Below are 57,671 nucleotides of genomic sequence, written 5' to 3'. Positions count from 1 at the left end.
GCCGGTCGCCATGATCTCGACCAGCACTTCGCCCGCCTTGGGGCCTTCAAGGTCAAGCTCGACGATCTCGAGCGGCTTCTTGGCTTCGAAAGCAACGGCGGCGCGGGTTTTCATACTGCGATTCTCCTATTTGCCCATTCGGTAGGGATGGCGCGAGAGGGCCGCAAGCCAAGTTGCTTGCGGTTCATCAGCAAGCCCTTATGCGGAGACCATGCGTAAACTCATTCTTTTGGTCGCCGTCCTTGCTTCGCCTGTCCTCGCACAGGATGCTCCTGCGGTGCCGCAGCTTAATATGCAGCAGCAGGCATCGCTGAAATGCGGAACGGCGTTTGCCACCGTCGCCCGCGGCCAGACCGATGGCGATGCGGCGATGCTGGAATATCCGGACATGACGGTGAGAGGCCTCGAATTCTTCGTGCGCACCGCTGCCACCTTGATGGACGAAACGGGAGCCGACAGGGAGGCGATGCGCGCATTGGCCATGACCGAAGTAACGGCATTGGCGAGCGATCCTGCATCTCTGAGTGAGATCATGCCTGCCTGCCTGCTCATGCTGGACGCTTCGGGCCTCTGAACCTCGTTCAGACTCGTTTCAGCGGGTTTTTGCTAGCGATCCTGCATCACAGAAATCCGGAAGGACAATCCATGAGCCGTGCTTTGCTTGCCGCCGCTTCACTTGTTGCAATCGCCGCACCCATGCCCGCTTTCGCGCAGGAGACAGAGACCCCTCTCGAGGTCGAAGAACCAGTCGAGCTGGCAGATCTGACGGACAAACTCTCCGATCCGGAACGCCAGCGCGAAGTTGCGCTGATGGCGCGCGCCATAAGCGAAGTGCTGCTGGACTTGCCCGTTGCGCCCCTGATGGAAGCCATGGGACAGATCGCCGGTGAAGAGGCACCAATGGTCGAGCCCGGCACGACCCTGCGCTCGCTCGCCCCGCAAGCGGGCCGCGTGCCCGAAGAAATCGAACGCAACCTGCCGCGCGCGATGGACGCCGTGAGCGCGATGGCTGGCGCGGCGGAAATCATGCTTCCGCAATTGCGCGAACTGGCGCAGCGGCTTGAGGAAACAATTCCGCAAGACCGCTGATCGGACAGTAAATTTTCGCCATTATCGTTCGCACCAGTGGACGCGTGCGCGCTGCTGTCGCATAGGCAGGAGCCATGTGGCAGCTCCACCAATTTCCCCTGTGCCCCTTCAGCCGCAAGCTGCGTCTGTTGATGGGCGAAAAATCGGTCGCCTACGAGCTCGTCCGGGAAAACCCGTGGGAAGGGCGCGACAGCCTGTGGCAGCTCAATCCGGCAGGCAGGACGCCGGTGCTGCACGATCCGGGGCGCGGCGCCACACTGTGTGACAGCCAGGCGATCTGCGAGTTCTTCGAAGAAACGGTCGATCGCAATCCGATGATCTCGGGAAGCGCGATGCAACGCGCGGAAATCCGCCGTCTGACCCGGTTGTTCGACGAAAGTTTCTACGGCGATGTGACCGCGCCCGCCCTGCACGAAAAGATGAAGAAGCGCCTGATCCTGCGGCAGTCACCCGATGGACGGGTGCTGCGCGAGATGGGGCGCCTCTTGCATGGCCACCTCGACTACATCGACTGGCTGGTCGACACGCGCAGCTGGCTGGCAGGGCCGACGCTGAGCCTGGCCGACCTCGCCTGCGCGGCGCAGCTATCGGTGGTCGATTACCTTGGCGCGATCGAGTGGAAGGGCCACGATCAGGCGCGCGACTGGTACATGGTCATGAAAAGCCGCCCCAGCTTCCGCCCGCTGCTGAGCGAGAAGATGGACGGACTGCCCCCGCCTCGGGAATATGCCTCGCTGGATTTGTGAACTCTGATTGGCCGCGAATGGCGGTTTGTATTTATGACGGAAGATGAGTGGTATAGTTCCACCAATGCCAAGGAAATGCTCACGTATATGCGTGAAGAGCGGCCACGCTTTTTCAATTCTCAGGAGCGACAGCTTCAGCGGTTTCTCATCGGTTGCTGTTGGAAAAACGAGGACCTGCTCGCGACAAATGGCCTCAAGGAAGCTGTCAAAAACGCTGAGCGGTATCTTGAGGGGTCGGTCAAACGACAAGACCTCGACCGGCTGGACTATGATGCTGAGGCTGAGGTCTTCGGTATCGAGTATGCCGAAACGTTAGACAGAATTGCCGAGGTCCAAGCCCTGATAGATGGGATTGACCGTCTGGAGGGTGTGCCGTTCGAAGCTGCAAGGAAAGTTCTCGTTGAAGCTGCCTATTTTGCCGAACGGACGCTAATTTATCCTGACATCCACCGGCAGCGCTGGGTAATGAAGGTCTTCAACGATAAGTTCATTTGTGCCGACATTCTGCGAGAACATCTCCATCCGTTCTAAGCAGGATAAGGTGGCTCCACTCACCTCTGACAAACCGGACAGAACCATGTGCTGCGCCCGCCCTGCACGATGCGGCGGATCATGCCGCCGTCCTCGTGGTGGCAGGCCTCGCCCTCGCGGCCGTAGACGTGAAAGCGGGTGGCGAAATAGCCAAGGTTTCCGTCGGGCTGGGCGAAATCGCGCAAGGTGCTGCCGCCGTCGCGGATGGACTGTTCGAGCACTTCCTTTATGGCCGGAACGAGCCGCCGAAGCTGCGGCATCGTGACTTTGCCTCCGGCTTTCCCGGGATGGATGCCGGAGCGCCATAACGCCTCGCACACGTAGATATTGCCCAGACCGGCAACGATCCGCTGGTCGAGCAGCAGCAGCTTGATGGCCTGCTTGCGCCCGCGTGTCGCCTCGCGCAGGTGCTCGGCCGTCAGCAATTCGCCCAGCGGCTCTGGCCCCAGCGCCGCGAATGGCTTCCACGTGACCAGCTCGTCATTCGTCATCAGGTCCACAGAGCCGAACCTGCGCGGGTCGTTCAATGCGAAGCGGTGGCCCGCCGTGTCGATCACGAGATGGTCGTGCTTCTCATCCTCGGCCGGGTCGATCCGCCAGCGCCCGCTCATACCGAGATGGAAAATCATCGCATGGTCACGGCTGGTGTGAATGAGGCCGTATTTCGCGCGGCGCGTCAGATGCGTGACGCTCGCCCCGGTAAGAGCCTGCACCAGATCGGGCGGGAAGGGGCGCCGCATATCAGGCCGGTTCACCTGCACCAGCGTGATAGTTTCCCCTTCGAGGAACCGCGCTAGGCCGCGCACCGTTGTTTCGACTTCGGGAAGCTCTGGCATGGGTTACCCTCTAACACCCTTTGCGCTGGCTACAATTCCCCCTAAGGCACCCCGCCATGAACGACACAGTTTCCTTCGGCTATGAAGACATCGACGAAAGTGAGAAAACCGGCCGCGTAGGCGAGGTTTTTTCCAATGTTGCCGCCAAATACGACGTGATGAACGATGCCATGTCGGTCGGGATGCACCGCTTGTGGAAGAATCGCTTCGTGCGGCGGGTCAAACCGCAGCCGGGCGAACAGATCCTCGACATGGCGGGCGGCACCGGCGACATCGCTTTCCGCATGGCAGAGCATGGCGCCAGCGTGACCGTGTCCGACATCAACCAGGAAATGCTGGATGTCGGGATCGAACGCGCGATGGAGCGCGGGATCGACGGTCTCGTCTGGAGCCGACAGAACGCCGAAGAACTGTCATTCTCCAGCCGCACTTTCGATGCCTATACCATCGCGTTCGGTATCCGGAACGTGACCCACATCGACAAGGCACTTAAAGAAGCGCACCGCGTGCTAAAATATGGCGGCCGCTTCTATTGCCTGGAATTTTCGACGGTCGAATGGCCCGGCTTCAAGGAAGTATACGACCTCTATTCGCACAAGCTGGTGCCGCAGATCGGCAAGGCGATTGCGAACGACGAGGACAGCTACCGCTATCTCATCGAATCGATCCGCCGCTTCCCGGACATGCCCAAGTTTGAGCAAATGATCCGCGATGCAGGGTTCGAAAACACCCGGGTCGATCCGATCATGGGCGGACTTGTCGCCATCCATTCGGGATGGAAAGTCTAGGGTGGCCAAGCCTTCTACGCATATCTGGCGGCTGGGTCGTTGGGCGCGCATTCTCGCACGTCACGGTGCCCTGCGCGGGATTCAGAATGACCCGAATACGCCCGCCCCTGTGAAGCGCCTCATTGGCCTGTTCAGCGTCGGAACCCTTAAATCGAGCGAGCCCGATTATGCGGGTGCGTTTCGCGCCATCGGTCCTGCGGCGATCAAGCTGGGCCAGACGCTGGCGACGCGGCCCGACCTTGTTGGCGAGGAAGCTGCGCGCAACCTGCTGAAGCTGCAGGACGACCTGCCGCCGGTTGACTTCAAACTGATCCGGCAGAGCATCGAGAGCACTTTCGAACAGACGCTCGAAAGCCTCTATTCCGAATTCGATCCCGAACCGATCGGCGCGGCCTCTATCGCTCAGGTCCACCGTGCAGTGACCACCGAGGGCAGGCACGTCGCGGTCAAGGTCCTGCGCCCCGGCGTGCGCGAGCAATTCGCCCGCGACATCGACACCTATGAATGGGCTGCGGCGCATCTTGAGAGCTTTGGCGGGGAGGCTGCGCGCCTGCGCCCGCGGCTCATCATCGCCAATTTCAAGCGCTGGACCGCGCGCGAACTGGACCTTCGCCGTGAAGCTGCCTCTGCATCGGAACTGGCCGAGCACATGGTCGGTTCGCCCGGCTACGAAATTCCCGGCATCGACTGGGACCGCACGAACGGCCGAGTGATGACCATCGATTGGGTCGACGGCATCAAGATCAGCAATGTCGATGCGTTGGTGGCCGCAGGACACGACACTCCGGAAATCGCCAACCGCCTCGTTCTCGCATTTCTCAAGCAGGCGATTGCGGCCGGTTTCTTCCATGCCGACATGCATCAGGGCAATCTGTTCGTGAAAGCGGACGGTACCATCGCGGCCATCGATTTCGGCATCATGGGCCGGATCGACCGGCAAGCGCGGATGTGGCTCGCTGAAATTCTCTACGGCCTGACCACCGGCAATTACAAACGCGTCGCCGAAATCCATTTCGAGGCGCAATACGTCCCGAGCTATCACAATGTCGACGAATTCGCGACGGCACTGAGAGCCGTGGGCGAACCGATGCGCGGCAAGCCGGTCAGCGAATTGTCGGTCGGCCAGATGCTCGACGGGCTGTTCGCCATCACCCGCGATTTCGACATGCAGACCCAGCCGCACTTACTGCTGCTGCAGAAAACCATGGTGATGGTGGAAGGGATCGCGACACAGCTCAATCCCCAGATCAATATGTGGGACGTGTCCGCGCCTTACGTGCGCAGCTGGATCCGCGACGAGCTTGGCCCGGAAGCCGCGATTGCCGACCGCATCAAGACCGATACCGAAACCCTGCTGCGCATTCCCGATCTGGTCCGCCGGATCGAGGACCGCTTCCCGCCCAAGGGCGGCGCGCCTGAGCCGCCGCCGTTGCCCGACATCGAACTGATGTGGGAGCGGCGCACTCGCAAGGAAGGCCGCAGCGGCATTCTTGGCTACGCGCTGGCCGCGGCAGGCGGCGGCCTCGCCGCATGGCTGGCCGCAGCACAAGGCTGGATCGGTTAGGCTGCCTGGCTGCGCCAGCGAAGCATTGCGAAAGTCAGCACAAAAACGTGCGCGGCCTCGACCAGCATCGGTGTCCACCAGCCTTCATAGAATCCGACAGCGAACAGGTTCACCAACCTGCCGGTAAACGCGGTGGCGAATAGCAAAAGGGGAGCTAGCAGTACGTCGCTGCGCCGTTTCCATGCGCCCCAGCCCATGAAGACTGCTGCAACCAGAAAGAACGCAGTAAAATCTCCGCGCATGGCAGACAGACCCATTGGGCCGGTCGCAGTCATGCCGAAATCCATGCCTGCCAAGGCGGGATCGACAAAGAAGCTCACTCCCAGAACGAGATCGAGCATGGCACCCAGCGCAATAAGCGCGGCAAGAATGAAATTCATCGGCGAAACCCCTCCGTTTCCTTTTTTTAAACCATAGGCTGCCAAGGGTATGAGGGCAATCGCGCGCATTTTGCGTGCTGGCAATGACGGACAGGGGGCGCTAGCAAGCGCAACGATGACGCAATGGGAATGCACCAGCCGATCAGCGCGGACGACGCGCAGGACCAATTTGACGGAGCGCACAAAGTGAGCGGACCGAGAATCCTGCTTGTAATTGGCGGCGGTATCGCGGCCTACAAGTCGTGCGAACTCGTACGCCTGATCCGCAAGGCAGGCGGCGAGGTGACGTGCGTGCTGACCGAAGGCGGCCAGCAGTTCGTGACGCCGATGTCGCTTGCCGCGCTGTCGGGCAAGAAAGTCTACACCTCGCTCTTCGACCTCAAGGACGAAGTCGAGATGGGCCATATCCAGCTTTCGCGCGATGCCGACCTCGTGGTCGTGTGTCCGGCAACGGCGGACCTGCTGGCCAAGATGGCTGCCGGCATTGCCGATGATCTCGCCACCACCCTGATCCTTGCTACTGACAAGCCGGTGCTGACGGTTCCGGCGATGAACGTGAAAATGTGGGAGCATTCCGCCACGCAGCGCAATGCCGACTGGCTGCGCCAGGCAGGCGTGAAGGTCATGGACCCGGACGAAGGCCCGATGGCTTGCGGCGAATTCGGCCCCGGCCGCCTGCCCGATCCTGCCGCAATCGTTCAGGCCATTGCTGCCGAACTCGACATAGAAATCGACCTGCCTGAATTGGCCCCGCCAGCGCCGCAGCTCGCACCGCCAACTCCCGAGACCGCAGACGAAGAAACTGCGGACGAGGAAGCGGAAGACATCGCTCTCGAAGCGCTCGAACCGGAAGACGAAGAAGAGGTGGTGAAAAGTGGCGGAGGCCTCGGCGGCCTGCTGTCGATGATTATTCCGCGCTCCACTGCCAAGCGTTCGCACGAGGAAATCGAAGAGGAATTCGAAGATTTCGAAGACCTGCCCGAGCCCGAAATGCTCGACGCAGCGGCGCTTGTCGAAAACACCGAAATCAATCCCGATCTGGGAGGGCCGCTGCTGGCGAAAAAGGGCGGCGCGGCTTCCGCTCCGCCGATCGATCCCGAGGCGCTCAACCACACGGTCGCCCGCAAGGACAAGCGCGCCAAGCCTCAACCGGTCGAGGAAGACGTTCAAACGCAGGAAGTCGCATTCGAAGATTCCCCGCTTGCGGGTCAGGCCGAATTCGATCCCGATCCCGAACATCGCCCGCTCTATGGCAAGCACGTGCTGGTCACCGCAGGCCCGACGCGTGAACCGATCGACCCGGTCCGCTACATCGCTAACCGCTCCAGCGGAAAGCAGGGCTTCGCTATCGCCGCAATGGCCGCCGCTGCCGGTGCGCGCGTAACGCTCGTTTCCGGGCCGGTTCATTTGCCGACACCCCACGGTGTCGACCGCATCGATGTCGAAACCGCCGACGATATGGCCGAGGAAGTGCGCAACGCGCTGCCTGCTGACGCCGCCTTCATGGTCGCGGCTGTATCCGACTGGAAAAGCAAGCACGTGGCCGGCGAAAAGATGAAGAAACGCGGTTCAGCGCCGCCCGCGCTTATCCTCGCGGAAAATCCCGATATTCTGGCTGCCGTTGCAGCCGGACGCAAACGTCCGCACCTGCTTATCGGCTTTGCCGCCGAAACAGAGAACGTGGTCGAAAACGCCAAGACCAAGCGCAAGCGCAAGGGCGTCGACTGGATCATCGCCAACAATGTTGCCGGTGAAGTGGGCGCGAGTGTGATGGGCGGCGATCTGAACCAGGTTCATGTGGTCACCCAGAAGGGCGTCGAAAGCCTGCCTGAAATGGCCAAGGAAGACGTCGCCCGCGAACTGGTCCGCCGCGCCGCGGAAGCCCTGGCGGAGCCTGTAGAGGAAGACATGCATGATTGATCCGGTCGGCGTACAGGTAAAGCGGTTGCCCCACGGGCACGGCCTCGACCTTCCCAGATACGCCACCACCGGGTCTGCCGGAATGGATGTCCTTTCGGCGGAACAGCTTTCCCTGAAACCCGGACAGCGCCATGCTGTGGCTACCGGACTGGCGCTCGCCATACCTCCCGGCTTCGAGATCCAGGTCCGTCCGCGCTCGGGGCTTGCGCTCAAGCATGGCATTACCGTGCCTAACACGCCCGGCACGATCGACAGCGATTACCGCGGTGAACTCAAGATTATCCTGATCAATCACGGCGACGAGAGCTTTGCCATCGAACGCGGCGACCGGATTGCGCAATTGGTTCTGGCGCCCGTGGTTCAGGCCGCGTGGTCCGAAGTCGATGAGCTAGACGAAACCACTCGCGGCGACGGCGGCTTCGGCTCTACCGGCGGCCACGCGAAGCTGGTCTGAACGCACCCCTCAGTCCCTGCCTGCGCGATATAGCAGGAGCGCAGGAAGCACCCATAGGCCGGCGACGAACAATACTGGCCCCCAGTCGGACCGGGACGTAAACTCCGCCACCGTCCCGGCGACGAGAATTCCGCCGATCATGGCTGCGGCGATCACGCTCACGGCGCGTGCGCGCAGCCGAAACGCGAGACTGGCCAACAGCGCGGCGAAAACCATGATCGTGAAAACTGCATTGATCGGTCCATCGCCGATGATGCCGACGGCCGCGTTCACCCAGACAGTGGCGAAGCCAGCGAGAGCCGCGATGATCAGTCCGGCTTTATGAGCCGTACCGCGCCCCACGCGAACAGCCAGCTCGATGCCGCCGCCAAGCGCCGCCAGCATAATGGCCGCGAAGAGGAAATCGCCAATGGTCCAGGCGACATCCCCGCTAAACTGCATCGCGATTGCGGGCAGGGACAGCAATGCCGCGGCGGCACACCAACCGGCGAGGCGCCAACCGTTCAGCCACCTGCGATCACTATCGGTTGTTTCAGTCATGCAGTGATGCTCCTTGAATTGCGTTGGCGATCAGGTGCTTCATTGGCCGCATCAGGTCATGAGCAATTCGTGAGCAATTGCTGAAACCCTTCATCATGGGCGCATCATGCTCTAGCCGTTGGCGGATGGCAGACATTCATCGCTTTCTGAACTTTGGCGAGTTCACGATTGACCTTGCGAACCGCCGCCTCGACCGGTCGGGTGAGCCGATCGATCTGGGCAGCCGCTATTTCGATGCCTTGTGCCTGCTCGCCAGCCATCAGGGGGACCTGGTATCCAAGGACCGCTTCATGGCCGAAGTTTGGAAGGGCATCCCCGTCACCGACGAGGCGCTCACGCAGTGTATCAGAACATTGCGCCGCGCATTGGGTGACGAGGCAGCCGCGCCGCGCTATATCGAGACGGTGCCCAAGCACGGCTACCAGTTCGTAGCCCCCGTATCGCACGGCAATGAACCAAGCCCGCAGCGTGCTATACAGGCGCATGCCGGAAGGATTGTCGGAGCCACGACAATAGGCGGGCTCGGCGCGGGATTGATCGGCGGATCTTTCTACGGGCTATTGGGCACTGACGGTGGAGCGGCAGGGCTGGCTACGCTCGTGCTGCTCTGTGTGTCGCTGAGCGTGCTGGGTGCTTCAGGTATCGGGGCGGGAATGGGGCTGGCCTCTTTATGGAGAGGGGCAAAGTCCCCGGCGATCCTGGCTGGCGGCGCCCTTGGCGGATTGGTCGTCGGCGCTCTGGGCTCTGCGCTTGCCAGCTCAGGTCTGGAAGCGATCACCGGTACTTTTCCGGGACGGGTCACCGGCATGTTCGAAGGCATGGCGCTGGGGCTGTCGGCAGGCGCCGCCGTCCTCATGGCCGAGCGTTTCGCCCGGACACCGCGTATAGCGTTGAGCGGGGCGGCCGCGGCTGGGGGAACACTTGCCGGACTGACCACTCTTGGCGGCGGATGGTTCCTTGGCTCGACGCTGGCCGTGCTCGAAGCGCAATTTCCGCAGTCGCATCTCGAAATCGCAAATCTGGGCCGCGCTTTTGGCGAGAGCGGGTTCGGCGATACCGCGCGTTTCGCCACCGCGATGCTGGAGGGCAGCGTATTCGCCGCTTCGATAGGTCTCGCCTATCTGCGCTGGCGCAAAGCTTGAATACAAAAAGGGCGGCCCGATCCATGGCCGCCCTCAATGGTGATCCTCATTGCGAGGAAGTGTTCGTCCTGCCGGGTCAGTCTACGCGGCGGACAGTCTTTTCTTCCGGCTTGATCGAAATGCGCACCGTCTCGCCCGAATTGCCCGGGAAATCGGTGAACATGGCTTCGACCAGGTTCGGCACAAGATATTGCAGGCGGTCCGAAGTGGAAAGCGCCTGGGCCTTGCCTTCGAACAGACGTTCGCCGGTGGCCGCGCGGTCGATCTTCATATCGACGCCGCTGGTGTAGACTGTGTAGCTGCGCACTTCAGGGCCGCCGAACCACGGGTCGTAGAAACCGTAACCCCAACTGCTGCCGAACCGGGTGCGATAGCGCAGCGATGAACGGTAATACCGCGACCGGTGGAAGCCGCGATAACGATCCCACGGTGAATAGAACGGGTCATAGAAACCGGTTGAGCGCACCCGCTCACGGCCCTTGTCGACACCGTAGTCGAAACGGACCAGCAGCGTTGCATCATCGGGAGACGCAGCCTGGACATAACCAAGACGCTCCATCTGCGCTTCGACCTGATCGGCATAGAGTGAGAACTCGAGGCCGCCCGCAAGCGCCGGATCATCGGCCACTACCGCAAAGCTTTCGCCAGCAGGTGCGGGAAGCTGCGTTTCGAAACGCGTCACGTCGGCCTTGAAGCCGGGCGTCGCACAGGCAGCAAGGCCTGCGATAATCATGGGAACGGAGGCCAGCTTGAGTTTGCGCCCCAAACCCTTTTGAAGGGTAGTCATAGCATAGTCCTTTCGCGTCTTGGCGATGAGCGTACACCATTTGTGCATTGTGGTGCAGCCTGCCTTTCCCCAAGACAATCCGCCTCTAACTGTCATGACTTCTAAGCCATTGGCCCTGAACTGGCTTTGAATGGGCAGATTCACATTTGATGTATGAATTCCGAAGGGTTGTCTGCTCCGCCCTACAGGCGCTAAGGGACGCGGCGATAGCTAACATTTTCGAGTAAGGCAGACACCCGCCATGGCCGGCCATTCCAAATTCAAGAATATCATGCACCGCAAGGGCGCGCAGGACAAAAAGCGCTCGAACCTGTTCTCAAAGCTCAGCCGCGAAATCACCGTGGCGGCCAAGATGGGCATGCCCGATCCGGACATGAACCCGCGCCTGCGTCTGGCTGTCAACGCGGCCAAGGCCCAGTCCATGCCGAAGGACAATATCCAGCGTGCAATCGACAAGGCATCGGCCACCGATGGCGAGAATTACGAAGAAGTGCGCTACGAAGGCTATGGCCCCGGCGGCAGCGCGATCATCGTCGAGGCGCTCACAGACAATCGGAACCGCACCGCTACAGCCGTGCGCACCGCTTTTTCCAAGAACGGCGGCAATCTGGGTACGGAAGGTTCGGTCCAGCACGGATTCGAACGGCTTGGCCTGATCGAATATCCGGCCAGCGTGGGCGACGAGGAAAAGGTTCTGGAAGCCGCCATGGAAGCCGGTGCGGAAGATATCGAAAGCACTGATGATGGTCATACCATCTGGACCGCTGCTGATGACCTGCACCAGGTCGCAACCGATCTTGAAAAGTCCTTGGGCGAAGCTGAAAACGTCAAGCTCGCATGGAAGCCCAACCTTACGGTCGATATGGATGAGAAGGGTGCGTCCACCCTGCTCAAGCTGATCGATACGCTCGACGATGACGATGACGTACAGACCGTGTGGGGCAATTACGAGATTTCCGACGAAGTCATGGCCAAGCTTGATTGAAGCTGCGGGAATGGCTTCTTGCACTGATGCTGGGAGCCGCGTTCCTGCTTGCCATGGCATGGCGGCTGGGCTGGATGATCGGGCTGTAAGCTCGTGCTGATACTGGGGCTGGATCCCTCGCTATCGTGCACGGGATGGGGGATCGTGCGCACACAGGGCTCGCGCATCACCCACATTGCCAATGGACAGATCGCCACTTCGCCGCGCGCGGCCCACGCCGACCGGCTGGCGCAGCTCTACCAAGGGATCGTCGCTGTAATCGCCGAGCATCAGCCCGAACGGGCAGCGGCGGAAGAAGTCTTCGTTAACAAGAACCCGCAATCTACGCTGAAGCTGGCGCAGGCGCGCGGCGCAGTCCTCGCGGCATGCGGAACCGCCGGACTGCCGGTCAATGAACACTCGGCGCGGCTGGTGAAGAAAGCGGTGGTAGGAACCGGCGCGGCCGATAAAGCCCAGGTGCAGGCCATGCTGAAAGTGCTCTTGCCGGGTGTGAGCCTTGCCGGGGCCGACGCGGCAGATGCCCTGGCAGTGGCAATTGCCGACGCGCATATCTCCCCGAGAATCTAAGGAACTGACATGAGCTTGCAGATGTACGGCATTCCCAATTGCGACACCGTGAAGAAGGCGCGCAAGTGGCTGGATGCCAACGGCATTGAATACAGTTTCCATGATTACAAGAAGGTGGGTGCTGACCCGGCAAAGCTTGGCGCCTGGTCGGATGAGGCCGGGTGGGAAGCGCTGCTCAACAAGCGCGGAACCACGTTTCGCAAGCTGAGCGACGATCAGAAGTCAGACATTGACCGGGCAAAGGCCATCGCATTGATGGCCGAGCATCCCAGCATGATCAAACGGCCCGTGCTGGAGCATGCCAGCGGAATTCAAATCGGATTTTCGGAAAGCGATTGGGCAGCGGCGCTTCAATAGCCGCTTTTGTTGCCCCAGCCTTTGTCGTCACCCTGGGTGATCGACCGGGCATTATCGTTCGAGGCACTGGTGATTTGCCGCTTGATCGAACCAAGATCACTGCCGGATCCGTACAGCAGGCCGATCCCGATTGCGGCAAACAAGATGAGTTTTTTGATCATGATTACGCGATTCTACTGAGATAACCTCAAGATCGCGTTAAAAAATGTGGTTTCCGACCCGGGTCATGGCCCGCGTCCGGGCCGCAACGTGCACTCCGCCGCCGTTGGATCGCTGGCCGGATTGCTGGAACTCGGCGCGACGGCCTGGGTTTTGATCGAGAGTCCCGCGATTGTGCGGTCGGCATTGGAGTATGCGGATGAAGACCGACGACGATTGGATGCGGATCGCGCGCGATTATGCCGTTCAGGAAAAAGGCAGCGATCCTGCCAACACTCCGATAGCGGCCGTCCTGGTGCTTGATGGACGGGAAATCGCCCGCGGAGTGAACCATACGCAGGAATGCTGCGATGCTACTGCTCATGCTGAAATCGTCACCTTGCGAGCTGGCGGCAAGGCTTTCGGAGAGATGCGGATCGAGGGGGCGACGCTCTACTCAACGCTCCAGCCATGCGGGATGTGCACCTTCGCCAGCATTTGGGCAGGTGTCAGCCGGATCGTCTACGGTGCCGGGCGCAAGGACGTCCATGAAATGTATTTCGAGGACCGTCATCTCTCGACCCTCGATTTCGTGGCCGATGCCTACAAGGACGATCTGGAGCTGGTCGGCGGCGTTTTGGTCAACGAGTGTGCGCAGCTCTATTTCAGGCCGTGGGATGAAGTGCCGGAAGACGATCAGGCCAATGATTAGTCCGCGCGGCGCGCCGTCACGATGTAGTTGAGGGAAAGATCGCCCGAAAGGTGCAGGCCCTTCATCGGTGAAAACGCGATCCCGCTCGGCTCGCCCATTTCCAGACCGATGCTGCCCAGCAGTTCGCCCAGCTCTTCAGGCGTGATGAAGTCGTCCCAGTGATGCGTCCCCTTGGGGATCAGCCCCACGCCCTCGGCCGCGCCGATCATCAGCAAGCGCGATTGCGGTGTCCGGTTGGGCGTGGACAGCACCATCAACCCGTCATCGGCAAGCCGCACAGCAAGTTCGCTAAGGAAGCGCCGCTTATCCGCGACGTGCTCGATCACTTCCATTGAAGTGACGAGATCGAACTTGCCGAGGTCCTGCGCCCCGATTTCGCCGGCGATATAGCGGATATCGAGGCCTACGCCTTCTGCATGGACACTTGCCGCCGCCACGTTTTCGGGCGCAGCATCCACGCCGGTGACTTGCGCACCCATGCGGGCGAGCGGTTCGGCGAGAAGTCCGGCGCCGCAGCCGACATCGAGCGCGCTCTTTCCGGCAAGCGGGCGCGCATTGCGCACGTCGCCCGCCCAGTGGACGTCTATCGCATCGCGCAGGAAGGCGAGACGAACGGGGTTGAGCTTGTGCAACATGGCTGACGAACCCTTGGGATCCCACCACTCCTTGGCCAGCTTGCCGAAATGGGCGGCTTCTTCGGGCCGGATCGTTTGGCCGCCTGAAGTATTGCTTGGCTTGTCGGTTGTTGCATCGCTCATGCTGGGTGGCTAGCAGCCAAAGACCAAGCATTCCAGCACGGAGACCCTTTCGTTTGGCCCGTATCGTGATGAAATTCGGTGGCACCTCCATGGCGGGGACGGAGCGCATCCGGCGCGTGGCCAATCTCGTGCGCAAACAGGCGGCGGGCGGCAACCAGGTGGCTGTCGTCGTCAGCGCCATGGCGGGCGAGACCGACCGGCTGGTCAATTTCTGCCGCGAAGCAAACGCGCTCTACGATCCAGCAGAATACGATGTAGTCGTTGCCAGCGGCGAGCAGGTGACCAGCGGCTTGCTCGCGCTCACGCTGCAATCGCTGGGCGCGAAGGCGCGCAGCTGGCTCGGCTGGCAGCTTCCGCTCCGGACGGTGGAGAGCCATGCCAAGGCCCGCGTCGAGAGCATTGATGGCGAGGCCTTGATTGCTTCCATGGAAAGCGGCGAGATCGCCGTCATTCCCGGCTTTCAGGGCGTTTCCGACGAGGGCCGCATCACCACGATGGGCCGCGGGGGCTCCGATACGAGTGCCGTGGCGATTGCTGCAGCAATAGGCGCTGATCGCTGCGATATTTATACCGATGTGGACGGCGTCTACACGACCGACCCCCGCATCGTTGCCAAGGCGCGTAAGCTGAAGGCGGTGACATATGAAGAGATGCTGGAACTTGCCAGCGTCGGCGCCAAGGTACTTCAGACGAGATCCGTCGGACTGGCAATGAAGGAGGGCGTGCGTGTGCAGGTCCTCTCCAGCTTTGTCGGCGACGATGCAGTCCCTGCAGATGACCTTCCGGGTACGATGATCGTGTCGGAAGAAGAAATGAACGAACTGGTGGAGAATGGCGAAGTGGAACGTCAACACGTAACCGGAATCGCGCACGACAAGAACGAAGCCAAGGTGATCTTGACCCGCGTGCCCGACAAACCCGGCGCAGTCGCCCATATCTTCGAACCGCTGGCCAGGGCGAGCATCAACGTCGATATGATCATTCAGAACGTGGGCCGCGACAAGGGCGAGACCGACGTGACCTTTACGGTGCCGCAAGCCGATCTGGCGCGCGCGCAGGCGCTGCTGGAAGACAAGCGGGACGACATTGGATACAACCGCCTGATTACCGACAGCAAGATCGCCAAGATCAGCGTCGTCGGCGTGGGCATGAAAAGCCATGCCGGCGTTGCGGCAACCATGTTCCAATCGCTCGCCGATCGGGGGATCAACATCCAGGCCATCACGACTTCCGAAATCAAGGTCAGCGTGATGATCGACGAGGACGAGACTGAGCTTGCGGTGCGCGTGCTGCATACCGCTTACGGGCTCGATGCAGCGGATGAGGCTGCTTAGGTTCAAACTTGAACAGGCACTCGACGCATGGAGCGATTTCGCAATCGATTGCTGGCTCTACGCTTTTCGTTTTGCGCTTGGTCTGCTCACGGTCTTCTTTTTCTGGGGCCTGACCGGAAGATAGGTAATCATCGCGTGGGACAGGGTCGTCGAATATTTCTTTCCGACAGCGCTCGGGTTATTCGGGCTCGGTATCCTGTTTGCCGTGCTTGTCCGGGTGGAGAGGGCATTCGCAAAGGAAAAGAAGACAAGGGCGCCACGGTTGAGTGGTGGTAGGACAGCCACGACGCGCCGCACGATACGGCAGCAGTGGGGCAATCGAAAGCGCAAGAGGAAGTAATGAGTCACACCGCCAAAATCCTACTTCTCGGCTCGGGCGAACTGGGCCGCGAATTTGCCATCTCGGCGAAGCGTCTGGGGGCTTATGTCGTGGCCTGCGACGCTTATGACGGGGCACCTGCCATGCAGGTTGCGGATGCGCGCGAGGTGTTTTCCATGCTCGACGGCGCAAAGCTTCGCGGCGCGGTTGAGCGGCATCGGCCCGATTTCATCGTGCCGGAAATCGAGGCGATCCGAACATCTGTCCTCGCAGAACTGGAGGACGAAGGCTTTACGGTGGTGCCGTCTGCCCGCGCTGCGCAGCTGACGATGAACCGCGATGCGATCCGCGATCTGGCTGCGCATGACCTGGGTCTGGTGACGTCGAAATACCGTTATGCCAAAAACCTGGAAGAGGTCCGCGCGGCTGCCGCGCACACCGGTTTCCCCTGCGTGATCAAGCCGGTGATGTCCTCATCGGGCAAGGGGCAGAGCACGGTGCGCGAGGAAGCCAGGCTGGAAGAGGCATGGGATTATGCCTGCGCCAATATGCGCGGCGACCGTAGCCGGGTGATTGTCGAACAATTCGTCGATTTCGACTACGAGATCACCTTGCTCACCGTGCGCCACAAGGGCGGGGTCACCTTCTGCCCGCCGATCGGACACCGGCAGGAACGCGGCGACTATCAGGAAAGCTGGCAGCCCACGCCGATGACGGACGCGGCCATCGCCAAGGCGCAGGACATGGCGCGCAAGGTCGTGGATGATCTGGGCGGGTATGGGCTGTTCGGCGTGGAATTCTTCGTGAAGGGGGAAGAGGTTATCTTCTCGGAACTGTCACCGCGCCCGCACGATACCGGCATGGTTACGCTGGTCAGCCAGAACCTGACGGAATTCGACCTTCATGCGCGGGCCGTGATGGGCTTGCCGGTTCCCCCGCAAATGCGGGCCCGGCCTTCGGCGAGCGCGGTGATCCTGGCGGAACAGGACAGCGACGATCTTTCGTATGACGGTCTTGCCGACGCTCTCGCCGAAAGCGGCACGGACTTGCGTATTTTCGCCAAGCCGACCAGCCGCCCCTATCGGCGCATGGGTGTCGCGCTGGCGACCGCTGGCGACACCGACGAAGCCCGCCGCAAGGCGCGTGATGCAGCGGCCAAGGTGCGGATCAACTACGGCGATTAGCCGAAGAAACGGTCGATCGCTAAACACGAGGCGATGCCCACCACGATGTTCATGGGCAAGCCGATTTTCAGGAAGTCTGCAAAGCGGTAATTCGCCGCGCCGTATACAAGCGTGTTTGTCTGATAGCCTATCGGGGTGGCGAAGCTGGCGCTCGCGCCGAACATAACCGCCACTACCAGCTCGCGTGGGTCGGCGCCGGTTGCCTCTGCCAGGCCAATGGCGATGGGCGTGAGGATAACGGCAACCGCGTTGTTGGTGACACTTTCGGTCAGGAGGCTGGTGAGGCCGTAAACCGCGATCAGGACGACCAGCGGCGAGGCGGCGGCGAAAAAGGGCTCTGCCCAGCCGACGATAAGCTCAACTGTCCCGGCGTTCTCCAGCCCGATCCCGAAGGCCAGCATGCCGAAGATCAGTACCAGTGTGTTGCCGTCGATCGCGCTCCACGCCTCTTCCGGCTCGAGGCAGCGGGTGAGCAGCACGAAGCCCGCGCCCAGCAGGGCAAGCGCCTGAATCGGCAGGCTGAAGAGTGCGGCCAGCACCACCACACCCACAAGACTGCCGATGGCAAGCGGCGCGCGGTGGCGGCGAAAGGCGCGCGTGGGGGCGTGGCTCACGGTACCGAGCCCGGCATTGCTATTGAGCGCCTGTGCTGCGTCGTTCCCTGCTGCGATCAGCAGGCGGTCGCCCGCTCTCACGCGCACCTCGGCCAGCTCCGGTCCAGCGAGGTGGCGAGGGCGTGAGAGGCCCAAGACGCGCACCTTGAGCTTCGACAGCATCGGGATGTCGGCCAGCCGCCGCCCGATGATCGGGTGTGAGGAGGAGACCACCGCCTCGACCAGCGCAAGATCGCGTGGACGATCCGGTCCCGCAGTCGCGACGCCGCCGCCGACGCCGGTCAGCCCGGTGCGGAAGTCGAAGGCTTCGGCGAGCGAGGCAAGCTCGGCGGGGCTCGCCCCTACGACCAGCTGGTCTCCAGCTGCCAGGATGTGCTTTTCGACCTGGCCGCGAGCGATGGCCGCTCCGCGTTTGACGCCGATGATCCGCACGCCGGGCCGCCGCGATAGCGCTATCGTGCCAAGGCGCTGGCCGATCAGCGGGCTCTTCTGCATCACTGTAAGGTGCGACAGATAGGAATCGCTTTCGGTGTCTTCCTTGTCCAGCGCCCGGGGCGGCCGGTCGGGCAGCAGCTTCGGCCCGAACAAGGCGAGGAAGAGCATGCCCGCCCCGGCCGCCGCTAGGCCAACGCCCGTAATCTCGAACATACCAAAAGGAGCGAGACCCTTTTCTTGCGCGACACCATCGACCAGCAGGTTGGTCGAAGTCCCGATCAGCGTCAGTGTGCCGCCCAGGATCGTGAGATAGGAAAGCGGGATGAGCAGGCGCGTGGCTGCCACACCCAGCGCCTTGGCCAGCCGCTTCACAATCGGGATCATGACCAGCACGACCGGTGTGTTGTTCATGAAAGCGGAGGCGGCCATCGTGCCGAGTGCGATTTCGGCTACCGCGAGGCGGGGCTTGTGCCGGGTGCGGCGGATGATCCAGCCAGAGATTTCCTCCAGTGTACCGGTGCGCAGCAAGGCACCCGACAGCACGAACATCGCGGCGATGGTGATCGGGGCGGGATTGGAGAAAACGCCCAGCAGTTCGTCGGTCGACAGGAACCCGAGCAGATACATCCCAAGTCCGCCAAGCGTCGCCAGCACCACCGGGGCAATACGTTCCATCATGAAGCCGGCGAACAGGAAAAGGAGCAACGCCAACCCGATCTGCGGGTGATAGGCTACAAGCGATTCGGGTAGCAGCGCAGGCATTTGCCATCAGCTATCCGAAAACTCCGCCCTGCAAAGCAAATTCGCCTTTGGCTGATGGCAGTGCCGCTTGCCGTTGCGGCAGCCGCAGCCTAAGCGCCCTGCATATGACTACCTATCCAAAGACCGACCGCCTGATGCAGCGCGGCGCAGAATTCCTCGGATCACGTTACGCCATCATGTGCGGCGCCATGAGCTGGGTGTCGGAACGCAGCCTCGTGTCCGCTATCTCGAACGCGGGCGGGTTCGGCGTGATCGCCTGCGGCGCGATGACGCCCGAACTGCTCGAAACCGAGATTGCCGAAACGCAGAAGCTGACAGACAAGCCATTCGGCGTGAACCTGATCACCATGCACCCGCAGCTGTTCGATCTGATTGAGGTTTGCGACAAGGCCGGTGTGACGCATGTAGTCCTTGCTGGCGGCATCCCGCCGAAGGGCAGTGTCGAAGCTATCAAGGGCGGCGACAATCCCGCCAAGGTCATCTGCTTCGCGCCGACGCTGGCGCTGGCAAAGAAGCTCCTTCGCTCGGGCGCGGACGCGCTGGTCATCGAAGGCATGGAGGCGGGCGGTCATATCGGGCCTGTTTCCACCAGCGTATTGGCGCAGGAAATGCTGCCCGAACTGGCCGACGACCATATCATCTTCGTGGCCGGAGGCATCGGGCGCGGCCAGGCGATTGCCGGCTATCTGGAAATGGGTGCGGCAGGCGTCCAGCTTGGCACACGGTTCGCCTGCGCGCAGGAGAGCATCGCCCATGAAAACTTCAAGAAGGCCTTCTTCCGCGCCAATGCGCGCGATGCCGTGGCCAGCGTCCAGGTCGATGCCCGCCTTCCGGTCATTCCGGTCCGTGCGCTGAAAAACAAGGGCACCGAGGAATTCACCGCCAAGCAGCGCGAAGTCGCCGGCACCCTCGACCGCGAAGAAATCGAGATGAACGAAGCGCAGCTCCAGATCGAACATTACTGGGCAGGCGCCCTGCGCCGTGCGGTAATCGATGGCGACGTCGAAAACGGCAGCCTGATGGCAGGCCAGTCGGTCGGGATGCTCAAGGAAGAAGAGCCAGTCGCCGTTATCATCGAAAAGCTGATGACGCAGAGCGAGGAAGCACTTTCCCGGCGATAAGCGGCAGACTTAAAGCGCCGCTATAGGGGTCTCAATCGCATAATCCTTGCGCGCTGCCGGATGACCGGCGCATTACGGCGGCCATGTCCGAACCTCTCGTCCTGACCCTTTCCTGTGCCGATCGGCCGGGGATCACCGCACGCGTGTCGTCCTACCTGTTCGAGCGCGGCGGCAATATCCTCGAAGCGCAGCAGTTCAACGACCAGTCGTCGAACGCCTTCTTCATGCGCGTCGAGTTCGACCCCGGGGAAGCGGCACGCGAAACGATCCGTACCGAATTTGCGGAGATCGCACGCGAATATGCGATGGACTGGAAGCTCACGCTGCGGGACCGGCCGCGGCGGGCGCTGATCATGGTCAGCAAGTTCGACCATTGCCTGGCTGACCTGCTCTATCGCTGGCGCATTGGCGAACTTGCCATGGATCCGGTGGCGATCGTCTCGAACCACCCGCAGAGCGCGATCGAGCACACGGCGCTGGGCGAAATCCCGTTTCATCACCTGCCGATCACCCGTGACACCAAGGACGAACAGGAAGCGCAAGTCCGCCAGATCGCCGAGGATACCGGCGCCGAACTGGTCGTGCTGGCCCGCTATATGCAGATACTATCCGACCGGCAGGCAGCCCATTTTGCCGGGCGGTGCATCAATATCCACCACTCGTTCCTGCCCGGGTTCAAAGGGGCAAAACCGTATCATCAGGCCCATGCGAGGGGCGTCAAGATGATCGGGGCCAGCGCTCACTTTGTCACTGCCGACCTCGACGAAGGCCCGATCATCCACCAGGCTGCGGAACCGATCAGTCACGCGGACAATCCCGACGAGCTCGTTCGCAAGGGTCGCGAAATAGAAAGCCGCGTCCTGGCCGAAGCAGTGCGCCTGCACCTCGAAGAACGGGTTCTCCTCAACGGTATGCGCACGGTCGTATTCAGGAGCTGATCAGGGCGCTGCGATGCGCTTCTTGGCGCGTTCAACCTCCATGCCCTTATCCTCATTGGCCCGCTTGATGACGTATTGGCGGATTGCCTCGATTTCGTCCTTTGACAAAGACTTGGCAAAGCTGGCCATGCCGTTGTCCTTGAGAACCCCGCCGTGGACAATCTGAGACCATGCCTCGCCATTATCGAGCGCGCCGGAGCGTCGTAGGTCCGGCAATTCGGTCGATCCTACGGCCGCCGGGGCATGGCAGACCGCGCAATAACGCGCATACTTGGCACGGCCTTGCTCGATGGTGGCAGAACTGGCCCGCGAAGGCGGGGGATCAAGTGGAGCAAGCGCGAAGTCCGGTTCGGCGGGCAACTGCTCCTGCGCGCCCAACTTGAACACCAGCAATCGGCTGATGTTGCGGACAGGGCGCATATTGTCGATCAGCTCTCCATCGACGGACAAGGCGAAAGCACCGCCCCAGCCGGCCAGCACGGCCACATATTGTTCGCCATTTACCGTATAGGTCATCGGAGGTGCGACGACGCCGGTCTGTGCAGCAAAGCTCCATAGCTTATCACCGGTGGCCGCGTTGTAGGCTGCGAATTCGCTGCCCGAATTGCCTTGGAAAACCAGCCCTCCGCCGGTCGCCAGTACCCCGCCATTCCAGGGTCCGGGGTGCTCGACAGTCCAGCGCGGTTTTTGCGCAACCGGATCCCATGCAACCAGCCTCCCCTTGATCGTGCCTTGCACTTCGCGTCTGATGCCTTGGTCTGGGGGCAGATCGCCTGCGCCCAGGTCGAAGCCGACATTGAACCCGCGAGCCATGTCCGGCTTCCAGTTTTCCTCCGGCGCATAGAGCATGGCCGCCTCGAAGGCCGGGATGTAGACGAGGTTTTCGCCCGGATGATAGGCCATCGGATGCCAATTATGGCCGCCAAGAGGGCCAGGCATCACCAGGGCGGGTTTGCCAGTCCGGTCGATCCGCGTCTCGGGATTCTGAATGGGCCGACCGTTCTCGTCGATGCCCGTCGCCCAGTTCAACGGGATATACGGTTTGCCGCTGATGAACTCGCCGGTGGCACGGTCGAGGACATAGAAAAACCCGTTCTTGGGTGCCTGCATCAGGACCTGACGCTGGCGGCCATCGATTTCCATATCGGCCAGAATGATGTGCTGGGTCGCGGTATAGTCCCAGGTTTCGCCGGGCGTGGTCTGGTAATGCCAGACATATTCACCGGTATCGGGCCGGATCGCGACGATGCTTGAAAGGTAGAGGTTGTCGCCTTCACCTTTCCCGTCGGCCCCCGGGCTGCGATAGGCGCGGTTCCAGGGCGAACCGTTTCCGACGCCGAAATACAGCAGGTCGAGTTCCGGATCATAGGCCATGGAATCCCACACGGTGCCGCCGCCGCCGATCTCGCCGGTTCCCTGTGTCCAGGTCTCTGCCGCCTTCTGGAGGTATTCGGGCGCATCATCGCCTTCGTCGCCGGGGACGGTATAGAAGCGCCATACCTCGTCCCCGTCTTCTGCGTCGTAGGCAGCGATATATCCGCGCACGCCAAATTCGGCGCCGCCATTGCCGATCAGGACCTTGCCATTCACGACGCGCGGTGCGCCCGTGATGGAATAGCTCTTGGTCTGGTCGACTGTGACTTTCTCCCACACGACCGTGCCCGTATCACGGTCGAGCGCGACCAGCCGGCCATCCAGCGTGCCGAGGAACAGCTTGTCCCCCCAGGTGGCAAGGCCGCGGTTCACCACATCGCAGCAGACCTTTACGCCGGTCTCTCCAGGCACTTCGGGGTCATAGCTCCACAAAGGCTCGCCGGTGGCGGCATCGAAAGCGTAAACCTTGCTCCAGGCGGTCGTGACGTAAAGCTTGCCGTCCATGACCAGCGGCGTCGCTTCCTGTCCGCGCGCGGTATCCAGATCGGTGAACCAGGCGAGGCCGAGGTCCGAAACCGTGTCCCTGTTGACCTGATCTAGCGGCGAATAACGCTGTTCCGAATAGGTGCGGCCGTGGCTTATCCAGTTGGCGCTGTCCTGGTCTGCATTGACCAGGCGCATCGCATCGATACCGCCCTCGGGCTCGCCCGATCCACAACTCGCCAGTAACACGGCAGCGATCGCTGCCAGGCCTTGCTTCACCATCAGTCTCTCCCTCTCGGCGACTCTTGAGAGTCGCTCGACCCGGAATGACACTGCCGCCGAACCGGTCACTTGTCCATTGCGCTGGCATCGTTAGGGTGGGCATGGACGGGATTGAGGAGAAACGCAGATGTGTGATGAGCGCCAAGTGGCCCAGTGGGCACGCCGGACAATCAACCGCCGAACCTTTGGCGTCGGAGCCATGGCCGGTGCCGCAGCTGCCTGCACGTCGGTCGAAACCGGTGCGAGCGAGCAGGCGGCAGGCGGTGTTCAGCACCGTAATGTGACTTTCGCGACTTCGGACGGGACGATGGACGGCGAGTTTTTCCACCCGGCCAGCGGCAGTCATCCTGGCGTCATCCTGTGGCCCGATATCGCCGGAATTCGTCCTGCCAAGCGCCAGATGGCAGAGCGCCTTGCCATGGCAGGCTATGCCGTACTTCTCGCCAATCCCTATTACCGCGACGTAGCAGGCCAGCAGTTCGAGGATTTCGCCGATTTTGCCGGAAACGGAGGTTGGGGCAAAGTTACCCCGTGGCGTTCCAAATTCGATGCCAAGACCATTTCCACCGATGCGAGCGCGTGCGCTGGCTGGTTGATGAAGCAGGCGGAGGTCGATTCCGACAGGGGCATCGGCACGCAAGGCTATTGCATGACCGGCAGCTTCGCGGTGATCGCGCCCAGTGCCGACGAACATATTCACGCAGGCGCCAGCTTCCACGGCGGCGGATTGGTCCGTGACGGCGAGGGCAGCCCCCACCGGCTGCTACGCGAAGACGCCCATTACCTGATTGCGATCTCGCAGGACGACGACGCCAAGGCTCCCGAGGCGAAGACGGCTTTGCGCAGCGCGGCAGACACGTCTGGTACGACTGTTGAGATCGAGGTCTACCCAGCCGATCACGGCTGGTGTGTGCCGGATTCGCCAGCCTATGATGAACCACAGGCTGAACGCGCTTGGGCGCGTCTGCTGGCTCTTTACCGCGAGGCTCTCTAGCTCAGGCGCTAAGCCGTTCGGCGAACCGGCCATGCTTGCGGTAGCTGGTCATCCATTTGTCGAGAAACAGGCCGAGCGGCTTGGGGTCGATCCCGAGCTTCTCGAAGCCTGGCAAGTCGCCTGACACAACATTGCCCTGTGCCAGCAAGTCCCATTGGTCGCTGCTCATCGGCGTGCCAGGCATTGCGGCGAAAGTCGCTGAAATGGGATTCGGCACAGGCAGGAACGTGCGCTTACGGCGCTGAGCGTCCGCGATACGCTGGTTGATTTCCAGCATGGTCAGCTGCTCCGGTCCGCCCAGTTCGAACGTCTTGCCGCCGTATTTGTCCGGATCCTCGAGCGTGCGGGCCACTGCTTCGGCCACATCATCGACATATACGACCTGCAGTTTGGATTCCGGCCCGAATACGGGCAGCACCGGCAGTGCCGAAATCAGCTTGGCAAACATGTTGAGGAAATTGTCGTCCTTGCCGAACAGAATCGACGGACGCAGGATCGTGGCCTTGGGAAACGCCTTGAGCACCCGCTTCTCGCCCAGGCACTTCGCCGCAGCATAGTCGTTGGAGGTATCTTCGTCCGGCTCGGCTGCAATCGCGCTGACGTGAACGAACGACTTGGCGCCAGTTTTCTGCGCCGCCTCGGCCATCCAGCCGGGGGCCTCGCCCATCAGCGTTCGCAGATTTCCTTCAAACGAGCCGACGAGATTGACGACCGCATCCGCGCCTTCGATGCAGCGCTCCACACTGCGGCGATCGGTGGCATCGCAGCGCGCAAACTGCATCTGGCCAAGGTTGGCGAGCGGTTTGAGCTTGAACGCCTTTTCCGGGTTGCGGCTCGCAATGCGTAGCCGGGCACCGCGATCGAGCAGCGCCTGGGCAACATAATTCCCGATGAATCCACTGCCGCCCATGAGGACCACGAGCTTGCCGTTCAAACTGCTGTTCTTCGCCATCGAGATTGCCTGTCTTCCTAGGTCTTGGGATATGCCTGCGCCCCTAGCCATAACCAGCGCGCCCCTGCAAGCGTTCCGGCACGCCGATTGCAGTTGACAAGAATCGTCCCCCTTCGCTAGGGGCCCGCTCCTACCTGCAGAGCGGACCAAGATGACCGCAAAGCTGCAAAGTGTGCCCAGATGGCGGAATTGGTAGACGCGCATGCTTCAGGTGCATGTATCCGCGAGGGTGTGGAGGTTCGAGTCCTCTTCTGGGCACCAACACTTTGTCTCACGGCTTCCCGGGAGGTCCCAAGCGGACCTCCAGGCCCTTGGGAAACCAGCAAAAAACTGTCCCATACTGTGTCAGGCCGTCTCACGCCTGCTTGACATTATTGTTGGGTAATTGATGGGTTAGGGGGCAATTACCCAACAGGTGCCTCATGCCTCTCACAGAGCTCGCGATTGAATCGGCAAAACCGGGGCCTGCTCGTCGCAAGCTCACCGACGGCGGCGGGCTGCATCTCGAAGTTGGTACGGCTGGTACCAAGACCTTCAAGCTGTCCTACCGTTTTGCCGGCAAGCAGAAAACGATCACGGGTGGGCGCTATCCTGACATGAAGCTCGTCGAGGCCCGAGCCTGGCGGGAGGAAATGAAGCGCTTGATTAGGGAGGGCACCGACCCTGCGCTGTTGAAGCGTCGACTGCGCCAGCAGCGCCAGCAAGAGGCCGGGCAGACCTTCGAAGCCGTGGCAAGAGAGTGGCACGAAAAACAGAAAGCGCGTTGGGCGCCCAAGCACGCGGCGTGGATCCTCGCGCGATTCGAGAACGATCCTTTCCCCTTGTTCGGCCAGTTACCGATCAAGGAGGTTCGGCATGCAGACATTATGGACCTAATTGCTCGCTACGAAAAACGGGGCGCTCTCGAGATCGGTCGCAAGGCGCTGAGCCACGTCTCGGCTGTCATGCGTTATGCGATCGCGACGGGGCGGGCCGAACTCAATCCGGTCCCCGACACCCGCGGAGCAATGCGCGCTAAGCCTCCAGTCCAGCACCGGGCTCGCTTGCCAAAAGCAGAGCTCCCCGAGTTCTTCAGTAAGCTGGAGGACTCAGGTCACGACCGTGTGACGAAGCTTGCCTTACGCTGGACGATTCTCACCTTGGTTCGCACTGGGGAAACGCGTTTTTTCAGGCCGGAGGAAATTGAGCGGCGATCAGCAACCGAGATCCTCTGGCGTATCCCCGCGAGCCGTATGAAGATGGGCCGAGACCACGTTGTCCCCCTGCCCACTCAAGCCGTCGCTCTTCTCGACGAGATCGAGTTTTACGCCCGGAAAACGGGAAGCCCGTGGCAATTTCCTCAGAAGTACCGCTGGAGAAAGCCGATCAGCGAAAACTGCATGCTACTTTGCCTGTATGATCTTGGGTACAAGGGGCGCGCGACCGTTCATGGGTTTCGGGGTCTCGCGTCGACAATTCTGAACGAACAAGTTGACGCGAATGGAGCACGTAAGTTCGCTTCAGACTGGATCGAAATGCAACTTGCGCACGCTGAGACCAATGCAATTCGGGGCGCATACAATTCTGCCGAGTATCTGGCGCCGCGGCGTGAGATGATGCAGTGGTGGGCAGACTTCCTCGAGGATCAGGAAGAGTTTGGCAAACTCTTATAGAGAGTCTTGGTTTGAACTAGGTGAGAAGGAAGGTTCCTGAGATAGCGACCCCTTCGCGCTCCATTACTGACCTTCCGGTCTGCTTTCAGCGTCCCCAAAACCGGCCGTTCAAAAGCCCAACGCCGCTGGTTGCTCGTTACAAAAGTGGTGAAAGGTCATGACGACTTTGGGGCCGAAAGCGGATTGGCTGCTTTCGGGGAGCCGAAAATCAAATACTGCCATTCGCCTGTCGCGCATGCTTCTTCACATGATTGATACCGACTGTTTGGCGTCGAACTCGCGGTAACGCCGGTCACTAAGTCCGCAGCACTTTAATTTTCTCGAGATGCCTCAGTGCATCGGCATCCAAGCCATTCTTGAAGGCGAAACGCTTGCCTTTCACATCGCCAAAAAACTTCTTGTAGCGATCAATCGTGGCGTCGGCATCTTTCCCGCCAGTAATAACGGTGATGTCAGGTCGATCGCCTTCGGTCAGCTGCACCCGCTTCAGCAAATGCTTGAATTCAAAATCGGCGGCGGGCATCGAATAGCCGATAAAAACCCAGTCGGCGGTGCCCTTAAGGTACCGTTCGGCCGTCCGCCAGCTTGCCGAGTGCATCGGAAAATCCAGAGCTTTGCGATAGCTGAAGGTTGCAAAACGCGTGCCAAGGCTTTTTGTATCGCAATGAGGGCAAGCAGGTGTCCGAATTGCGGGCGGCTTTGACTTTGGCTTAGACAGTGTGGCCCAATCTTTGCGGCTAAACAAAGTTCGCGCGACTTGGTTAGTATCGTTTGGCGGCACCCAGAAGGTTTCGCGACAAGCGTCGCAGTAGAGCCAATTGACCGAGCCATGCGGCTTAAGAATGTGCAGCTCGTCGCCACCGAGCGGCCGTTCGACTAGGTGGTCTCCATCGAACATCATGGCTCGCGCATGACAACCATAATCCACGCGCCGAAGCGTTTGTGCTCGAGCCATGCCGCTTTCGAAGACCGTGTCCCAATTCATGCTGAGGACTGCACTGATGTCGGCTCTGAACCCTTCGAAGAATGTCTCAAGTGCTTGCCAATTGGCGTTCGGCGAACGCTGCCTACGCCTATAGGCTTGTGAGAGCATCCGAATCATTCGCACGATGATCGCTCGACGCACAATTCGAAGGTCTGCTGCCGAATAATGCGGACCGAGATGGTGGCCGGTATTGGCGGACAGATCGACGAGCGTGAAAAGGTCCTCAAGATCAGGCCACTCATCGGCGGTGCGGGATGCGCCTTCGCCAAAGACGCGATCTGCAAAGCTTCTGATGAAGGCTATCTGTCGCGCGCTGGGACCATCAGGTACCACGCGCCCTAGGCTCAAGAGTTCTTTGGTGAATCCGCCAGCCAGTGGAAGGCCGGCGTTGAAGGAAAAGCCAGCGCCGACAACTACAAGGTTCCCAGGATCAAACTCTTTCGCCACACAAGTCTCCACCCATCAGCTTATCATCAATCACGGAACAAAAAAGGATTTGTGTGAAGTGATGGCCTTGTTTCCGAGCGGGCGCGATCTTAAATGTTTGGCGAGTTTGGTTCGGCGTCAAAGTCGTTTTCCAAGTTCTTGGTAGCCGTCACGGTGTGGATCGCGTCGCTGCTGAGCATCACTCTGTTTCAGATTGACCTAGGTTTCGGCCTACAACTTGCGATGGAGATCAGCATGGACAACCTTTTCGACCTTACGGGCGTGGTGAAGCATACGATGTTGTGGTGCCTAGGTGGCGCGCTGATCCATGTAGTGACGGTCCAGGGATAGCGGGCTGCGATCAGCCGTTTTCATCGTAGGGGAGGTTCGAATCCTCCCCACCACACCTTATCCGTAACCAAGACAGATTATGGGCCGGAGGCGGACTGACAAGTTTTGCGTTTTGGCCTCAGAAGGCCGACGGCTAAAGAAGCTCACCGTGATCCTGTCCGAGCATTTTGTTGATGAACGGTCGCATATAAGCGTTGACCGTGTCGAACTCTTTCTTGCGCAGAAGAGACTCCTTCACCTGCGGATTGATCACGTGCCCCTCATATTCTGCACCGTGCAGCGAGACCGTGCCCAAGACCAGCTGCATGTCGCGCGGCCGGTTCTTGAGCGCAAAGGCAATGATGGCGGCCGCATTTTTCTCGTCCTGATCCTGTTGAAGCGGCGTATCTAGGATTATCGGACATAGACAAGAAGTGGTGAACTCGCGGATCGTGTGCAGCAGCGCGAAATGATAGGCGAGAATGGCCCTGGGGCCATAACTGCCCGTCTCGTTGATCTTCGGCGAGACGCTCTTCTTCGCCGCGACTCCGAACGTGACGCCGAGCTCTATCGCAAAGGCGCTGAGCTTCTTGGAGTAGAATGCCACGATTTCCGCCTTGCGCTTAGCACTGCTATGCGCCTTCATCAGCTTGGCAGCCTCTTCCTCCTTGATCTGCCATTCCACTATCCCCCCGTCGATCACGGCCCGTTCAGCTGCAATAGTGGCGTCGACGATGCGTTCGCTCTCGTCCTTGAGCATGTCGCGGAGCTTTACCTCTCCGCGCTTCTCCTGGAGCAGGGCGTCAATACGTCCGATACGGTCATCATACACCCGCAGCGATTGCATCTGGCGCGCCACATTGGCCTCGATTTCGACCAGCGAGTGCCGCGCACTTGCAAGGAAGCCCCTGCATGCGTCCGCGTCACTGATCAGGCTGAAGCGGTTCGCGAAGTCGTTTTCATGGACGGTATTGCAGGTGGGGCACATTACCTGGGCGTCCGCCAGATTCTGAGTGAACTTCACGTCCGCATCGAGTTCGGACAAGGCAGCACGCGCGATCTCGATCTCTTCAACGAGCACGGCCCGACGAGACTGGAGTTCAGAGATCCTGTGCTTTACCCCGTCATAGATCGCGCGAAGCTCATTCAGCTCCGCCAGCAATTGCTCTATCTGACTTCCGAACAGTTCCGGCGAGAAGGTCGTCGTTATCGGGGAGCGGCCGTTCCGCAGCCGCGCGGTCGCGCGATCCAGCGCGTGTCGCTCGGCCTTGAGTTCGTTCTGTTCGCGTTGCGCATCCGCGCGCTGGGCCTGCGCGCTGTAATATTCCCTCGGCCGGATGCCGGTATGATACTCCAGAATGCTCTTCTTGAAGTTGGGGAACATCGCGAGGCTCTTGAACGAACTCCAGCTGTCGTCCCAACCTCGATCCTGATCCTGATAGAACGGCAGGAAGCAGAATTGCGGCGGCGGCACCAAGAGATCGTTCGACCTGGTGGCCAGCTGAATTGTGAAGTCGAGCAGCTCGGCGACCTTGGGGCCGACCTCCTTGACGAGCGATGTCCCGGTCCAAAGGAGATTGTCCGTGGCATCGAACAAGGCGAACTGGTCGTCGAAACGGAGCATCGAGTGGACCTCGCCATCCACGGAAAATTCGAGCATCGTGGCAACCGATGCCTTGCTCCACTTCTCGTTCACGACCGAAGCGTCAGCACCGAACGCGCCGTAGATGGACTTGATGAGATGCGACTTCCCGGTGTCGTTGTCGCCAAAAACTACGGTCGTGCTGTCATCAAACTGCTCATCTCTCGCCTTCCCCTCGATTCGAGACAGAAGAAGAAGCCTTCGCAACTTCAAGTTTTTCATGAGACTTCTTTCTAAGGCTTCTGACAAGTCGCTTGTACTTTTCAGATTTGGCTATGCGAATATATTTCATAGATGATCATTGCCTTCAGTCTTGATGGACTAAATGGAGACAAATATTTTTTTCCAACTTCTTCGGCCTGCAGGTAAATTGCCTCGACCATATCAACGAGGCTCAAGGCTTCATCATCGATGACCGTCACAAGCGCTTCGGCGATTCTCATACGAATTCGTTGAACCGCACGATCAGCCGAGTTCAGAGCGGCAGCCCGATAGACTGAATATTCCTGACCGATGCGGAGCTGTTCCGCGAACGGGTAGCTCAAGCTTGGCGTTATCGCGCTCCAATCCGGAGACCGATTGTTGCTCTGAATAGCATCCAACCACTCCTGCACGTTGGCCTTGGTCAGCCCTTTCTCCTTGATTGCTTGCTGCAGAGAGCTGGTTTCACCGGAAAAATTGGCCTTTCTGCGACACTCGTCGGCGATCGCCTGATAGACGGCCTCCGGACTGAACCAAACCGTGCCAAGCTGCTCGGCAATGAAGGTCTGCAGCTTGCCCTTTGTATGGGAAGCTACGTCCCCTAGGCTGAGATCGGTGCGTTGGAACCCCAGTATCCCAACCTGGGCTTCGGTCGCGCTGGGATAGGCCTGCTGAACCGATGCCACGATCTTCTTGAAATCATCTGATGAGCATTCGTTCAAGCGGAAAGCGTTCTTGGCAGCGTTGAAACCGCAAAGCTGATTCGACACGAAATCGGCCGATAAGACCGCGCCCTGAAACTTGTCGACATTGTCGAACATCTTGTCGATGTAAGAGGGCTTCTCTTTCACACCATCTTCAGTTTTCACCTTTTGCCGCTTGAGCAAAGAGGTCAGCGTCCAACCACCGTTGGTTGCCTTTGACTTGACCTGATAGAAGCGAACCGAGCTGGGATTTGTGGCGCTATCGAGCAAAGCGACATCGTCGTGGAACTCGAAAACAATGGCGTAGTCATCATTGGTTCCGTGCTGCTGGAACAGCAGAGCCAACCCCCACATGGTCTGGAAATCATAGCGACCTCCGGTCGCTCCCTTCTCACGCACAGGCGTGCTGACCAAATCTGTTGCTAAGACCATATACGCCCCTTGGACGCGATTTAATGCCTGCAACTGGAAGATTATGCAATCTTCAAGAAATTATCGCCCAGCCAGATTCGTGGCGGTGCTCGGCGAGAACCCCCTGTAGTATCTGCGACCGCTGCTCCGGTCAGCATCTTGGCGGAACTCACGCCATCCGCAAAGACCGCTTTCAGGTTTGGCTTGCCTATTTACGAAGGGCCTAAATGGGGCGCTTTGCTGACCGACTGTTGTTGGGCCGACTGCCGTCAGGCAGCTTTCGGCGGGGGCCACGCAAAAAGCGGACCTTCGATTATCCCGTCATCCCCACTTGATGTAATCGGCCGACAGTTTCCTGAACTCCATCGAGTCTACACACGACGCGTCGGTCGCGATGCGAGCGATCAGGTAGTCTAGGCATTCGGCGATCCGCTGATTGATCACGATAGTACGGACGATCTGGAGCGCGTCGCGTGCATGGACACGGCATCGTTCGGTGCCAAGCTGCGCCTTAATCTCATAGTGCGCTAGCGACGCCATGGCATGTGGCGCGTATTTGTCCCCCGCGACGCCGAGAATCTTGTCGTAAAATTCTTTGGCACCAGGCGACACGCCGGAATTATAGGCCACGCCGTTCCCGATGCGGCAGATCATCACGACCTTGAACAGCCGATTGGCCTGATGTTCGATCACCGCTGTCTGGTCGGGCACATAGGAATGCAGTTCAGACGCAACAGGCGGCTCGTGATGGAAATTGTCCCAAGCGTTGTGAGTGTTGAGCAGGTTGGTGATTAAGCCATCTATGATGATGGCACGTTCGGACGGTGACCGGAACACTTGGCCGCCCACAACTTCGAAGAACTGTGCGCCAAGCGCATGCTTGTCCTTGTAGAGATTGACGTTGTAGCCCTCAAGCACGATGCCCAGTTTGAATTTGGTGTCGTCGTCGCACGCAGTCCAGAGCTTGGGCGCGAAGAGCGTGATGTTCTTGCGGACGGCCGGGTCGGTATCGGGTGCCACGTACAGACCGAACACCGTCCTGATCAAGTTGCCGCAAAGATGGGTCGGCAGTTCGGCAATTTTGGCCTCGATCGAGGCCTTAGCGGTCGGGTCGAGCGGGCCTGTCAGCGTTTTGAGATTGGCGACGAAGCTTTGCAATTGCAGGGCAGCGGCAGTCGGATTCTCGTTGAGGACGTCCTGAACGCAGTTCTGCAGGTAACCGAGCAGCTCGAACGCGTTGATAGAATAGGTCGTCGGGTGAGAAATGCCGTTGTCATTCCGCATGTCCAGAATGTGCTTGAGCTTCTTGTAAGTGGTGTCGGAAATCAGCTCGAGCTTCCGGCAGGTGTCAAGCAGCACCGAGTCCTTGAGCGATGAGAGATGCTCTTCGGTCGAGTAGAACTCGCGCGCCTTAGAGCCACCCACCGCAGCATCGTAAAAAATGTCGAGACCGTACATGACTGCTTTGTTGCGCAGCTTGAGCACGACCTCGTTCCAGACGGCGTTGAGAGAATAGTCAAACAGGCCGACCCCGGCGCCGATCACGAACTTCGATAGATATCGCGCGTCCTTGCGGTGTTCGGCAGGGATCGACGCGATCAGGTCACCAAGATTGTTGCCGATGATCGCGCGCTGCCCCTGATCGGCAATAATGTTCTCGGATGGCAGCCCCATCTGCTCGAGAAACGTCACCAGCATTTGCGCTTGCGGATCGATGATCTCGTTGGACTTGATGGTGATGAGGTCCGCCATATTACTCACTTTATCTTTCGTTGGCCTGCCGGAGCGTCAAATTGCGTTTACTATCGGTGCTAAAGCGCCGACCTTCAACGAAAATCCAGCGCAGCCTTGTCCTATCATCGCGACCTGGAGGGCACGGTTTGCCGACGTTCGCCGCTCAAGTGATAGAGTTACGGTACCGTATCCTTTCCTAATGATGGAGAATGGGGCGCGTCTGTCTAACCTGCGGCGGGGGCTTGACCGCGCCTGAGAGAAATCATGAATTTTTAGCGGCTCCGAAGCGTTTGCGAGCCTCGGTCGCTAGAACACTGAAGCTCGGCAGCGCCGTTATGGCATCGACATACTCGGGATCGTGCACGTATTGTGCTGGCATGGCCGCGAAGCGCTCACGCTCGGCGGCGTAGGCGCGGTGGAGCCAGAGATATTTCTCGATCACACGAACGTCTTTATGGTTGAGACCTGTCTCGATGAGCGTGGCGAGCTTCGCGAGATATTCGGGATAGGCATCGCTATCCAATCCCGCGACTTCGACAACACTCTTCCAAGTGACAAAATCCAGATAGAGCTGCCCGTCGAGATCCGTTTTGACGAAGTGCCGTACATAGGCTTCTTCCTCGTCCGGTGTGTGGCCGGGCTGAGGATGGCGCCGAGCGGCCTTAATGATTCTTGGGTCGAAAATGACGCGCGGGACGCACGCGACTCTCGACTCCATCTCGTGGGCGGTGACCATAGCGGGCCCGACGAGATGACGCTCGGTGTGATAGAGCTTCCCAATCGTCACCGCGCCGCGTAGCAGATAGCCTTGTCCGACGAGCTGGATTAGTGTCAACGCGATCGCATTTGCCATCCAGAACACGCCCGAGATTTCGCTAACCTTGTAGGAAATCACCAAGGAATCGGAAAACTGCGTTACTTGCTGGCTCGGATTGATCGTAAGCTCTCCGGCAACACCTATCGAGTCCAGCGCATCAATAAGCCTTGAGAATTCCTCGACATCCTTTTTGGTGCGTTCAACCACTTCCTTGAACCCAAGGAAATCAATGAAGAGGACTATGCGCTTCTCATATTTTGGAGCGCTAGGTTTCTTGGGCTTCGGCATGTCAGCGACGCATAGTGAAGTGAGATGCGTCATACTAGATCTAACGGCAGCTAACGGTAAACGGTCGGTACGCCGCGAACGGCGACTTTGTGGGCGCAAAGCTGAGGGTCAGTACAAAAGTGAAAAACGAACGTTGCGCTTACCCTGTTACCCTGATTGGAACCGCTGAGGTTGCGGTGCCGGCGGTCTGCACAACGCTTCCCGCGGTGTGACTCAAGAGATCTCGCACACGATCGCCGAAAGATTATCATTCGACCCCAATGCTTCCGCGACGTCAAAAATTCGTGGCAACTCGCCCTGAGGATCTCTTTCGGCCAATAGCGCTAGCGTTGAACTCGCAACAAAGTTGTAAAGCCCGTCCGAACAAATCAGCAACCTTCTGGCTTCGGTTGCGAGAGTGGTGATCCTCGGAACACCCTGAGCCGGACCCCCGCCCAAAAAACGAGTTATAGCAGATCTATTCATCGTTGACCGATGGTCCTCTGTCAGAAGGCGCTGTTCATGGGAAAGGTCGTAAACTCTGGTATCGCCCAGATTAAAGATATGCGTAAAATCCGCGTTCGTGCTGATTCCTGCAATTGTTGTCGATGGGCGTCCTCTCGATGACTTCAATCCCTGCACTGCTAAATCAGCGGTGCGGAGAAGCTTTTCCAATTGGAGTGGGTCATTCCGTTTCACAGAGTGTGCGGTTAAGGTTCGAAGTGCTGTAATCGCAGCTAAACGCCCATCGGGACCACCGCCTACTCCATCTGCGATTGCGACAACCTCCCCATCCCAAGAGAGTGTAATTGCACCGTGAACAACGGTGTTTTCTTCTACTAGGCCAAGGCCCGGTGCGACACAGGCATCTTGATTTTCGGCGCGCAGTCCACACCGGCTCAATGCCCAATAGCGCAAGGCCGTCACCCGCGTTCTCCGGATCTGGAGATGCGACGCACAAATTTATCTGCAGCAGCATTTACCTGATCGCGTATTGTAACTTTCATCCCCCATTCTTCCCTAAACGCTCGTCTCGGGTCGCCTCTGAATGAGAGCCAATTGAAGCTTGTTGTGACGAGATACTCGTCATCTTTGATCAGTATCTTCGCGTGGGTATCTCCAAGCCTCGCGAGTGTAAAATTCTTGTTGCTCTTGGCGAGCTCATCGAGCTGGTTTTCCAGCTTGGGGAAGTTGCGATCGTCGCCTAGCCCATAGCCTATGTAAACCTTGACCCCCGAAGAAATGAGGTTTTTCAACTTCTCCATGAAGGTTCGATCTACCACCGCGGGTGTGATCCATGGTGAAACTATGATTAGTCTTCGGCGGCTGGACTGAATAGCATCGCGCAATAACTCAGGGTGCTCATAAACTGATACCATATCCACTCCGGCGCTTGCAGCACCAGAAGACTTTTGGTCGCCATCAGCAAACTTCGATCTAAAACGCTCTGCGGCATCCTGCCTGCGCTGAATCGCACTGCCTTTTGGCCCCCGAAGTGGCCCAATGGGGAGATTCAAACCGCTCTGATCCTTTTCAGCAGTTGCCTTAAGGATGGCGGATTCCATTCCCGACTTTTGGGGACCGTCGGAATTGGCAAATGCAGCCTCATGTTCTTTCGAGAGCCTGCCGTCGATAGCGAAGCCCACCTGTATCTCTGATTTAGTATCCGATCTAAAAATAAGCGCCGTGGCCGGCACAAAGTGCATATAGGCCCTCTCAACAGACTGGACCTGAAGAATGTCTGGAGATTGGACCCGCTTTGATTTCCCGCCCGGCAGGACCTTCTGCAGCTGCTCTGCGTCAATCTCGTCGGCCTCTGGTCGGTTGGACGGATAAGGCCGAATTTCGCGCATTCCCCGTTCTTTGAGGTAGCGCGGCTCCAAAGCATGAGGTGGTTCTATTGGCTTCCTCGTCAATCCATCGAACCAGAAGATTAGCGCTTGCTCTCGAGGCGCTTTGAGTTTCTCCCCCTGCAAGATCGAACGGCTTTTCTCGGTTAGCGAGAGGGTGCCGTCTGAGTTTACTTTGACAGAGTCCTCGCGCAGGAGGGTTGAGGCTGTGGCCTCAACTAGGGTAGTCGCCAAACCGAGGAACGCGGCGATCTCCTGAGGATCGGTCAGGCCCGCTTCAATTGTTCGAAGCACGAATTCTTCGATCGCCGAAAACGCCTTAGGCTCTAGGGTCAGAACAATAGACCTAATCTTGTAAACCGGCAGGCCGACCTCTTCAAAGTCGACGACCCTATAACCAGGGCGGTCATCATGCTGTTGAGCGATTTCCTCTGGAGACATCACTGAAGTTCCTCCACCGCGCAGTCATCTGGATTGTCTTCAATGTATCGGATCACCGCCTGAAAAGGATTCCTTCCACTCGTTTCTCGGCAAAAGTCCAAATTCCCGAAGATCGCGAGGCCAATCTTTGCCCGCGACAGCGCCACGTTGAGCCGCTCACGCTCCTTCAAGAAGCCAATTTCACCAGCGTCGTTGCTCCGGGTCACGGAATAAATAGCAACGTCCGCCTCCTTCCCTTGAAAAGAGTCAACGGTCCCGACCTCAATCTCTAGCGTTCGGCAGCGTTTTCGATAGGTGTCCAGCATCCTCTCGATTGCCTCGACCTGCCCGCCATAACCAGAGAGGATCGCGACCGAGTATTTCATTTTTCGCTGCGACGCGGCCAATTCTAGTCTTAGCAGCATGCTCGCTATCTGATTGACCTCCGTCTGATTGACAAAGGTTCCTCGGCGTCGGGTTTCGTTCGAGTTTGGCAGGCCGCCAGTATCGAACCAGGTCACGGGCTTCGGCATCGCGTGAGCTTTCACGAGATATTCGCATGTATCCTCGTTCACCGAATTGAGTCTTCGATCATAAAAGCATTCACTCACGAGATCACCGATCGCACGTGTCATGCGATGCTGCGTATTCAAACTTAGCCGGCAGTCCTCTGGGACCGTCGAAATAAGATGATCCAGCAGAGTTCTGCGCAAATCGCCCTTTGTTAGGCCGTCTTGAGCAAGCAATTTTCGAGCTTCTGGACTAGCGTCGGAGTAGGGTGGAAGCTGATTTGGATCGCCCACAATTACCCATCGTTTCGCCTTTGCCATTGGCACCAATATTTCAGTCGGAGATGCTTTCGACGCCTCGTCGACGATGCAAAGGTCAAACTCAACCGATTGCATCGCGCTTGCTGCCACGCCAAGGCAAGTTCCACCCACGAAGTTGCACTCACTGATGTAAGCTCCATGGAAATCACTTGAGTGGCCGAACCTTTGCCTCCACTCTTCGGCTAATCGCAGCAATTTCCCGTACTGTTGACCGGCTTCTGAATGCATCAGGAAATCTTCGGCCAATTCGCCCATTTCCTCCGGTGTCATATTATCGATCTGCCCATCTAGCTGGGGCAGAGATTTCGCTTTCTCGAAGGCTTTGGAAAACCGATGCTCGGCGATTGGAAGCTCGGATTCGACCACATCGAGCCTTTCGCGCAGCGCCCGTATGTCATCATTAGTTTTGGTGAATTCAGCCGCTTTGAGGGTTTGTTGCTTTTGAACCTTTTTGGCCTCGAGCAACGCATCAAGTTCGCTAGCAAGAGATTTCGCGTCCTCGCGAAGAAGATCCCTAGCTATCATTGATTTTCTGAGATCACCAAGCGCTAGACCAGTGCGAACATCTTCAGGCGAGATGTTATTGCTGGCGGCCCATTCTAAGAGGAATTCCTCCGATCGGGACATCGCCTTGGAAAGCCAATTATCAACCCTTTTTTGCAGAAGTAGATGCTCGACATCTCTTGATACACGCTCGTCGTCAGGGCGGGCAATGCGGACAGCATCGAAGGCTATGTTCTCGCGTTCCGCTAGCTTCTCAATCGCCGCAAATGCGTGGTCCAGCGCCACGTGCGTTTGAGAGGATATTAGAACTCGCTCGATATCTGGATCTGCTAGGCTTTGGGCCACCAATTCAGTGATGAACTTTGTTTTCCCTGTTCCCGGAGGCCCCTCTACGACGACGATGTCACGGCTTGCTATCGCCGCCCTCAGACCAGCTTTCTTGTCTTCATCCAAACGCTTTTGGAAAAACTCAATATCTCTTGGTACTGGAGGGCGTGGAGTCGCTTGACCAATCAGAATATCTTTAAGGTCCGGTCTTGCGTTCCGTCTGAAGCGGACGCTGTCCAATGCCTCTTTCTGTCGCTTAAATGCAGTACGGGCTAAACGATTGTCCAACTCCAAGACACCACGCTGCGGCACTTGAGATAGGTCCTGCGAGCGGGGGCAATATAGGATGACTTCGTCTGGCGTAATCCTCTCGATCTCACCAGCGATCACACCGCCATTTTGTAGGCGTACAATGCGGTTTTGGCCTACGGCCTCGTCCGCTACGTCTTCCACATAGCTTAGCCGAAGGCGCTGGCCCTCAATCGCACTTTTCTTGAAGGTGATCTTTCCGGCGAGTTCAGTATCTAGCTTTTCCTTGAAGTGCAGAAGAGATGACCAGTGATTGAACAGCTTCTCCTCGTCAGATTTTGCCGCCCGGATTTTTCTATTGGTTTCAAACTCAGCGAAATCGTCAACGAACCTGTTGAACTCTTCAGGCGAATTATGGACACTTTGGGGCGAGAACTTCACTAGCGGAGACCACGCCTTCTCGCGTCTTCGATCGAGTTGTGAAGGGGGCTGCTGAGCCACGGCAATCAATGTCAGTGAATTGTTCTGCCAATTCGGCACTGCGCGGAAGAAAAATTCGGCCGCGAGAAGGCCTATGTGTTTTTCGTCATTTTGGGCTGCAATCGTTTCGAATGCGCAGCCCTCCTGAAGGATCTGGAAAGCCATTCCCTCTGCGGCAGCATCACTATCGAGCTGCCGAAGCGCCTTCAATGAGTCTTTAACCGAATTGGTTATCGAGATTGGGACCCGATACGCGGTGGCCATCGCTGCCTCGCTGCGCCTGATTTCACGCTCAAGCGAAGCAGCAAGTATTTCGATATTTGCATGACGATCTTTAGGGCTGCCTGCCAAGGCTATCGCAAATACGTCTCTGATTTCTGGCGGTATGTCAGCAGTGTGAAGGCTTTCGTAAACGTCTTCGTATGACTCTAGGCGCTTTGCTGTCACGCACTCGAGACACAATGCAGCAAAGGAGAATACGTCCCTCGTCTCACCCGAGAATTCTTCGTCCTCAGGCGGCCCATATGGAACTGTCTTGAAGGAGGCTAGCGTTACCCCTGGTCGTGAATATTGCCGAAATTTCGCGATGCCAAAATCTGTAACCTTCGGCCTACGGCTTTCGTCGAGGAGGATATTCGATGGCTTGACGTCACGATGGAGAATGCCCTGCTTGTAGGCGAAGACGAGGGCATCGAGTATAGGGCGACCGAGGCTTTCCCAAAATTGGCCCCACTGCATTCCAGATGTTTCATTGATTAGGGCGTCAAGGTCCTCAGCATACCAATTCAGCACGAGGAACCTTGCTCCTGTTTCCTCGTCGATACCCGCGTCTAATAGTTTCGCAATGTTGTCGTGACTGGTTAGCTTCTCAAAGCTTTTCCATTCCCGATTAAAGCCTTCGGCGACAGTGGGCTGATCGAATGCCGCCCTATCAAAGAGCTTTATCGCGACGTCCCGCATCTGATCGCTCGAATCTACAGCCTTGAATACACTACTCAGCTGCCCCTTGTGCGGACCCCAGCTCGTGTCAACAAGGTATCGGCCATCAATAAAGCGCACTCAAACCCTCCCACTTTAAGTAGGCCTTATTCAACGGACAGGCGAATAAATTCAATGAGAGTTTGGTAAATAATTGCCAAATTTTCACAACCTTAGTTAGTTTTTCGACGCATCAGGTCTGCTCACTAGATATCGGTCATGTATAGTTGACAGTCTGCAATCGGCCCAATTTACACTGTTGAAGCTGATTGTGGCGCGCCACCCCAGCTTTGCACACGAGGCATCCGAGCCGGAGGGGCAAGGGGTTTCGGACAACAGGGGGGGGGCTTGCCCGGAGCCCCGCGAGCGTCAGGATGGCTAGCGCCTCATCGAATCGCAACGTCTTGTCAGGGCTCGAGGGGTCGAGAAATAGCCCCCCCAAATCAAGGTCTCAGAAGCTGGTTGGTTTGAGGCGGAAGATTTATCGGCGTCTTAACTACATCTAACATATCGACATTTCCTGGAATCAAATGCTAGTCCACATGCTGGCGAGAGGAGTGGTAGCGCTTTGGAACACCCGGATTGGATATTAGAGCGCAGCTATGGGGGCATAGGTGCGGCGACCGCGCCATTTTCTCCGAAGACTGGAGTCGACTGGCCCATTGGCGACTATCCACCCATGGCCAAAGAGGCCTGTGATGCATTGGCGGTCGAATGTAATTCAGGCGGGCCCCAAAGCGATGGGCCCGCCACCTTAGTTTTTTTGGTCGGTGGGGCGGGCAATGGGAAGTCGGAGCTGGCCAGAGATTTTCTTTCTCAGGTCAAGGCCACAAGGATCACGCCGGCCTCCCGCTTCTCGCAACGCAAGTATGAATTCAAGTTGCCGAAGGGTAGTCACCTCACAGTCGTCAATGATGCGACCATTCCCCCTGAGGAGGCTACTGAGGAGGGGCCGCTAGCAGAGGAAATCTCCAATGCAATTTCTTCGCAAAGCTACTTGCTCGCCTGTGTAAATCGCGGGGTATTGATCGGGGAGGCCAAGCAAGGCCTCAGCGGCGGCGGCATCCAAGATTCCGTAATCAAGTGGTTGCTCTCTGCCACGGGAAGTTGGCCAGCTGACGGCACCCAAATCGAATGCGAAAAGGTTGACAAAGGCCATTATCGCTTCGCGCGGCTGTCTCAGGATGCCGAAGCTATCGCGTCTATCCATGTTGTCTTCATGGACTATCTTTCTTTACTCGAAAGCAGCGAGGGGAGCGGCAGTGCTAGCAGCGGTCTCTCCTCACCTTTGGAAGCGAAACAACTTGCGCTGTCCCCTATTCTGGGACGAGATCACGAGGCCGGAGGCGATGCCGCCTTTGCCGGGCCTTTATCGAAGGCAGCAGCTTCGTTTCTTGCAGGGGTTGCCGAGAACTCTCTCGATCCCATCCGGGCGAATGCAGAAGTTCTTGCAAGGCCTAAGGCGGCGGGAGCGTTATGTGCTGTATTCAGAGGCGCAGAAATACTTGCTGGTTCGCACTTCACATATCGAGATTTGTGGGCGTTCTTCAGCCACGCACTTGTCGGCTCATCAACACCTGCTTCCTACCAGCGACTAGCAAAATGGCTAGGTCAGAAAGCCGACGAAGCTAGCTCGGCTGACCCTAAGGAGCATCTCGCTGCAATGATGGCGTTGGCGAGCTTGCGGACCCATATGGTGCTTTTTGACGCTGGAGTTCTAAAATCGCAAATCACATTGCCGAGCGAAAACTTCGACTGGGCAACAATTGACAACGATGCCCTCCACGCCATCAGATCTATCGATCCCCTGAAAGACTTTGGGCCGAGTTCCGGTTCAGAGTATAATACGCTGCTTGACCGGCTCACAGGCATAGAAGACGGCAAGCTGCCAAGCGAGCTGATAAAAGCAGAGTGGCCTGGTTTCGCATCACACTGGACTGAATTCGATACCAAATTAGAGCAAGCAGTTTCCAATGCGCTCGACCCAAACGCGGGCAAGTCCGAATTGCATTACCGCAATAGAATCCTTGGCTGGTATGGACGCTACATGTTCCGTCTTGTGGCAACTGCCAACGGTTGGCCAGCGCATTGTAGCCTTGTCAGTCGCTGGCAGTATGCTTGGAACCTAGCCAATCGATCCAAGCGCCTCGAGAAAGAAATCGAGCGTTCTGTATTGTCGATAGTCTTGCCCGAGGCCGAAGGATCGAATGAAACCTATTTCCCTATTCTTCGATCAAGGGTCGAAACGCTTCGCGAAAGCGATAGGTCGGTCACCATTGAAGTCCCTAGGAATAAGTTTGGGATAAAAGCCACCGCGAATGGCGACTCCATAATTCTCGAACTCGAAGCAAGCGGAAGTGAAAATGTTAACGCTGCGCAGACGGTATTGGATTTCCATCTACTCCGTGAAGCGCTCTCTAGAAATGGCAACCACGGTTTCACTGACTCTCTTGCAGTAATCGAGCCGAGGCTGGAGCGCATTCGCGCAAGCGTGCTGGCCACCCAAATTGGCAGCGATGGCCAAGGCCAAAATTACAGGGTGACCTACCGAGGTGGGCAAGCCGAGGTTTTTTCGTGAGGTATTCCGATGGCGAATGAGGACATGTCCTTCTTTGGGCTCAACCGCCCAGAGTATATTCCGGCGACGGAACTTTTCATGTCGGAGGTGACATGGTCTCTTGCCACCGAAAAGTCGCGCAAGCAGCTTAGCCAAACGCTAGCACCCAACGGCTTGGCATTCGGTTCGCGTGCTACGCATAAGAACGACAAGGTCCACTCGACCAAGCCCTTTCGAGATGAAGAGGAATTTGAGTTGGCCAGCCAAGAAATCGCTGCGCGGTTTGGGCAGGCCCCCGAAGTAGGGCGAGGAATTCTCGATACGCTACTTAACGAGATCGAAAACTACGCTTCAGAGAAGTCCATTCGCTCAACTGCAATTCCAGTGACTCTCGCCGCTTCCTTAATGCAGGACGCCCGAGGCATTACAGGAAAGCAGAACCCGGTAAATGTGGCGCAGATTATTGAGAAGATCTACGCTGCTGGCGGCGGGAAGAATAGCGCTGCAACAAGCTGGGTCGGCGCCCTCAATGAGGCAGGGCCAGCTGGACTTCCAGATTGGATCGAAGACGCCCTCGAAAAGGCTTTGCCGCCTGAGTGCAAAACGGCGCTTGCGGAAATTAAGTCTAATGCAGGTGGGGCAAAAGCCGGCCTTCGCACCCCAAAGTGGCTCGAGGGCAAGCCTACTCCTTTCCGTTGGCTCGCGAATAGTTGGGATGCCTTGTGCTCGAACCAGTGGGTGAACGCCATGCCCAGGAGGAGGTTCGCTGATTGGGCCTCGTGCCTGACGCGAACTGGCGTAGCGACCACCTACCTGTTTGAAATGCACCTGAACACCAGGATGGTCGCTGCCTTAGGCAGTGAGGTTGACGCAAAAGAGGTGGTCGAAAATGTCATTGAAGACAGCAAGCGATTGCTTTTTTGGGATGACAATAGGTCGGCCTCAGCGGCTGATGTTGGGCCGTCCATCAAGCAACTCTCTTTCATAGGGACTTCGTGCCAAGACCTACTCAAGCGATTTAAGGAAATGTATCCTGAGCTTCCTAGTATCGCGGAATACGACGATAGGGAGGAAGGGCTTGCAGAGTGGTTGGAAGCCGCTCGTTCCGTCCTTGCGCCCTACAGGGACAAAGTGTCGAACGAGATCGCCCTGGCATTGGACAACGGCAAGGGGAGTGGCGCAAAAAATGTCTTCGAAACCATAAGGTATTCGCTACTCGTCCGAGGTGGGCACCAATCTACTGACTTGTATGGATTCCTGAAGCAATGTGGCCCGTACACTTGCGTCGACCCAGGGCAAGAGTGGCTCGTTGTCATAGCAAGCCTATGCTCAACAGGGCCTAGGCAACCATCGCGTTTGGCGGACTTATCAGGCGCACTCTCGGACATTGGGATTTCCGTGCCAAGAAGTACACTTATCGGAAGGCTTGAATCTTATGGTTTGGCAAGAAGCAGCCATGACGCTGACGATGCTCTCGAAATACAGCCGGCATTCTAATGGCTGAAAACGAGCAGATCCTCGCCACGGCCTTAGGAAGAGCGGCAGCGCATGTTGGCGGCGTCAGCAAAATCGTGTTGCCGAATTCATTAGGCAGTGTGTTCCGTAAGGCGGTCGCCCAAGCAGTGAATGAGGCCAGCGACGAAGCTTACGGAGTAGTTGTTGGCGATCGCACGGATGAAGGTGAAATAGTTGCTGACAAGGCGATCCAGTTCAGGAGCCCGGAAGAAGAAGGAACTTCAACCGTTGTCATTGTGACGACGCAGTCTCAGGCGGGCCAATTCAAGAAATCCCTTGAACTTGCGCGTGACCTACTGGTTGATGGCTTGCCTGGAAAATTGGCCGAGGGCCCTTCAGCAACGATAGATATCGATAATTTATCCAGAGAGGTCGCTGCTCTTTCCCTAGATTCGCACTGTGATGAATCAAGACTTGCGGATTGCGTTGAGCAAGTGGCGTGCTTCTTAGCTGAAGCGTACGCTGAATTCGGGAACGACCAGAAGCCTTGGCCAGCGGCCTTCATGACGCATTTCGATTTGCTAGCGGGCAACCTGCCATCCGCGCTTGAGATGGTTGAGCCTGGATTGCCCAACCGGGAGGTCGTCGCAGTGCATTTCGCGGCAGGCTTGCCTAGACCGGTCGATGGGGTGGCATATAGCGCAAAGAACGACCCAAAAAACTATGCAAAGATAATCGAAGAGCGTTGGTCATCATATGACGAAGTAGCCCGCGCACTTGCAGAAATCGAAGAAATAGATGGGCCAGAGGCGCGTCTCGCAAATATTGACTGGGAGACCCTGCCCATAAGTCGGATGAACAATGGCCATCCGATTCTTGCTGTTTGTTCCAATGGGTATTCCACGCCGGCCCGCGAAGAGTGGCTAAGGGCTTGGGCGCAGACTACTGAGCCAGGCTTCTTCTACGAGCGGCATGCGCCTGAGATCACGACCAAGCTTATGGTCCAGCTAGAAGATAGTAATTGGGAGGAAGCACCAATTCTCGCTGAAGGCGCTGATATTATTGTCCTTCCCCAGCCCGGCAAACGAATAAAGCCTTCCGAAGATCTGCATCTGTGCAATGTAAAGCTGATTATCGAATTGCGAGAGCATGTGGACACTGAGCTAGCCGAAAGCCTGCAATTCGAATTTCGGCCCAACTCTGATGCGCAACTAGAGTTAGGGAGAATCGAAGTTGTGCAGGATCGCGTGGAGGTTACTGCAACCCTTCGCAAAAGTATTGGTGTGAAAGGTGGCAAGTGGAAAGAGAAGCCTCTATCCCTCTACTTTTGGTCAGATATAAATACTCCAAACAACCCCTTCAGGGAGCCGACCAGAGTCAGCCTTGCCGTTCCCAATCCGACCCGGCCAGTTGTATATGGAGTCGAAGAAAGTAACGGCAAGCGGAAGCCAAAGGTGCAATTTCAGGGGCCATCGAAAGTGCTCAGAGATGAAGAGGCTAATGAGCTCGTCCATGACTTTGATATGGATATGCCGTCGATCTCTTTCTCCGATGCCGAAACAAAATTCTCGCTTGCAGTCATAGGTGCTGGAGCAACTCCGAGATGGGCCGATGGTAATGAACTGAAATTTGAAAGTAGTTCTGCGTGGATCAAATTCTTCAAACTCGGCAGGCTGCCTGAAGATACGACGCTCCAAGTCGAGGACTATAAGCTACAACTCGATTGGCCAATCATCGAGAGTGGACAAGTGGCCCCGGTCACCGCTGCGATTTTGGGTGAGCCACTCATTCCTATCAACGAAAACCTGCGCGCCGCGCTGGAGCAAGACCCTCGCTTCGAATTGGAGCGCTGGCTACGAGATCAATGTATTGATCACATGCCCAAAGAGGAATTCAGGGGCTGTTTGGGCACCGCCCTTATCGCGACGAATTCTGGGACCGATGACCCAGGTTTAGAGTGGAGCGAGGAGTTCGGTGCGTTTAGCAACTTGCCGTCAAATGCACCCGCAGCCTTTCCTTCCGGTTTAAGCGAGAGGCCAGAGGTTGCAAAATTTTGGGATGCCTTTGAAGCGCTTCGCTTGCAAGACTTGGTCGGAGGGAATGATGATACAGCCCTTCCGAGCGCTATCGACTTGCGCGAATTGGAACCTCATCAGATAGATGCCTACCTGTGCGCGTATAAGGGATTATTGGAGGCGATTAACCCAGCGCAAGCCAAGTCAGCTTGGGCTGGGTATCCCCTTTCCGGCATTCTTTATAGCCCAGTAACCGGGGCGTTCGAAGGGGTTCTACTGTCGCCTTTGCACCCTCTGCGCTTGGCTTGGCACTGGAGTGTGCAGTTAGAAGCTGAAAAGCTCCAAAAGCTGGAGCACTTCGCAAGTGTTGCACACTCATTCTTGCGTTTCGTGGATGGTGACGCCTTTCCCTTGGTCGGGCCATCGCTTGCAGCTCCCAAGAGGCTTTTGTCACTGGGCTTGGATGCCGGACCTGACGATTTCTTCGCTTCTTGGCATTTCCTGGCATCAGTCGAGTTCCATAAGTCTGGCAATGAGAGAAAGGCGAAGATACTCGGATTAGATCTCCCGCTCGGATCGCCTTCAGGATTGGACGAAGGTGGCATTTCTGCGGCTATCAGGGACTACTTGCGAGTGTACCCAATGGGGCCCGAGCTTCGGATTGGGCTTGCTTCTCAAGGGACAAGAGACCGCTTCGCAGAAACTGACCAGGCCGTAATATCAGCCACCCAACAACTGCTCGATAAGGCGCGCGATGAACTTCCCGGTGGCGTCAGGGTGATTGACTCGCCGGCGAGGACCGGCCGTGCGCCCGAGGCCTGGAAAGTCTTGGGATCTGTGAAAGTGGCCGGAGACAGTCGAAGCAGTGCGGGCCGACCGCCACTCGAGTGGCTGGTCGGCGATGATGGTCAGAAGGTTGACCTTCAGTTCCTTGAAGACTCTGTTGTCTCCCTAGACCTCATGGTCGACTCTCAATCCTCACCCGATGAGTCTCTTGGAACAGCAGGGGGCAAGTTACCCATAACCCGTTTTAAGACTTGGAGGGCGCTCCAAGGCGCCGGGCACAGCGCAGTGCTCAATACTGGCGTAACAAGTAATTCCTTCTCTGGAATCGCAGGCTTCACTGAAGCCCTTACGACGCTTGAGGGCCTCGCTTTCGACGGCAAAGTTGGCCTTGTGAATAGCGACCTCCAGATTGGCCAGGCTCTTTTCAGTGATAAGGCCCGCTGGACCGTCACAGGTAATAGCTTTCTTGACCCTGCTTCATTGTCACGAAAGTTGAGAGATGATTCTGTCGGCCTCGCGCTTTGGGAATGGAGGCCCGCATTCCTTGCTCGCAATCAACAACGAGGTGTTCGTGCAAGTGTGTCATCAACCCAGCCGTATACGATACTTGCGAAGCAATCCCCGGCGCTCCAGCAGGAAATTGCGAGCCATCTGACAACGGCGGGAGTCACGGGTAGCGCAGAGATTGCGAGTGAGCTCGTGAGTTCCCTTGGAGCTCGAGCGATCGGACTTTCATCGCTGCTGACCATGGGCAACACCCACAGCATGGGAGCGCTCGGTTTTGCATTTGCGTTCAAGGCTTTGCAGGGATGGGAGCTCGATTCTGAAGAAGATGAGATTAGGTGTATCCTACCTCTGGATGCTGTCTTCCCCTTACTAGATACTCTCAGCGTAGGCGCAAAGACCGTTGACGACCAACGCCGTGCTGACTTGCTCCTGATCAAAGCGAAGCTCCCCAAAAGGATCGCTCAGGGTGATTGGGCTAATAATACGGTTGCACAAATCTTCTTGCAGCCTGTCGAGATAAAGGCGCGCGCTGGAAGTGGCTCGTTCCCGGACCGTGCGAGCTCCGCAATCAAGGACCCTCTGGAACAGCTATCTTCGAGCCAGAAGGTGATCCAAAAGGCATGCGATAACTTGATGACTCATGGCGAGAATTCACAGCTACTGGGATCGGCCTTTGCGACGTTGGTAGAAGCGGCATTCGCGTTGAAGCCCCACGAACTTCGTGCAGCCCCATCCGTTGAGACTAGAGTTTTGGAGGCCGTTGCTTCTGGCCGCCTATCGATTTCTTCTACACCGGGCACGCTCTTATGGTTCCAAGGGGCCGGCAAGAGTCAGGGAGGGGCTGGCTATGAGCCGAGGCAAGGCGAACTCACTCGGCCAGGCCAAGTGCTCGCAAACTTCGAAACACTCGCCGATTGCAACGGTGGGGGCGCATTCTGCTCAACCGTCGCGGGTGTCGTCGAGAGCACATTCCCAGAATACGCATCCTCTCCAGCTGAACCATACGAGCCAGAGACCCAAGAGGCGGATCTAGTTACGAACGAAGACCAGCCCGCGCGCGTCGAACCAATCGGCGGAGGCGTTAGTGAAGAGCCCGCGGAACCAGATGTGGAACTCAAGGGCCAGTCGCAAGAGGCAGATCATGCTGCACAGGACAATGGGAATAGTGTCTCGGAAAGGCCTGCGCCTGAGGGTAAAGAGAATGGGCAGGTCCCCATTCACGCCACTCCTTCGCTTGGGATTGAGGTTCTGGTCGGCCAAGAATTCCAAGGCACATCAAGCTCACCTGTCTTGTTCAAGCCGAGCAATACCGAGCTGACCCAGATGAACATGGGTGTTGTCGGCGATCTAGGCACCGGAAAAACACAGTTCCTGAAGTCGTTAGTCTACCAGCTTTCGCAATCAGCAGCGAGCAACCGCGGCAAAGCTCCGAAGACCTTTATTTTCGATTACAAAAAAGACTATTCGGCTGGCGAGTTCCCAGAGTCGATTTCTGCACAAGTGCTCGACCCTACTCGTACACTACCAATAAACTTCTTTGCCTTGCCAGAGGGCGCGACGAATATCCAAAAGGTCTATCGCGCAAACTTCTTCAAAGACCTTCTGCAGAGAATTGCTAACATCGGAGCGGTCCAAGGCACAAACCTCTACGCTAGTGTCATGCACGCGTATGGAGATTGTGCACCTGGCCATTGGCCCCTACTCGAAAATATTCTCGATGTTTACCGCCAGAAAAATGGTGGGACTGCTGACACGGTAGTGGCCAAATTGACCATGATGATTGATCTTGAGATATTTGAGAAAAACCATCAGAATATCCACTCGTTTAGTGAGCTCTTCACTAAAAACACAGTCCTCAATCTCTCTGATCTCGGTGGCGCTGGGCAAGACATTGTTGATATAGTCGCAACAATGTTCTTAGAGCATCTTTACACCGATTACATGAAGACGATTGAAAAGCCTGGCTTCGAGGTTGGCGAAGATGGGACCAACCGTCGTTTCATCGATACCATGGTGCTTATCGATGAGGCACATCATGCGCTGGGGCGCGGCTTTGATGTCCTCATGAAGATGATGCTTGAGGGCCGCGAATTCGGGCTGGGCGTAATCCTATCTTCCCAGTACCTCTCGCACTTCCAACTCGGCGGCAAGAATTGGGCCGAAGCGCTTTCTACGTGGGCCGTGCACAACGTGAAAGGTGCGAAAGCCAAAGATCTAGAGAATATCGGTTTCCGCGGACCTACCCACCAGATGGCGCAGGACCTTTCTTCACTGAAGGCGCATTGGGCCTACTATCGCTGTGCAAATGGCCAGACTGAAGGAATCCTGATGAAGGGGCAGCCGTTCTTTTCCTTGCCAAAGAGCTAAAGCAGAGCTGTGGCCGATTTCGTATCCAGGGAGAAGCGCAGCCGCATAATGAAGGGGGTCAAGCAGAAGGATACCAAGCCTGAAATTGCCGTTAGGAAGCTGCTGCACAGCTTGGGTTTGAGATTTCGCTTGCATCGAAAAGACTTACCAGGGCGTCCCGACTTAGTGCTAGCAAGACACAAGACTGCGATTTTCGTCCATGGTTGTTTTTGGCACCAGCATGATGCGTGTAAAGAAGGGCGCATCCCGTCTAGTAACCGTGAATACTGGGAGCCAAAGCTCACGCGCAATGTAGAGCGAGATCGGCAATCAATCGAAGCACTTGAGAGCCTAGGGTGGACAGTGCGTGTGATCTGGGCTTGTGAACTGAACGGAATGGGCGATCTTCGGGAAAAGCTTCGCGATTGGTTCTCTCTCAAGGCATAGAAACCCCTAAGACAATTGCAGTTTGAGCCTGGCAAACCGCAAAGGCTTGGGTATACCTGATCGAAGAGGTTCGAATGCCAGACAGAGTCACTTACATAGATTTATTCGCGGGTTGCGGAGGCCTTTCTCTCGGGCTTGAGCAAGCCGGGTTCGATTTGCGCTTCGCTGTCGAAAAATCTGCCATGGCGGCCGAGACTTTCTATCACAACTTCATCCAGAGGATCGGGCCTGACGGAGACGCTAGTTACGCTAAGCATCTATCACTACCCATCGAACAGCAAGCGAGCGAGGGCTTGGTCGTGAGCCCATTATTGGAGGTCCTAAAGGCTGAAGGTCTTCTAGAAGAGCTCAGAGAAGATGGTGTCGACCTCGTTGCAGGCGGGCCGCCTTGCCAAGGATTCTCACTTGCTGGGCGTCGTAATCCCAAGGACGAACGAAACCAGCTCGCATGGCAGTTTCTTGAGTTTGTAGAGGCAGTATCGCCTAAAGCCGTGATGATTGAGAATGTTGCAGGCATGCGGCAAGATTTCCGCAAGCACGGTTCAGAAGCAGCGTTCGGCCAGCTGCATCAAGCATTGGAAAAAATTGGCTCGGGCTATTGCGTCCAACCAATGTTGATCAATGCTATGCACTTCGGTGCTGCGCAGCATCGTCCCAGGGTGATGTTGGTTGGACTACGCTCCGACGTCTCGCAAGAAGTTGGCGCAAAAGCCAGCGGCAAACTTTGGCGATCTACATTCGCGGATGCAGCACCGATAGAGAACTCTCAGCCATTTCTAGCACCGGTTCCAAACACCCAGGCCGGCAAAGTCAAAACGGTGAAAGATGCGATCGCTGATCTGTCCGCTACTTGGAGCGGTAAGAGAAGATCATCCTACGCTACGGAGATGGCTACCGACAGGAGCTGGATCCCGGAAGGCACCCGCAGCTCAGTTGCGAAACTGGGCCCTATTGCCAACCACAACAAACGTACTCACTCCGAGAGAGTGGAGCTCAGGTTCCGCCTTTACCAGTGCCTCTGGGATCAAGGTGTCAGCGCGGAACTGCTTACTTACGGATTCCAGGCTAGAACAGAAGGAGGTACTGTCGGAGGGCTTGATCAGTCCATTGAAGAGCTTATCCGATTCCCGTTGATTGCCCCCGATGGCGTAGTGCTTGCCGAAAGTCCGTCACAGGCAGCTGAAATTTTTCGTGAGCTGGCCACTAAGAAGCATAGCCAGCGGGCGCTGTCTTGGGACAAGCCGAGCCCCACTGTCCTGAGTATTCCTGATGATTTCGTACACCCGGCCGAACCAAGGACCATGACTGTACGAGAATTAGCTCGGTTCCAATCCTTTCCAGACGCATTCGAATTTCGAGGAAAGGAAACGACCGGGGGTTTGAAAAGGCGTACTGAGGTTCCCCAGTACACCCAAGTTGGGAACGCCGTGCCGCCAAAGCTCGCACTAGCCGTCGGCATGCGCCTTAAGCAGATTTTGAGTGCGAGCAGTGAGAGAATGGAGAAAGCAAATCGTGAGGCGGCGTAGATGCCAGGGGTGATTGCAAAACCAAATTTGGGATCTATCAAAATCTTGGCTTGCGAGTGCGCGGACCACCGCATAGCGATGCAATCATGAAAGAGGGGCGCAATCTCTTATCGTTACGTCACGACGACTTGAAGGAGGCCGTTGTGCGCTTGCTCAAGAATAGGTTGAGAGCGGGCGGCCGTGGATCGATCAAAAGAAGTATACTCCAACGTGAGCTGACACGATCTGAGGGCTTCGACGCTGTACTCGGGAATGCGAGGACAAGCGTGGAAGCCAATCTGAATAAGGCAATTGCAGCTTTGCGACGTGAACAGAAGCCGCGACTTGAAAAGGATCGCGGAGACGAAATGGTCAGGCTGGTTCGTAAGAAGTGATCGGTTGCATCTCTCGCTCTGATAGCCCCTGAGCCCGCAGCAGCAGGGTAGCTCTTCCTGCAGGTTTAATTGATCTGGCTTCTCGGCTCTTTCTGATTTCACGAGCCTTTCTTCAACGAGCCTCCCTCACTTCCTTCGTCTCATTGGATGGCGCAGCAACGGCCGGCATTCTTGGCGCTCTATTCCAGCTAGGTATCAGGACGTAAGTCGAGATAGGCTTCTTCCCTTGAGCCCGCTGTCTCACAGCGTCTCACAGCGTCCCACACTGCCTCTAAGGGGTCAGGGTCCTTCTCGCGAATATGCAGGTCTTGCGGGTGGCGCTGAGCGCGGAATCCGACCGTTTTCAAATTTTCCCATGTAGACATAGGGAATGATCGAAAATTCGATTGGTGGGGTGCTCGATCTCCGATCGTCTGATCGCTCTTGTCGATTGATCGGGAATCGGGCTGCACAGCAAACACATGGTCCCCGTCCGACCCTCGTGCGCAATAATCCCCTGAAAAACCTAGTAAATCACAGCAAACACACCAAACACACTAGAATATAGGAATTTGTCGAAACAGAGGGAGGAGGTGATATGCAGGTGCAAGCACGGCACATCTGGGCGAGCACGCGGGAAGATTCACGTATAGGGGAAATGTGGTGTGTTTGGTGTGTTTGCTGTGATTCCCCTTATATTTCAAGGGTTTAGGGTGCACCAGGTCCCCCTCCGACCCTTGTGCAGGGTGTGTAGTTTAGTGAAAACAGGCGCTTACGCGAGTTTGAGACGCCGTGGGACAGTTCTGAATTTCAGATCGCGACGCGCGAAATCCAATGGCTGTAACTTTGGGACGACCTGGGATTCTTGTTGACCGATAAACTACCGTACGAAAGCATCTCTAGCAAAATTGGATTAGACAAAATTTGCGGGACACTGCCGTTCTGCACAATCGTTGGGTAATAAGCTGGGTATCAAGCAGCCAGGTCCATCTAACCCATTGGGATAATGTCGGAAAGGTCCGGTAGGCGCTTCCTCTTCTGGCACCATTTTTTCCGAAATCCTCACGGTCGATCGCGGGTGGGTTTTCCATTAGCGTTCCGGTTGGTTCGCTCGTAAATTGATCGTTGTATGGTAAGTGGGTCAGAGCGGCTGTTTTACGCCGTGGTTGCGAAATGCTCGAATCAAACATCCTCGAAAAACGCGGTTTGCGCGGTGCCGTTCATCCTCGTGTATCTTCCACGGCCCTTGATGCGGTTCGCCGGTAAGCGCTAACTGGCGCATGCCGAAGGGCCTGGGGGGGGAAGATCAAGTTGAAGCGCACAGCGCCAGATTACAATGCAGGTGACTTGTTCGGCGAGATTTATCTCGTTGAGTCAGCACCTGCGCCCATCAAGCGCAGGGCCATTAGCGACTATCTCCCCGGTTTGATTCTTTGCACGACAGCTTCACTCGCGGCGGCTTGGCTGGCTGGTCAATATGGCTTCCCGATTATCTTGCTCGGCTTGCTGATCGGACTGGCGCTCAGCTTCATGGCGGATGTCGAGGCGACTTCGCACGGGCTGGATTTCGCCTCCAGGCGGCTGCTTCAGGCAGGGATCGTCTTGCTGGGTTTGCAGGTAACCTTTGCGCAAGTGGGATCGCTTGGCTGGCTGGCTTTTGCCGGATTGTTGACGGTCATGGTGGCGGCCTTCGCTGCGGGCCTGCTGGCCGCCCGGTGGGCCGGTCAGGGCCGCGAGGCAGGCATCCTGGCAGGCGGGGCAACCGCCATCTGCGGCGCTTCGGCGGCGTTGGCTCTGTATGGTGTGATCGGGCGTGACCGACTCGACCAGGCAAGGTTCTCGGTAACGCTTGTCGGGATTGCGGTGGCGAGTGCCATCGCGATGTCGGTCTATCCCGCAATCGCGCAAATGGCCGGTTTTGGTGATCGCCAGGCCGGGTTTCTGATCGGCGCATCGGTGCATGACGCGGCGCAAGCGATCGGCGGAGCCTTCGACTATTCCGATGCTGCAGGCAGGGACGGGACCGTCGTCAAGCTGGCCAGGGTTGCCATGCTTGGCCCGATTGTCGCGTTGACGGCATTGTGGCTTGGGCGTTCGGCAGGGGCGAAGGGCGAGACTGCGCCGGCTGGCAGGCGTGCGCTCATGCCGTGGTTCATCATCGGGTTTTTCATATTGCTCGCGCTGAACAGCGTGCTTTCGATCCCGGAATTCTCCCGCGATCTGGCACTTACCAGTTCGAAAGCGCTGCTGCTGATGGCGGTTACTGCCACTGCCATGCGGTCAAGGCTTGCCGACCTGCTGGACGCCGGTTGGAAAACCCTGGTGCCGGTGGTCGCAGCCAGCCTTGCCTCGTTTGTAGTCGCATTCGTCGTTGCAATTACAGTCCTGTGAGAATTCCCGAACCGAGCGTGATGGTCCTTCTGTGCGAATTCCTGTCCATCCGAGCTACCTGTGGTCGTCCCTGAACGCTAGTTTGGCCGGGGGAGGGCGGTGGTGAACTTCATCTCTTCCATGGAGAAGCTCGCCGTGACATCCGACAAGCCTGGCACCCGCGCAATGAGGCGCTGATAGACCCTGTCATAGTCGGCAATCCCGCTCACTCTGAGTTTCAGCATATAGTCGATGTCACCTGCCATTCGGTGGCATTCGGTGACCTCGTCCAAGGCTTCGATGGCGGCGGCGAAACCTTCCAGCCACTGGGCATCATGCCGGTTGATCCGGATCGCGACGAACACGGTGGTCGTCAGGCCGACCTTCTCAGGATCGAGCAGGACGACCTTGCGGGCGATCACTCCTGCGCCTTCCATCCGCTTGATCCTGCGCCAGCAGGGATTTGCCGACAGGCCGACAGCATCACCGATGGCCTGCACGGTTTGCGAGGCATCGCGCTGCAATTCTGCGAGTATCTTCCAGTCTATGGTATCAAGTTCCATCACTAGGCTATAACATGGGATGGGATCACAAACTAACTTCAAATAATCGAAAACTTGGGACAGATTTCAGTGCTACTTGGAATACAACGGCCCTAACACAGAGGGGAAGCCGCACCATGATCCTGAAAGCCTTTACCGAGCATCCCGCGGACGTGGGGGAGAGCTACGGCGCACATCTGCTTCACGCCGCCAGCTTCGGCTTCCGGATGATGCTCGGCGGACTGGCCTGCGTTCTCCATGGGATATTCCCGTTCCTGTTCGTCAAAACGGGCAGCAAGCAAATTGAGACTTTGCACGACAAGATGGTCGTCAATCGGAGCAGGCTTCCCCAGCCGCTCGATTTCGTTATCTGAAACCCAGTGGTCCGGCTGCTTGATAGCCGTAGTCGAAGCTAGCCAGCTAGATTTCCAAGGGCGTCCTTGAGCGGACCAAGCCATGGCTCGTAAGGCTTCCAGGCGTTCTGGCCCTTCCGGTTGATGGGCTGGCGGACCTGCTCGCTACTGGCAGTGCGAACGGCACGGTCGGTTTTGTGAAAGTCGAGACAGGCTTCTTCGAACGGAAGGCCAAGGAATTCCAGCATCCGGTTGGTCTGACCCACTTGATCGTCGAGCATATCTTCGTGCTGAACGCGCAAGACTTTGCCAGGCAGAACCTCGTCCCAGTGGTCCATGAGGCGGACGTAATCGGCATAGTACCGCCCGACTTCGTGGAGGCCGTAGGTAAATTCCTGACCTTCTGCGAAAAGCTGCTTGAAGCCTGAAAAACAGCAATCCATCGGCGCGCGGCGGGCATCGATGATCTTCGCATTGGGCAAGATCAGGCTGATTAGGCCGATATGCCGGAAATTGTTCGGCATCTTGTCGATGAAAAATTGCGCACCTTGCCGGTGGATTCGGGTGTCTTCGATGAAGGCCTTGCCGAAGGCTCGCAATTGATCGTCAGGCAGGTCGTGCAAGACTTGCGGATAGAGCGACTGCCCTGCCTTGCGCCCGCGAAGCCGGTGGGCAAGCGCCAATATGTTGGGAAGTTCCAGCGTACCGTCGACCTGGCTATGGCTGGCAAGGATTTGTTCGAGCAGCGTCGATCCCGCTCGCGGAAGGCCAACGATGAAGATCGGGTCCGGTGCGTCATATCCGGCAGAGCGGCGTTGCTCGAACAATTCCGACGTGCAGACTTCGCGCTGTTTGGCGAGCTCGTCGCTCATTGCGTCGGCGCTGTAACGCGTCTGCGCGCGCTTCAATTCATTGCCCTGTTCGTAGAAACCGAAGCTGTCTTCAAATTCCTTACGGTCTTCCAGCGCCTTGCCGAGTGCGAAGGACAGATGGACGCGGTCCATGAAGGAGAGATCCGCGCTCTGCACCTGATCGCGCATCTGTTCGACCTCGCTGTCTGCGAAGCGATAGGTCTTGAGGTTCGCAAGCGCATACCACGCATCGCCGTGCCCGGGGCGAGCTGCAAAAGCTGCTCGGTAGCTGGCGACCGCCTCTTCCTGCCTGCCGGTCGTCTTGAGGGCGTGTCCGCGACTGGTCAGTGTGGCGGGGTCATGGGGTAGCTTTTCCAGCACGGTGTCGAACAGTTCAAACGCACGGTCGTAGTCGCCCGTCTGCATACTCTCGATGGCAAGGTGCGATTGGAACAGGGGATTGCCGGGGTCCTGTTCGTGCAGGCTTTCGGCCTCATCGCGCGAGGCGGCAAATTTCTGCCGGCGCCTGAGCGCATCGATGTAGTCCAGCCTCACCTGAATGTTGTCAGGTTCGAAGTCGCGCGCACTTTCGAGCAGGAACTCGGCATCGTCCAGAATGCCAAGCTTGATGCCGATCTGCGCGAGCAGCCGCATGCCTTCGACGTTCCTGGGATTGCCCCTGAGGAAGTGGCGGCAGATCTCTTCTGCCCTCAGCAGCCGCCCCTCGTATAAATGGTGCGTGACCGCAACGAGCTCGCGGGGGAGCGAAGCGACACGCTGCGCCTGCAATGTGGCTGCCTGCGCCTCTGCCGTTCTGCCAGCCTGTGCCAAAAGCTCTGCCAGGGCGCGCCAGCTTGCATCCAGGGCGGGATTGAAGCGGACAGCGCGCTGGAAAGCCGCGATGGCGGTATCATCGGCGTTTCTCGCCCGGGCAAGATGTCCTGCTTCCTGCCAGGCGCGCCCGTATTCGGGCATGGCGGCGTGCAGGGTGCCAAGATGCTGTGCGGCCTCATCGTGCCGCCCCAGATAACGGGCGGCGACCGCTGCGAGATAGCAGGCGTCGCCATCGGACGGGTCAGTTCTAAGCACGCCCTTGGCCAGCGCAAGTCCGCGCTGGAAGTCACCGGACTGCAGTGCCTTTTGCGCGCTGGCCAATTGTTCTTCACGGGTGCTCATCTACGTCCCTCTAACAAAGAGGAACGGCGGAGGCGAACCTGTGTTCGCCCCCGCCGCTCAAATGGTCCGGTTTTCAGGATCAGTATTCGTAGGAAACCCGGAAACCGATCGTGCGTGGACGATTGGTCGAAATACGCGGACGATCATTGACGTAGTTGCCCGAGATCTGGGCGCGTTCATCAGTGAGGTTGTCTGCGTAGACCTCGAAATTCCAGCCATCGGTTGTACGCACACCAGCCGCAAAGTCGGCGATCGTGTAACTGTCGAGTCCCAGCTTGTTGATCTCGATCACGTCGGTAAACTTCTTTGCCGAATGCGAAATCTGCGGCTGTACGTAAGCTTCGAGCGACGGTGTCAGGTCGAATTCGTAACGCACGCGCAGATTGCCCTGGAAGGCAGGTGCGAAAGCGAGTTCCGAACCTACGAGAACGTCGTCGGTCGGGATCAGCACCTCCGTGATTTCGGTGTCGAGGAACGACACCGCACCGGCCACG

General features: G+C 57.8%; 48 protein-coding genes and 1 tRNA gene (2 of these 49 running past the window's edge). 28 read left to right on the top strand and 21 right to left on the bottom strand.

The features are described from left to right. A protein-coding gene (locus tag K3166_RS11205) for an S-(hydroxymethyl)glutathione dehydrogenase/class III alcohol dehydrogenase (protein ID WP_221422302.1) crosses the window boundary here: on the bottom strand, positions 1-114 show its start. Its footprint begins 993 nt before the window's first position; the window shows 114 of its 1,107 coding nt (coding positions 1-114); its start codon is at positions 112-114; the stop codon falls past the left edge of the window. 97 nt (positions 115-211) lie between these two features. Here K3166_RS11205 and K3166_RS11200 point away from each other — a divergent pair, with 97 nt between their 5' ends. From K3166_RS11200 to K3166_RS11185, 4 genes are all read left to right on the top strand, one after another. Further along, a complete protein-coding gene (locus tag K3166_RS11200; protein ID WP_221422301.1) occupies positions 212-574 on the top strand; it encodes a hypothetical protein in 363 nt (120 codons plus the stop codon). Between the two features lie 71 nt (positions 575-645). After that, positions 646-1,089 carry a hypothetical protein gene (locus tag K3166_RS11195; protein ID WP_221422300.1) on the top strand — a complete coding sequence of 148 codons (444 nt, stop codon included), beginning with the start codon at positions 646-648 and terminating at the stop codon, positions 1,087-1,089. Between the two features lie 74 nt (positions 1,090-1,163). After that, positions 1,164-1,835 carry a glutathione S-transferase family protein gene (locus K3166_RS11190; RefSeq protein WP_221422299.1) on the top strand — a complete coding sequence of 224 codons (672 nt, stop codon included), beginning with the start codon at positions 1,164-1,166 and terminating at the stop codon, positions 1,833-1,835. Positions 1,836-1,868: 33 nt separating this feature from the next. Next, the gene (locus K3166_RS11185) at positions 1,869-2,366 is read left to right on the top strand and encodes a hypothetical protein (RefSeq protein WP_221422298.1); all 498 of its coding nucleotides are present in this window, start codon (positions 1,869-1,871) and stop codon (positions 2,364-2,366) included. 20 nt (positions 2,367-2,386) lie between these two features. Here the strand turns inward: K3166_RS11185 and mutM are convergent, their stop codons facing one another. Continuing rightward, a complete protein-coding gene (gene mutM / locus K3166_RS11180; protein WP_221422297.1) occupies positions 2,387-3,202 on the bottom strand; it encodes a bifunctional DNA-formamidopyrimidine glycosylase/DNA-(apurinic or apyrimidinic site) lyase in 816 nt (271 codons plus the stop codon). A 56-nt stretch (positions 3,203-3,258) separates the two neighbouring features. On the opposite strand from mutM, the gene ubiE reads away from it, so the two are divergent. After that, positions 3,259-3,990 carry a bifunctional demethylmenaquinone methyltransferase/2-methoxy-6-polyprenyl-1,4-benzoquinol methylase UbiE gene (ubiE, locus tag K3166_RS11175; protein ID WP_221422296.1) on the top strand — a complete coding sequence of 244 codons (732 nt, stop codon included), beginning with the start codon at positions 3,259-3,261 and terminating at the stop codon, positions 3,988-3,990. 1 nt (position 3,991) lies between these two features. Next, entirely contained in the window at positions 3,992-5,554 is a 1,563-nt protein-coding gene (gene ubiB, locus K3166_RS11170) for a 2-polyprenylphenol 6-hydroxylase (protein WP_221422295.1), read from the top strand. Here ubiB and K3166_RS11165 read toward each other — a convergent pair. Beyond that, on the bottom strand, positions 5,551-5,934 hold the full coding sequence (locus K3166_RS11165; RefSeq protein WP_221422294.1) for a hypothetical protein: 384 nt from the start codon (positions 5,932-5,934) through the stop codon (positions 5,551-5,553). The genes ubiB and K3166_RS11165 overlap by 4 nt on opposite strands. 129 nt (positions 5,935-6,063) lie before the next feature. Here K3166_RS11165 and K3166_RS11160 point away from each other — a divergent pair, with 129 nt between their 5' ends. Further along, positions 6,064-7,854, top strand: coding sequence for a bifunctional phosphopantothenoylcysteine decarboxylase/phosphopantothenate synthase (locus K3166_RS11160; RefSeq protein ID WP_247714796.1), 1,791 nt, complete (start codon positions 6,064-6,066; stop codon positions 7,852-7,854). After that, the gene (gene dut, locus K3166_RS11155) at positions 7,847-8,308 is read left to right on the top strand and encodes a dUTP diphosphatase (protein ID WP_221422292.1); all 462 of its coding nucleotides are present in this window, start codon (positions 7,847-7,849) and stop codon (positions 8,306-8,308) included. Before K3166_RS11160 ends, dut begins: the two co-directional genes overlap by 8 nt. 9 nt (positions 8,309-8,317) lie before the next feature. Here the strand turns inward: dut and K3166_RS11150 are convergent, their stop codons facing one another. Then, on the bottom strand, positions 8,318-8,848 hold the full coding sequence (locus tag K3166_RS11150) for a hypothetical protein (RefSeq protein WP_221422291.1): 531 nt from the start codon (positions 8,846-8,848) through the stop codon (positions 8,318-8,320). 125 nt (positions 8,849-8,973) lie between these two features. On the opposite strand from K3166_RS11150, the gene K3166_RS11145 reads away from it, so the two are divergent. Continuing rightward, on the top strand, positions 8,974-9,990 hold the full coding sequence (locus K3166_RS11145; protein WP_221422290.1) for a winged helix-turn-helix domain-containing protein: 1,017 nt from the start codon (positions 8,974-8,976) through the stop codon (positions 9,988-9,990). A gap of 76 nt (positions 9,991-10,066) precedes the next feature. Here K3166_RS11145 and K3166_RS11140 read toward each other — a convergent pair whose 3' ends face one another. Continuing rightward, positions 10,067-10,777 (bottom strand): DUF4136 domain-containing protein, encoded by a 711-nt coding sequence (locus K3166_RS11140; RefSeq protein WP_247714625.1) that lies wholly within the window; start codon positions 10,775-10,777, stop codon positions 10,067-10,069. Between the two features lie 241 nt (positions 10,778-11,018). Between K3166_RS11140 and K3166_RS11135 the strand changes: the two genes are divergently transcribed. The 3 genes from K3166_RS11135 (at position 11,019) to K3166_RS11125 (ending at position 12,686) form a co-directional block, all read left to right on the top strand. Further along, complete coding sequence (locus tag K3166_RS11135; protein WP_221422289.1) at positions 11,019-11,762, top strand: YebC/PmpR family DNA-binding transcriptional regulator; 744 nt, start codon at positions 11,019-11,021, stop codon at positions 11,760-11,762. A 93-nt stretch (positions 11,763-11,855) separates the two neighbouring features. Beyond that, positions 11,856-12,329: a crossover junction endodeoxyribonuclease RuvC gene (gene ruvC, locus K3166_RS11130; RefSeq protein ID WP_221422288.1), complete on the top strand. Its 474-nt coding sequence runs from the start codon at positions 11,856-11,858 to the stop codon at positions 12,327-12,329. Positions 12,330-12,338: 9 nt separating this feature from the next. Beyond that, complete coding sequence (locus K3166_RS11125; RefSeq protein ID WP_221422287.1) at positions 12,339-12,686, top strand: ArsC family reductase; 348 nt, start codon at positions 12,339-12,341, stop codon at positions 12,684-12,686. On the opposite strand, the gene K3166_RS11120 is transcribed toward K3166_RS11125, so the two are convergent. Then, a complete protein-coding gene (locus K3166_RS11120; protein WP_221422286.1) occupies positions 12,680-12,847 on the bottom strand; it encodes a hypothetical protein in 168 nt (55 codons plus the stop codon). The genes K3166_RS11125 and K3166_RS11120 overlap by 7 nt on opposite strands. A gap of 197 nt (positions 12,848-13,044) precedes the next feature. On the opposite strand from K3166_RS11120, the gene K3166_RS11115 reads away from it, so the two are divergent. Next, the gene (locus tag K3166_RS11115; protein ID WP_221422285.1) at positions 13,045-13,536 is read left to right on the top strand and encodes a nucleoside deaminase; all 492 of its coding nucleotides are present in this window, start codon (positions 13,045-13,047) and stop codon (positions 13,534-13,536) included. Here K3166_RS11115 and ubiG read toward each other — a convergent pair. Next, positions 13,533-14,294 carry a bifunctional 2-polyprenyl-6-hydroxyphenol methylase/3-demethylubiquinol 3-O-methyltransferase UbiG gene (gene ubiG / locus K3166_RS11110; RefSeq protein ID WP_221422284.1) on the bottom strand — a complete coding sequence of 254 codons (762 nt, stop codon included), beginning with the start codon at positions 14,292-14,294 and terminating at the stop codon, positions 13,533-13,535. The two genes, K3166_RS11115 and ubiG, sit on opposite strands and share 4 nt — an antisense overlap. 53 nt (positions 14,295-14,347) lie before the next feature. Here ubiG and K3166_RS11105 point away from each other — a divergent pair, with 53 nt between their 5' ends. From K3166_RS11105 to purT, 3 genes are all read left to right on the top strand, one after another. Then, the gene (locus K3166_RS11105; protein WP_425594563.1) at positions 14,348-15,628 is read left to right on the top strand and encodes an aspartate kinase; all 1,281 of its coding nucleotides are present in this window, start codon (positions 14,348-14,350) and stop codon (positions 15,626-15,628) included. Continuing rightward, positions 15,606-15,752 carry a hypothetical protein gene (locus K3166_RS11100; RefSeq protein WP_221422283.1) on the top strand — a complete coding sequence of 49 codons (147 nt, stop codon included), beginning with the start codon at positions 15,606-15,608 and terminating at the stop codon, positions 15,750-15,752. The genes K3166_RS11105 and K3166_RS11100 overlap by 23 nt, the downstream gene beginning before the upstream one ends. 215 nt (positions 15,753-15,967) lie before the next feature. Further along, positions 15,968-17,131, top strand: coding sequence for a formate-dependent phosphoribosylglycinamide formyltransferase (gene purT / locus K3166_RS11095; RefSeq protein WP_221422282.1), 1,164 nt, complete (start codon positions 15,968-15,970; stop codon positions 17,129-17,131). Here the strand turns inward: purT and K3166_RS11090 are convergent. Beyond that, the gene (locus K3166_RS11090) at positions 17,128-18,942 is read right to left on the bottom strand and encodes an SLC13 family permease (RefSeq protein ID WP_221422281.1); all 1,815 of its coding nucleotides are present in this window, start codon (positions 18,940-18,942) and stop codon (positions 17,128-17,130) included. The two genes, purT and K3166_RS11090, sit on opposite strands and share 4 nt — an antisense overlap. Before the next feature lie 104 nt (positions 18,943-19,046). On the opposite strand from K3166_RS11090, the gene K3166_RS11085 reads away from it, so the two are divergent. Together K3166_RS11085 and purU are read left to right on the top strand one after the other, a co-directional pair. Further along, positions 19,047-20,063 carry an NAD(P)H-dependent flavin oxidoreductase gene (locus tag K3166_RS11085; RefSeq protein ID WP_221422280.1) on the top strand — a complete coding sequence of 339 codons (1,017 nt, stop codon included), beginning with the start codon at positions 19,047-19,049 and terminating at the stop codon, positions 20,061-20,063. 83 nt (positions 20,064-20,146) lie between these two features. Continuing rightward, complete coding sequence (purU, locus tag K3166_RS11080; protein ID WP_221422279.1) at positions 20,147-21,001, top strand: formyltetrahydrofolate deformylase; 855 nt, start codon at positions 20,147-20,149, stop codon at positions 20,999-21,001. Here purU and K3166_RS11075 read toward each other — a convergent pair whose 3' ends face one another. After that, positions 21,002-23,140 (bottom strand): PQQ-dependent dehydrogenase, methanol/ethanol family, encoded by a 2,139-nt coding sequence (locus K3166_RS11075; protein ID WP_221422278.1) that lies wholly within the window; start codon positions 23,138-23,140, stop codon positions 21,002-21,004. A 127-nt stretch (positions 23,141-23,267) separates the two neighbouring features. On the opposite strand from K3166_RS11075, the gene K3166_RS11070 reads away from it, so the two are divergent. Then, entirely contained in the window at positions 23,268-24,134 is an 867-nt protein-coding gene (locus K3166_RS11070) for a dienelactone hydrolase family protein (RefSeq protein WP_221422277.1), read from the top strand. A 1-nt stretch (position 24,135) separates the two neighbouring features. On the opposite strand, the gene K3166_RS11065 is transcribed toward K3166_RS11070, so the two are convergent. Further along, positions 24,136-25,086 (bottom strand): complex I NDUFA9 subunit family protein, encoded by a 951-nt coding sequence (locus K3166_RS11065; RefSeq protein ID WP_221422276.1) that lies wholly within the window; start codon positions 25,084-25,086, stop codon positions 24,136-24,138. Positions 25,087-25,260: 174 nt separating this feature from the next. On the opposite strand from K3166_RS11065, the gene K3166_RS11060 reads away from it, so the two are divergent. Further along, positions 25,261-25,347 (top strand) — tRNA-Leu (locus tag K3166_RS11060). 161 nt (positions 25,348-25,508) lie between these two features. Further along, positions 25,509-26,738: a tyrosine-type recombinase/integrase gene (locus K3166_RS11055; RefSeq protein ID WP_221422275.1), complete on the top strand. Its 1,230-nt coding sequence runs from the start codon at positions 25,509-25,511 to the stop codon at positions 26,736-26,738. Positions 26,739-27,033: 295 nt separating this feature from the next. Here K3166_RS11055 and K3166_RS11050 read toward each other — a convergent pair whose 3' ends face one another. The 8 genes from K3166_RS11050 to K3166_RS11010 form a co-directional block, all read right to left on the bottom strand. Next, a complete protein-coding gene (locus tag K3166_RS11050; RefSeq protein WP_221422274.1) occupies positions 27,034-28,170 on the bottom strand; it encodes a hypothetical protein in 1,137 nt (378 codons plus the stop codon). Between the two features lie 463 nt (positions 28,171-28,633). After that, a complete protein-coding gene (locus tag K3166_RS13465) occupies positions 28,634-30,370 on the bottom strand; it encodes a hypothetical protein (protein ID WP_247714624.1) in 1,737 nt (578 codons plus the stop codon). A gap of 14 nt (positions 30,371-30,384) precedes the next feature. Continuing rightward, a complete protein-coding gene (locus K3166_RS11035) occupies positions 30,385-31,458 on the bottom strand; it encodes a dsDNA nuclease domain-containing protein (protein ID WP_221422273.1) in 1,074 nt (357 codons plus the stop codon). A 300-nt stretch (positions 31,459-31,758) separates the two neighbouring features. Next, entirely contained in the window at positions 31,759-33,198 is a 1,440-nt protein-coding gene (locus tag K3166_RS11030; RefSeq protein WP_221422272.1) for a hypothetical protein, read from the bottom strand. 235 nt (positions 33,199-33,433) lie between these two features. After that, positions 33,434-34,276, bottom strand: coding sequence for a hypothetical protein (locus K3166_RS11025; RefSeq protein ID WP_221422271.1), 843 nt, complete (start codon positions 34,274-34,276; stop codon positions 33,434-33,436). Between the two features lie 213 nt (positions 34,277-34,489). Continuing rightward, complete coding sequence (locus K3166_RS13565; RefSeq protein WP_221422270.1) at positions 34,490-35,182, bottom strand: PP2C family protein-serine/threonine phosphatase; 693 nt, start codon at positions 35,180-35,182, stop codon at positions 34,490-34,492. Then, entirely contained in the window at positions 35,179-36,546 is a 1,368-nt protein-coding gene (locus K3166_RS11015; RefSeq protein ID WP_247714795.1) for a phospholipase D-like domain-containing protein, read from the bottom strand. The genes K3166_RS13565 and K3166_RS11015 overlap by 4 nt, the downstream gene beginning before the upstream one ends. After that, a complete protein-coding gene (locus tag K3166_RS11010; protein WP_221422268.1) occupies positions 36,546-39,974 on the bottom strand; it encodes a serine/threonine-protein kinase in 3,429 nt (1,142 codons plus the stop codon). Before K3166_RS11010 ends, K3166_RS11015 begins: the two co-directional genes overlap by 1 nt. 598 nt (positions 39,975-40,572) lie before the next feature. Here K3166_RS11010 and K3166_RS11005 point away from each other — a divergent pair. The 6 genes from K3166_RS11005 (at position 40,573) to K3166_RS10980 (ending at position 54,276) form a co-directional block, all read left to right on the top strand. Beyond that, positions 40,573-42,471, top strand: coding sequence for a hypothetical protein (locus K3166_RS11005; RefSeq protein WP_221422267.1), 1,899 nt, complete (start codon positions 40,573-40,575; stop codon positions 42,469-42,471). Positions 42,472-42,480: 9 nt separating this feature from the next. Continuing rightward, positions 42,481-43,947, top strand: a complete 1,467-nt coding sequence (locus tag K3166_RS11000; protein ID WP_221422266.1) for a hypothetical protein — start codon at positions 42,481-42,483, stop codon at positions 43,945-43,947. Beyond that, on the top strand, positions 43,947-49,580 hold the full coding sequence (locus K3166_RS10995) for a helicase HerA domain-containing protein (protein WP_221422265.1): 5,634 nt from the start codon (positions 43,947-43,949) through the stop codon (positions 49,578-49,580). The genes K3166_RS11000 and K3166_RS10995 overlap by 1 nt, the downstream gene beginning before the upstream one ends. Before the next feature lie 9 nt (positions 49,581-49,589). Then, positions 49,590-50,006: a very short patch repair endonuclease gene (locus tag K3166_RS10990; RefSeq protein WP_221422264.1), complete on the top strand. Its 417-nt coding sequence runs from the start codon at positions 49,590-49,592 to the stop codon at positions 50,004-50,006. A gap of 74 nt (positions 50,007-50,080) precedes the next feature. Further along, on the top strand, positions 50,081-51,532 hold the full coding sequence (locus K3166_RS10985) for a DNA cytosine methyltransferase (protein WP_221422263.1): 1,452 nt from the start codon (positions 50,081-50,083) through the stop codon (positions 51,530-51,532). Between the two features lie 1,664 nt (positions 51,533-53,196). Further along, on the top strand, positions 53,197-54,276 hold the full coding sequence (locus K3166_RS10980; RefSeq protein WP_221422262.1) for a YeiH family protein: 1,080 nt from the start codon (positions 53,197-53,199) through the stop codon (positions 54,274-54,276). Positions 54,277-54,353: 77 nt separating this feature from the next. Here the strand turns inward: K3166_RS10980 and K3166_RS10975 are convergent, their stop codons facing one another. Continuing rightward, positions 54,354-54,818 (bottom strand): Lrp/AsnC family transcriptional regulator, encoded by a 465-nt coding sequence (locus K3166_RS10975; RefSeq protein WP_221424081.1) that lies wholly within the window; start codon positions 54,816-54,818, stop codon positions 54,354-54,356. A gap of 116 nt (positions 54,819-54,934) precedes the next feature. Between K3166_RS10975 and K3166_RS10970 the strand changes: the two genes are divergently transcribed. Then, positions 54,935-55,171 (top strand): DUF6356 family protein, encoded by a 237-nt coding sequence (locus tag K3166_RS10970; RefSeq protein WP_221422261.1) that lies wholly within the window; start codon positions 54,935-54,937, stop codon positions 55,169-55,171. 38 nt (positions 55,172-55,209) lie between these two features. On the opposite strand, the gene K3166_RS10965 is transcribed toward K3166_RS10970, so the two are convergent. Then, the gene (locus K3166_RS10965) at positions 55,210-57,177 is read right to left on the bottom strand and encodes a tetratricopeptide repeat-containing sulfotransferase family protein (protein ID WP_221422260.1); all 1,968 of its coding nucleotides are present in this window, start codon (positions 57,175-57,177) and stop codon (positions 55,210-55,212) included. Positions 57,178-57,256: 79 nt separating this feature from the next. Then, positions 57,257-57,671, bottom strand: the final stretch of a protein-coding gene (locus K3166_RS10960) for a TonB-dependent receptor (protein WP_221422259.1). It continues 2,240 nt past the right edge of the window; only the last 415 of its 2,655 coding nucleotides appear in the window; the start codon falls outside the window, past its right edge; it ends in the stop codon at positions 57,257-57,259.

Source organism: Qipengyuania psychrotolerans (assembly GCF_019711355.1).
Lineage (GTDB): Bacteria > Pseudomonadota > Alphaproteobacteria > Sphingomonadales > Sphingomonadaceae > Qipengyuania > Qipengyuania psychrotolerans.
The sequence above is the reverse complement of the archived record's forward strand: the minus strand, read 5'-3'. Positions and strand labels throughout refer to the sequence as shown.

Excerpts from the sequence above, each read along its gene's own strand:
- K3166_RS11035 (WP_221422273.1), bottom strand. The coding sequence starts at position 31,458 with ATGGTCTTAGCAACAGATTTGGTCAGCACGCCTGTGCGTGAGAAGGGA.
- K3166_RS11185 (WP_221422298.1), top strand. The coding sequence starts at position 1,869 with ATGACGGAAGATGAGTGGTATAGTTCCACCAATGCCAAGGAAATGCTC.
- K3166_RS11070 (WP_221422277.1), top strand. The coding sequence starts at position 23,268 with ATGTGTGATGAGCGCCAAGTGGCCCAGTGGGCACGCCGGACAATCAAC.
- K3166_RS11190 (WP_221422299.1), top strand. The coding sequence starts at position 1,164 with ATGTGGCAGCTCCACCAATTTCCCCTGTGCCCCTTCAGCCGCAAGCTG.
- K3166_RS11125 (WP_221422287.1), top strand. The coding sequence starts at position 12,339 with ATGAGCTTGCAGATGTACGGCATTCCCAATTGCGACACCGTGAAGAAG.
- K3166_RS11085 (WP_221422280.1), top strand. The coding sequence starts at position 19,047 with ATGACTACCTATCCAAAGACCGACCGCCTGATGCAGCGCGGCGCAGAA.
- K3166_RS11200 (WP_221422301.1), top strand. The coding sequence starts at position 212 with ATGCGTAAACTCATTCTTTTGGTCGCCGTCCTTGCTTCGCCTGTCCTC.
- K3166_RS11055 (WP_221422275.1), top strand. The coding sequence starts at position 25,509 with ATGCCTCTCACAGAGCTCGCGATTGAATCGGCAAAACCGGGGCCTGCT.
- dut (WP_221422292.1), top strand. The coding sequence starts at position 7,847 with ATGATTGATCCGGTCGGCGTACAGGTAAAGCGGTTGCCCCACGGGCAC.
- mutM (WP_221422297.1), bottom strand. The coding sequence starts at position 3,202 with ATGCCAGAGCTTCCCGAAGTCGAAACAACGGTGCGCGGCCTAGCGCGG.
- K3166_RS10965 (WP_221422260.1), bottom strand. The coding sequence starts at position 57,177 with ATGAGCACCCGTGAAGAACAATTGGCCAGCGCGCAAAAGGCACTGCAG.
- K3166_RS11145 (WP_221422290.1), top strand. The coding sequence starts at position 8,974 with ATGGCAGACATTCATCGCTTTCTGAACTTTGGCGAGTTCACGATTGAC.
- K3166_RS11195 (WP_221422300.1), top strand. The coding sequence starts at position 646 with ATGAGCCGTGCTTTGCTTGCCGCCGCTTCACTTGTTGCAATCGCCGCA.
- K3166_RS10985 (WP_221422263.1), top strand. The coding sequence starts at position 50,081 with ATGCCAGACAGAGTCACTTACATAGATTTATTCGCGGGTTGCGGAGGC.
- K3166_RS11065 (WP_221422276.1), bottom strand. The coding sequence starts at position 25,086 with ATGGCGAAGAACAGCAGTTTGAACGGCAAGCTCGTGGTCCTCATGGGC.
- K3166_RS11135 (WP_221422289.1), top strand. The coding sequence starts at position 11,019 with ATGGCCGGCCATTCCAAATTCAAGAATATCATGCACCGCAAGGGCGCG.
- purU (WP_221422279.1), top strand. The coding sequence starts at position 20,147 with ATGTCCGAACCTCTCGTCCTGACCCTTTCCTGTGCCGATCGGCCGGGG.
- K3166_RS11160 (WP_247714796.1), top strand. The coding sequence starts at position 6,064 with ATGCACCAGCCGATCAGCGCGGACGACGCGCAGGACCAATTTGACGGA.
- K3166_RS10970 (WP_221422261.1), top strand. The coding sequence starts at position 54,935 with ATGATCCTGAAAGCCTTTACCGAGCATCCCGCGGACGTGGGGGAGAGC.
- K3166_RS11150 (WP_221422291.1), bottom strand. The coding sequence starts at position 8,848 with ATGACTGAAACAACCGATAGTGATCGCAGGTGGCTGAACGGTTGGCGC.
- K3166_RS11115 (WP_221422285.1), top strand. The coding sequence starts at position 13,045 with ATGAAGACCGACGACGATTGGATGCGGATCGCGCGCGATTATGCCGTT.
- ubiE (WP_221422296.1), top strand. The coding sequence starts at position 3,259 with ATGAACGACACAGTTTCCTTCGGCTATGAAGACATCGACGAAAGTGAG.
- K3166_RS11005 (WP_221422267.1), top strand. The coding sequence starts at position 40,573 with ATGGCCAAAGAGGCCTGTGATGCATTGGCGGTCGAATGTAATTCAGGC.
- K3166_RS11000 (WP_221422266.1), top strand. The coding sequence starts at position 42,481 with ATGGCGAATGAGGACATGTCCTTCTTTGGGCTCAACCGCCCAGAGTAT.
- K3166_RS11100 (WP_221422283.1), top strand. The coding sequence starts at position 15,606 with ATGCAGCGGATGAGGCTGCTTAGGTTCAAACTTGAACAGGCACTCGAC.
- K3166_RS11140 (WP_247714625.1), bottom strand. The coding sequence starts at position 10,777 with ATGACTACCCTTCAAAAGGGTTTGGGGCGCAAACTCAAGCTGGCCTCC.
- purT (WP_221422282.1), top strand. The coding sequence starts at position 15,968 with ATGAGTCACACCGCCAAAATCCTACTTCTCGGCTCGGGCGAACTGGGC.
- K3166_RS11090 (WP_221422281.1), bottom strand. The coding sequence starts at position 18,942 with ATGCCTGCGCTGCTACCCGAATCGCTTGTAGCCTATCACCCGCAGATC.
- K3166_RS11015 (WP_247714795.1), bottom strand. The coding sequence starts at position 36,546 with ATGTCTCCAGAGGAAATCGCTCAACAGCATGATGACCGCCCTGGTTAT.
- K3166_RS10975 (WP_221424081.1), bottom strand. The coding sequence starts at position 54,818 with ATGGAACTTGATACCATAGACTGGAAGATACTCGCAGAATTGCAGCGC.
- K3166_RS10995 (WP_221422265.1), top strand. The coding sequence starts at position 43,947 with ATGGCTGAAAACGAGCAGATCCTCGCCACGGCCTTAGGAAGAGCGGCA.
- ubiG (WP_221422284.1), bottom strand. The coding sequence starts at position 14,294 with ATGAGCGATGCAACAACCGACAAGCCAAGCAATACTTCAGGCGGCCAA.
- K3166_RS11025 (WP_221422271.1), bottom strand. The coding sequence starts at position 34,276 with ATGCCGAAGCCCAAGAAACCTAGCGCTCCAAAATATGAGAAGCGCATA.
- K3166_RS11165 (WP_221422294.1), bottom strand. The coding sequence starts at position 5,934 with ATGAATTTCATTCTTGCCGCGCTTATTGCGCTGGGTGCCATGCTCGAT.
- K3166_RS11120 (WP_221422286.1), bottom strand. The coding sequence starts at position 12,847 with ATGATCAAAAAACTCATCTTGTTTGCCGCAATCGGGATCGGCCTGCTG.
- K3166_RS11075 (WP_221422278.1), bottom strand. The coding sequence starts at position 23,140 with ATGGTGAAGCAAGGCCTGGCAGCGATCGCTGCCGTGTTACTGGCGAGT.